The organism is Sphingobium fluviale (assembly GCF_004122115.1).
Classification (GTDB): Bacteria; Pseudomonadota; Alphaproteobacteria; order Sphingomonadales; family Sphingomonadaceae; genus Sphingobium; species Sphingobium fluviale.
Window position 1 is genome coordinate 56,102 of sequence record NZ_SBKP01000008.1, and the last position, 55,923, is coordinate 112,024.

55 protein-coding genes, 2 tRNA genes, 1 other RNA gene and 1 riboswitch (2 of these 59 only partly in view) are annotated in these 55,923 nt (G+C 62.4%); of the genes, 41 read left to right on the forward strand and 17 right to left on the reverse strand.

The genetic code is table 11. The annotated features are described in order from the left end of the window. From recA to EQG66_RS09325, 6 genes are all read left to right on the forward strand, one after another. Positions 1-540: the 3' portion of a recombinase RecA gene (gene recA, locus EQG66_RS09300; RefSeq protein WP_129404320.1), read on the forward strand. Its footprint begins 537 nt before the window's first position; 540 of the gene's 1,077 nt are visible here — the last part of the coding sequence; its start codon lies beyond the left edge, outside the window; it ends in the stop codon at positions 538-540. Positions 541-686: 146 nt separating this feature from the next. Continuing rightward, complete coding sequence (alaS, locus tag EQG66_RS09305; protein WP_129404321.1) at positions 687-3,356, forward strand: alanine--tRNA ligase; 2,670 nt, start codon at positions 687-689, stop codon at positions 3,354-3,356. Positions 3,357-3,360: 4 nt separating this feature from the next. Next, positions 3,361-3,768, forward strand: a complete 408-nt coding sequence (locus EQG66_RS09310) for an EVE domain-containing protein (RefSeq protein ID WP_129404322.1) — start codon at positions 3,361-3,363, stop codon at positions 3,766-3,768. A 382-nt stretch (positions 3,769-4,150) separates the two neighbouring features. Next, positions 4,151-6,601: an ATP-dependent helicase HrpB gene (gene hrpB, locus EQG66_RS09315; protein WP_129404323.1), complete on the forward strand. Its 2,451-nt coding sequence runs from the start codon at positions 4,151-4,153 to the stop codon at positions 6,599-6,601. A 53-nt stretch (positions 6,602-6,654) separates the two neighbouring features. Next, complete coding sequence (locus EQG66_RS09320; RefSeq protein WP_129404324.1) at positions 6,655-6,933, forward strand: ETC complex I subunit; 279 nt, start codon at positions 6,655-6,657, stop codon at positions 6,931-6,933. Between the two features lie 179 nt (positions 6,934-7,112). Continuing rightward, positions 7,113-7,907: a hypothetical protein gene (locus EQG66_RS09325; RefSeq protein ID WP_129404325.1), complete on the forward strand. Its 795-nt coding sequence runs from the start codon at positions 7,113-7,115 to the stop codon at positions 7,905-7,907. Positions 7,908-8,747: 840 nt separating this feature from the next. Here EQG66_RS09325 and EQG66_RS09330 read toward each other — a convergent pair. Genes EQG66_RS09330 through EQG66_RS09345 form a run of 4 tightly spaced genes read right to left on the reverse strand, consistent with a single transcriptional unit; the run spans position 8,748 to position 11,390 of the window. After that, the gene (locus EQG66_RS09330; RefSeq protein ID WP_245987995.1) at positions 8,748-9,290 is read right to left on the reverse strand and encodes an NUDIX hydrolase; all 543 of its coding nucleotides are present in this window, start codon (positions 9,288-9,290) and stop codon (positions 8,748-8,750) included. Between the two features lie 14 nt (positions 9,291-9,304). Further along, the gene (locus EQG66_RS09335; protein WP_129404326.1) at positions 9,305-9,985 is read right to left on the reverse strand and encodes a TPM domain-containing protein; all 681 of its coding nucleotides are present in this window, start codon (positions 9,983-9,985) and stop codon (positions 9,305-9,307) included. Then, on the reverse strand, positions 9,985-10,779 hold the full coding sequence (locus tag EQG66_RS09340; RefSeq protein WP_129404327.1) for a TPM domain-containing protein: 795 nt from the start codon (positions 10,777-10,779) through the stop codon (positions 9,985-9,987). The genes EQG66_RS09335 and EQG66_RS09340 overlap by 1 nt, the downstream gene beginning before the upstream one ends. Then, positions 10,776-11,390, reverse strand: coding sequence for a LemA family protein (locus EQG66_RS09345; RefSeq protein WP_129404328.1), 615 nt, complete (start codon positions 11,388-11,390; stop codon positions 10,776-10,778). The genes EQG66_RS09340 and EQG66_RS09345 overlap by 4 nt, the downstream gene beginning before the upstream one ends. 130 nt (positions 11,391-11,520) lie before the next feature. On the opposite strand from EQG66_RS09345, the gene mscL reads away from it, so the two are divergent. The 3 genes from mscL (at position 11,521) to ssrA (ending at position 12,709) form a co-directional block, all read left to right on the forward strand. Continuing rightward, the gene (mscL, locus tag EQG66_RS09350) at positions 11,521-11,952 is read left to right on the forward strand and encodes a large conductance mechanosensitive channel protein MscL (protein WP_129404405.1); all 432 of its coding nucleotides are present in this window, start codon (positions 11,521-11,523) and stop codon (positions 11,950-11,952) included. Between the two features lie 109 nt (positions 11,953-12,061). Continuing rightward, positions 12,062-12,316: a hypothetical protein gene (locus EQG66_RS09355; RefSeq protein ID WP_129404329.1), complete on the forward strand. Its 255-nt coding sequence runs from the start codon at positions 12,062-12,064 to the stop codon at positions 12,314-12,316. Positions 12,317-12,366: 50 nt separating this feature from the next. After that, positions 12,367-12,709, forward strand: a transfer-messenger RNA (tmRNA) gene (gene ssrA, locus EQG66_RS09360). Between the two features lie 87 nt (positions 12,710-12,796). Here ssrA and EQG66_RS09365 read toward each other — a convergent pair. Together EQG66_RS09365 and EQG66_RS09370 are read right to left on the reverse strand one after the other, a co-directional pair. Then, positions 12,797-15,490 carry a TonB-dependent receptor domain-containing protein gene (locus EQG66_RS09365; protein ID WP_425470235.1) on the reverse strand — a complete coding sequence of 898 codons (2,694 nt, stop codon included), beginning with the start codon at positions 15,488-15,490 and terminating at the stop codon, positions 12,797-12,799. Positions 15,491-15,575: 85 nt separating this feature from the next. Beyond that, positions 15,576-17,189, reverse strand: coding sequence for a hypothetical protein (locus tag EQG66_RS09370; protein ID WP_129404331.1), 1,614 nt, complete (start codon positions 17,187-17,189; stop codon positions 15,576-15,578). 414 nt (positions 17,190-17,603) lie between these two features. Here EQG66_RS09370 and EQG66_RS09375 point away from each other — a divergent pair, with 414 nt between their 5' ends. The 12 genes from EQG66_RS09375 to EQG66_RS09430 all read left to right on the forward strand — a co-directional run bounded on the left by EQG66_RS09375 (position 17,604) and on the right by EQG66_RS09430 (position 30,187). Then, positions 17,604-18,224, forward strand: coding sequence for a lytic transglycosylase domain-containing protein (locus EQG66_RS09375; RefSeq protein ID WP_164975646.1), 621 nt, complete (start codon positions 17,604-17,606; stop codon positions 18,222-18,224). Positions 18,225-18,227: 3 nt separating this feature from the next. After that, positions 18,228-18,536, forward strand: a complete 309-nt coding sequence (locus tag EQG66_RS09380; protein WP_129404407.1) for a TrbC/VirB2 family protein — start codon at positions 18,228-18,230, stop codon at positions 18,534-18,536. Between the two features lie 6 nt (positions 18,537-18,542). Then, positions 18,543-18,824, forward strand: coding sequence for a VirB3 family type IV secretion system protein (locus EQG66_RS09385; protein WP_129404332.1), 282 nt, complete (start codon positions 18,543-18,545; stop codon positions 18,822-18,824). A 13-nt stretch (positions 18,825-18,837) separates the two neighbouring features. Beyond that, positions 18,838-21,246, forward strand: coding sequence for a VirB4 family type IV secretion/conjugal transfer ATPase (locus tag EQG66_RS09390; protein ID WP_129404333.1), 2,409 nt, complete (start codon positions 18,838-18,840; stop codon positions 21,244-21,246). Continuing rightward, positions 21,243-22,433, forward strand: coding sequence for a TrbL/VirB6 family protein (locus tag EQG66_RS09395; RefSeq protein WP_129404334.1), 1,191 nt, complete (start codon positions 21,243-21,245; stop codon positions 22,431-22,433). Before EQG66_RS09390 ends, EQG66_RS09395 begins: the two co-directional genes overlap by 4 nt. Then, positions 22,430-23,212 carry a TrbG/VirB9 family P-type conjugative transfer protein gene (locus EQG66_RS09400; RefSeq protein ID WP_129404335.1) on the forward strand — a complete coding sequence of 261 codons (783 nt, stop codon included), beginning with the start codon at positions 22,430-22,432 and terminating at the stop codon, positions 23,210-23,212. The genes EQG66_RS09395 and EQG66_RS09400 overlap by 4 nt, the downstream gene beginning before the upstream one ends. 2 nt (positions 23,213-23,214) lie before the next feature. Next, positions 23,215-24,312 (forward strand): TrbI/VirB10 family protein, encoded by a 1,098-nt coding sequence (locus EQG66_RS09405; RefSeq protein ID WP_129404336.1) that lies wholly within the window; start codon positions 23,215-23,217, stop codon positions 24,310-24,312. A gap of 17 nt (positions 24,313-24,329) precedes the next feature. After that, entirely contained in the window at positions 24,330-25,295 is a 966-nt protein-coding gene (gene virB11, locus EQG66_RS09410) for a P-type DNA transfer ATPase VirB11 (RefSeq protein WP_129404408.1), read from the forward strand. 42 nt (positions 25,296-25,337) lie between these two features. Then, positions 25,338-25,537, forward strand: a riboswitch (cobalamin riboswitch). Positions 25,538-25,621: 84 nt separating this feature from the next. Then, positions 25,622-27,562 (forward strand): TonB-dependent receptor plug domain-containing protein, encoded by a 1,941-nt coding sequence (locus EQG66_RS09415; protein WP_129404337.1) that lies wholly within the window; start codon positions 25,622-25,624, stop codon positions 27,560-27,562. Further along, on the forward strand, positions 27,562-28,467 hold the full coding sequence (locus EQG66_RS09420) for an ABC transporter substrate-binding protein (protein ID WP_129404338.1): 906 nt from the start codon (positions 27,562-27,564) through the stop codon (positions 28,465-28,467). Before EQG66_RS09415 ends, EQG66_RS09420 begins: the two co-directional genes overlap by 1 nt. Then, on the forward strand, positions 28,464-29,423 hold the full coding sequence (locus EQG66_RS09425) for a FecCD family ABC transporter permease (RefSeq protein ID WP_129404339.1): 960 nt from the start codon (positions 28,464-28,466) through the stop codon (positions 29,421-29,423). Before EQG66_RS09420 ends, EQG66_RS09425 begins: the two co-directional genes overlap by 4 nt. Then, positions 29,420-30,187 carry an ABC transporter ATP-binding protein gene (locus EQG66_RS09430; protein ID WP_245987997.1) on the forward strand — a complete coding sequence of 256 codons (768 nt, stop codon included), beginning with the start codon at positions 29,420-29,422 and terminating at the stop codon, positions 30,185-30,187. Before EQG66_RS09425 ends, EQG66_RS09430 begins: the two co-directional genes overlap by 4 nt. Before the next feature lie 2 nt (positions 30,188-30,189). Here EQG66_RS09430 and cpdR read toward each other — a convergent pair whose 3' ends face one another. Further along, positions 30,190-30,564 (reverse strand): cell cycle two-component system response regulator CpdR, encoded by a 375-nt coding sequence (cpdR, locus tag EQG66_RS09435; protein WP_129404340.1) that lies wholly within the window; start codon positions 30,562-30,564, stop codon positions 30,190-30,192. A gap of 134 nt (positions 30,565-30,698) precedes the next feature. On the opposite strand from cpdR, the gene EQG66_RS09440 reads away from it, so the two are divergent. After that, on the forward strand, positions 30,699-31,601 hold the full coding sequence (locus EQG66_RS09440; protein ID WP_220428648.1) for an N-formylglutamate amidohydrolase: 903 nt from the start codon (positions 30,699-30,701) through the stop codon (positions 31,599-31,601). Positions 31,602-31,807: 206 nt separating this feature from the next. On the opposite strand, the gene EQG66_RS09445 is transcribed toward EQG66_RS09440, so the two are convergent. Both EQG66_RS09445 and EQG66_RS09450 read right to left on the reverse strand, forming a co-directional pair. Continuing rightward, positions 31,808-32,593, reverse strand: coding sequence for a SapC family protein (locus EQG66_RS09445; protein ID WP_129404341.1), 786 nt, complete (start codon positions 32,591-32,593; stop codon positions 31,808-31,810). Positions 32,594-32,671: 78 nt separating this feature from the next. Then, a complete protein-coding gene (locus EQG66_RS09450) occupies positions 32,672-34,114 on the reverse strand; it encodes an FAD-binding oxidoreductase (protein WP_129404342.1) in 1,443 nt (480 codons plus the stop codon). Between the two features lie 88 nt (positions 34,115-34,202). Here EQG66_RS09450 and EQG66_RS09455 point away from each other — a divergent pair, with 88 nt between their 5' ends. From EQG66_RS09455 to EQG66_RS09470, 4 genes are all read left to right on the forward strand, one after another. Then, positions 34,203-34,697, forward strand: a complete 495-nt coding sequence (locus EQG66_RS09455) for a hypothetical protein (RefSeq protein WP_342775130.1) — start codon at positions 34,203-34,205, stop codon at positions 34,695-34,697. A gap of 132 nt (positions 34,698-34,829) precedes the next feature. Further along, a complete protein-coding gene (locus EQG66_RS09460; RefSeq protein ID WP_129404343.1) occupies positions 34,830-36,257 on the forward strand; it encodes a DEAD/DEAH box helicase in 1,428 nt (475 codons plus the stop codon). A 76-nt stretch (positions 36,258-36,333) separates the two neighbouring features. Beyond that, positions 36,334-36,409 (forward strand) — tRNA-Ala (locus EQG66_RS09465). A gap of 27 nt (positions 36,410-36,436) precedes the next feature. Continuing rightward, entirely contained in the window at positions 36,437-36,967 is a 531-nt protein-coding gene (locus tag EQG66_RS09470; RefSeq protein ID WP_129404344.1) for a gamma carbonic anhydrase family protein, read from the forward strand. Positions 36,968-36,979: 12 nt separating this feature from the next. Here the strand turns inward: EQG66_RS09470 and EQG66_RS09475 are convergent, their stop codons facing one another. The 3 genes from EQG66_RS09475 to EQG66_RS09485 form a co-directional block, all read right to left on the reverse strand. Beyond that, complete coding sequence (locus tag EQG66_RS09475) at positions 36,980-37,393, reverse strand: holin family protein (RefSeq protein ID WP_129404345.1); 414 nt, start codon at positions 37,391-37,393, stop codon at positions 36,980-36,982. A 26-nt stretch (positions 37,394-37,419) separates the two neighbouring features. Continuing rightward, the gene (locus tag EQG66_RS09480; RefSeq protein ID WP_129404346.1) at positions 37,420-37,962 is read right to left on the reverse strand and encodes a glycoside hydrolase family 108 protein; all 543 of its coding nucleotides are present in this window, start codon (positions 37,960-37,962) and stop codon (positions 37,420-37,422) included. A 113-nt stretch (positions 37,963-38,075) separates the two neighbouring features. Continuing rightward, positions 38,076-38,152: transfer RNA gene (locus EQG66_RS09485), tRNA-Pro, on the reverse strand. 150 nt (positions 38,153-38,302) lie between these two features. On the opposite strand from EQG66_RS09485, the gene yajC reads away from it, so the two are divergent. Genes yajC through secF form a run of 3 tightly spaced genes read left to right on the forward strand, consistent with a single transcriptional unit; the run spans position 38,303 to position 41,214 of the window. Further along, positions 38,303-38,641 (forward strand): preprotein translocase subunit YajC, encoded by a 339-nt coding sequence (yajC, locus tag EQG66_RS09490; protein WP_129404347.1) that lies wholly within the window; start codon positions 38,303-38,305, stop codon positions 38,639-38,641. A gap of 8 nt (positions 38,642-38,649) precedes the next feature. After that, positions 38,650-40,248 (forward strand): protein translocase subunit SecD, encoded by a 1,599-nt coding sequence (gene secD, locus EQG66_RS09495; protein ID WP_129404348.1) that lies wholly within the window; start codon positions 38,650-38,652, stop codon positions 40,246-40,248. Between the two features lie 12 nt (positions 40,249-40,260). Further along, positions 40,261-41,214 (forward strand): protein translocase subunit SecF, encoded by a 954-nt coding sequence (gene secF, locus EQG66_RS09500; RefSeq protein ID WP_129404349.1) that lies wholly within the window; start codon positions 40,261-40,263, stop codon positions 41,212-41,214. A gap of 15 nt (positions 41,215-41,229) precedes the next feature. Here the strand turns inward: secF and EQG66_RS09505 are convergent, their stop codons facing one another. Together EQG66_RS09505 and EQG66_RS09510 are read right to left on the reverse strand one after the other, a co-directional pair. Beyond that, the gene (locus tag EQG66_RS09505) at positions 41,230-42,405 is read right to left on the reverse strand and encodes a glycosyltransferase (RefSeq protein ID WP_129404350.1); all 1,176 of its coding nucleotides are present in this window, start codon (positions 42,403-42,405) and stop codon (positions 41,230-41,232) included. Positions 42,406-42,453: 48 nt separating this feature from the next. Beyond that, the gene (locus EQG66_RS09510; RefSeq protein WP_129404351.1) at positions 42,454-43,017 is read right to left on the reverse strand and encodes a helix-turn-helix domain-containing protein; all 564 of its coding nucleotides are present in this window, start codon (positions 43,015-43,017) and stop codon (positions 42,454-42,456) included. 94 nt (positions 43,018-43,111) lie between these two features. Here EQG66_RS09510 and EQG66_RS09515 point away from each other — a divergent pair, with 94 nt between their 5' ends. Next, positions 43,112-43,579 carry a DUF6456 domain-containing protein gene (locus tag EQG66_RS09515; protein WP_129404352.1) on the forward strand — a complete coding sequence of 156 codons (468 nt, stop codon included), beginning with the start codon at positions 43,112-43,114 and terminating at the stop codon, positions 43,577-43,579. Between the two features lie 134 nt (positions 43,580-43,713). Beyond that, entirely contained in the window at positions 43,714-44,583 is an 870-nt protein-coding gene (locus EQG66_RS09520; protein ID WP_129404353.1) for an OmpA family protein, read from the forward strand. A 244-nt stretch (positions 44,584-44,827) separates the two neighbouring features. Here the strand turns inward: EQG66_RS09520 and EQG66_RS09525 are convergent, their stop codons facing one another. Continuing rightward, positions 44,828-46,627, reverse strand: coding sequence for an ABC-F family ATP-binding cassette domain-containing protein (locus EQG66_RS09525; protein WP_129404354.1), 1,800 nt, complete (start codon positions 46,625-46,627; stop codon positions 44,828-44,830). A gap of 102 nt (positions 46,628-46,729) precedes the next feature. Here EQG66_RS09525 and EQG66_RS09530 point away from each other — a divergent pair, with 102 nt between their 5' ends. From EQG66_RS09530 to EQG66_RS09550, 5 genes are all read left to right on the forward strand, one after another. Beyond that, positions 46,730-47,047, forward strand: coding sequence for a hypothetical protein (locus tag EQG66_RS09530; RefSeq protein ID WP_245987999.1), 318 nt, complete (start codon positions 46,730-46,732; stop codon positions 47,045-47,047). A 42-nt stretch (positions 47,048-47,089) separates the two neighbouring features. After that, positions 47,090-47,758 carry a response regulator transcription factor gene (locus EQG66_RS09535; RefSeq protein ID WP_129404355.1) on the forward strand — a complete coding sequence of 223 codons (669 nt, stop codon included), beginning with the start codon at positions 47,090-47,092 and terminating at the stop codon, positions 47,756-47,758. A 71-nt stretch (positions 47,759-47,829) separates the two neighbouring features. Beyond that, positions 47,830-49,140, forward strand: a complete 1,311-nt coding sequence (locus EQG66_RS09540; RefSeq protein WP_129404412.1) for a sensor histidine kinase — start codon at positions 47,830-47,832, stop codon at positions 49,138-49,140. Between the two features lie 41 nt (positions 49,141-49,181). Further along, on the forward strand, positions 49,182-49,619 hold the full coding sequence (locus EQG66_RS09545; protein ID WP_129404356.1) for an iron-sulfur cluster assembly scaffold protein: 438 nt from the start codon (positions 49,182-49,184) through the stop codon (positions 49,617-49,619). Continuing rightward, a complete protein-coding gene (locus tag EQG66_RS09550) occupies positions 49,616-49,945 on the forward strand; it encodes a DUF423 domain-containing protein (RefSeq protein ID WP_129404357.1) in 330 nt (109 codons plus the stop codon). Before EQG66_RS09545 ends, EQG66_RS09550 begins: the two co-directional genes overlap by 4 nt. Here the strand turns inward: EQG66_RS09550 and aroB are convergent. Together aroB and EQG66_RS09560 are read right to left on the reverse strand one after the other, a co-directional pair. Next, positions 49,927-51,033, reverse strand: a complete 1,107-nt coding sequence (gene aroB / locus EQG66_RS09555; protein ID WP_129404358.1) for a 3-dehydroquinate synthase — start codon at positions 51,031-51,033, stop codon at positions 49,927-49,929. The two genes, EQG66_RS09550 and aroB, sit on opposite strands and share 19 nt — an antisense overlap. Next, positions 51,030-51,569, reverse strand: coding sequence for a shikimate kinase (locus EQG66_RS09560; protein WP_129404359.1), 540 nt, complete (start codon positions 51,567-51,569; stop codon positions 51,030-51,032). Before EQG66_RS09560 ends, aroB begins: the two co-directional genes overlap by 4 nt. Before the next feature lie 86 nt (positions 51,570-51,655). Here EQG66_RS09560 and EQG66_RS09565 point away from each other — a divergent pair, with 86 nt between their 5' ends. The 5 genes from EQG66_RS09565 to EQG66_RS09585 all read left to right on the forward strand — a co-directional run. After that, positions 51,656-51,838, forward strand: coding sequence for a hypothetical protein (locus EQG66_RS09565; RefSeq protein WP_129404360.1), 183 nt, complete (start codon positions 51,656-51,658; stop codon positions 51,836-51,838). A gap of 2 nt (positions 51,839-51,840) precedes the next feature. Further along, the gene (locus EQG66_RS09570; RefSeq protein ID WP_129404361.1) at positions 51,841-53,685 is read left to right on the forward strand and encodes a hypothetical protein; all 1,845 of its coding nucleotides are present in this window, start codon (positions 51,841-51,843) and stop codon (positions 53,683-53,685) included. A 6-nt stretch (positions 53,686-53,691) separates the two neighbouring features. Next, positions 53,692-54,606, forward strand: a complete 915-nt coding sequence (locus tag EQG66_RS09575; protein ID WP_281273930.1) for a tyrosine-type recombinase/integrase — start codon at positions 53,692-53,694, stop codon at positions 54,604-54,606. A gap of 10 nt (positions 54,607-54,616) precedes the next feature. After that, the gene (locus tag EQG66_RS09580; protein ID WP_129404362.1) at positions 54,617-55,561 is read left to right on the forward strand and encodes an acetyl-CoA carboxylase carboxyltransferase subunit alpha; all 945 of its coding nucleotides are present in this window, start codon (positions 54,617-54,619) and stop codon (positions 55,559-55,561) included. A 76-nt stretch (positions 55,562-55,637) separates the two neighbouring features. Then, positions 55,638-55,923, forward strand: partial view of a M48 family metalloprotease gene (locus EQG66_RS09585; RefSeq protein ID WP_129404414.1) — the beginning only. The gene runs 1,184 nt beyond the window's last position; 286 of the gene's 1,470 nt are visible here — the first part of the coding sequence; its start codon is at positions 55,638-55,640; its stop codon lies beyond the right edge, outside the window.

Here is a 55,923-nt window from a genome sequence, read left to right on the forward strand (position 1 = left end):
GCGCGCCTGATGAGCCAGGCGCTGCGCAAACTCACCGGCTCGATCTCGCGTTCGCGCTGCACCGTGATCTTCATCAATCAGGTGCGCATGAAGATCGGCGTAATGTATGGCAACCCGGAAACGACGACGGGCGGCAATGCGCTCAAATTCTATGCCTCCGTGCGGCTCGACATCCGCCGCACCGGTCAGATCAAGGATCGCGAGGAGATCATCGGCAACACCACGCGGGTAAAGGTGGTAAAGAACAAGGTGGCCCCGCCGTTCAAGCAGGTCGAGTTCGACATCATGTATGGCGAGGGCATTTCCAAGATCGGCGAGATTCTCGATCTCGGCGTGAAGGCGGGCATCGTCGAGAAATCCGGCGCATGGTTCTCTTACGATTCGATCCGTATCGGGCAGGGACGGGAGAATTCCAAGACCTTCCTCAAGGAAAATCCTGAGCTGATGAACCGGCTTGAGGCGGCCATTCGCGGCAAGACCGAGGAGGTTTCCGAAGCGTTGATGGCCGGGCCGGACGATGGCGACGACATGGAGGGCTGAGGCTTCGGCGCAATTGTTGAAGCCATGGCGCAGGTGAGATACGCTGGCCCAAGGCGCGGACAAGCCGAAATCATGTTAGGCGGGGCGGAGGCGAGGGCTGAATTGGCGCTTGTCTCCGCCTTTGCGCTCGCCTAATCGCTCAGATCATGACATCGACCAATGACATCCGCCGCTCCTTCCTCGACTATTTCGCCGGGCAAGGCCACTTTATGGTCCCGTCCGCACCGCTGGTGCCGCATAATGACCCGACCTTGATGTTCACGAATGCGGGCATGGTGCCGTTCAAGAATGTCTTCACAGGTCTGGAATCGCGGCCCTATAAAACAGCCACCTCCTCGCAGAAATGCGTCCGCGCGGGCGGCAAGCACAATGATCTCGATAATGTCGGCTATACCGCGCGCCACCACACTTTCTTTGAAATGCTGGGCAATTTCAGTTTCGGCGACTATTTCAAGGAGCAGGCGATCCATCATGCCTGGACGCTGATCACCCGCGAATGGGGCATCGCGCCCGACCGTCTCACCGTCACCGTCTATCATGACGACGACGAGGCGTTTGGGCATTGGCGCAAGATCGCGGGTTTGCCGGAAGAGCGGATCATCCGCATCGCGACCTCGGACAATTTCTGGTCGATGGGCGATACCGGCCCGTGCGGTCCCTGCTCGGAGATTTTCTACGATCACGGCGCGCACATCCCCGGCGGTCCGCCCGGATCACCCGATGAGGATGGCGACCGCTTCGTCGAGATATGGAACCTCGTGTTCATGCAGTTCGACCAGCAGGCGGACGGCACGCGCATCTCCCTGCCGCGCCCCAGCATCGATACCGGCATGGGGCTGGAGCGTATCGCCGCCGTGATGCAGGGGGTGCATGATAATTACGATACTGACACCTTTCGCGCGTTGATTGGCGAGTCAGGTGCACTCACGCATAGTGACACTACCGGCGCGCACAAGGCGAGCCATCGGGTGATTGCCGATCATCTGCGTTCGTCCGGCTTTCTGATTGCCGATGGCGTGCTGCCTGCCAATGAGGGGCGCGGCTATGTGTTGCGGCGGATCATGCGCCGCGCGATGCGCCACGCCCACCTGCTGGGCACCACGGAGCCGTTAATGCACCGCCTTGTCGGCGCCTTGGTGAAGGAGATGGGCGGAGCCTACCCCGAACTGCTGCGCGCGCAACCGCTGATCGAGGAAACACTGCTGCGCGAGGAAACGCGCTTCCGCCAGACGCTCGACAAGGGGCTGCGTCTGCTGGACGACGCGACGGCGGGGATGGCCACGGGCGATGTGCTGCCGGGTGCCACCGCCTTCCGTCTCTATGACACATTCGGATTCCCCTATGACCTCACCGAGGACGCCCTGCGCGCCCAAGGCCTCGGCGTGGACCGCGCCGGGTTCGATGCCGCGATGGCCGAGCAGAAGGCCGCCGCCCGCGCCGCGTGGAAGGGATCAGGCGAGCGCGCCTCGGATGATATCTGGTTCGACATTGCCGAGGAAGCAGGCGCGACCGAGTTTATCGGCTATGGCGCGACCAGTGGCGAGGGTCAGGTGGTCGCTATCGTGCGCGAAGGCAAGCGTGTCGACAGCATAGGCGCGGGCGAAGACGCGATCATCGTCACCAACCAGACGCCGTTTTATGGCGAAAGCGGTGGCCAGACCGGCGACGCCGGAAGGTTGAGCGGAGCGGACGGCTTTGCCGCCACGGTCAGCGATACGGCCAAGCCGCTAGGCAGGCTTCACGCGCATCAGGTGCATGTCGAGGCGGGTGCGCTCAGCGTGGGTGCCAGCGTGAACCTTGCGGTCGATAGCGAGCGGAGGGACCGCATCCGTGCCAACCACAGCGCCACACACCTGCTGCACGCCGCGCTGCGCCACGCACTTGGCCCGCATGTTACGCAGAAGGGCAGCCTTGTCTCGGCAGACCGGCTGCGCTTCGACTTCTCGCACCCGGAAGCGCTCACGCCTGTGCAGATTGCGCAGATCGAGGCGGAAGTGAATGTGTATATTCGCGCGAATGGCGCAGTGACGACGCGGCTCATGACGCCGGACGATGCCATAGCGGCGGGCGCCATGGCGCTGTTTGGCGAGAAATATGGTGACGAGGTGCGCGTGCTCTCGATGGGCGATATGCATGAGGACGTGACAGGTGTGGGCAGCGCAGGCAGCTATTCAACGGAGCTGTGCGGCGGAACCCATGTGCGCGCGCTCGGCGATATTGCGCTGTTCAAGATCGTCAGCGAAGGCGCGGTGGCAAGCGGGGTGCGGCGTATCGAGGCGCTCACGGGAGAGGCTGCACGGCTGTGGTTGTCTGATCGGGAAGAAGCGCTGAAATCCGTGGCTGCTATCTTGCGCACCACGCCGGAAGATGTGCCCGCCCGCGTCTCTGCGTTGACAGAGCAACTCAAGAACGCCGAGCGTGAACTCGCCGACGCCAAGAAGGCGCTCGCGCTGGGCGGCGGGGGCGGCACCGCCCCGGCTGGGCCAGAAGATATCGGCGGCGTCGCCTTCCTCGGCCAGATCATCGAGGGGCTGGACCCCAAGGATCTGCGCGGATTGGTTGACGAGAACAAGCAGCGGCTCGGTTCCGGCATCTCTGCCGTCATTGCCGTGACCGACGGGCGAGCCTCGATCGCAGCGGGGGTGACGGACGATCTCGTAGGGCGCATCAGCGCAATCGATCTTGTGAGGGCGGGCGTGGAAGCGCTGGGCGGCAAGGGCGGCGGCGGGCGGCCCGATATGGCGCAGGGCGGCGGGCCGGATGGCGCCAACGCCTCGGCCGCGCTCGATGCTGTGCGCGCGCTGGTTAGAGGGTGAAGCGATGCAAACCTGGCTGATGAAATCGGAGCCGGATTGTTTCTCGTGGGACGACCTTGTGAACAAAGGCAAGGCCGAGTGGGATGGCGTCCGCAATCACCTCGCGCAGACGCACATGAAGGCAATGAAGCGCGGCGACCGCGCGCTATTCTATCACAGCAATATCGGGCTGGAGGTCGTCGGCATCATGGAGATTGTCGATGAGGCCGCGCCGGACAGCACGGACGAGACCGGGCGCTGGATGGCGGTGCATGTTTCCCCGTTGGAAAAGATGCCCACACCGGTGACACTCAAAACGATGAAGGCCGACCCCGCGCTCAAGGACATGGTGATGATTCGCCAGTCGCGCCTCTCCGTTTCGCCCGTCAGCGCGGCGGAGTATGCGCATATCCTGAAGCTCGGCGGGCTCTGATAACGGAGGCCGGGCATGCCTCCAAACAGAAACCCCCACCGCAATGCGGCAGGGGCGCTCTGGTCCGAAATGTCATGACCCACCCGGCAGGGTGCGCCACAATCCGGTGCTTACCCGAAAAGGGTGAGATAGGCCATCGCGGGGATGCCGAGCGAAATGACGCCGGCGAACGCGGTAAAGCCGAGATCAGCGATGTTTTTCATAATACGCTCCTGTGAACAACAATTTGTGCTTTGGTTGTGTGGTTCATATATGTTGCGGTGCAATATCCTTCAAACGCAAAGACAGTTGTTGCGATTGCAGAAAACGCAACCTTTGGTTTACCATGGCTGGTAATAAAGGGTGATCCGCCCAGCATTTGCGATGAAACGTGTGTAAACCCATGTCGTGGCTTCCTGTTAACGCCATTTTGCCCAATCTGCTCAATGTGCTGCACTGCAATAGCAATGCGGTGCTCGTGGCCCCGCCCGGCGCGGGCAAGACGACGGCGGTGGCGCCTGCGCTGCTGGGTGAAGACTGGTGCACCGGCCAGATCCTGCTGCTTTCGCCCCGCCGCCTTGCCGCCCGCGCCGCAGCAGAGCGGATGGCCGAGACGATGGGCGAGGCGGTGGGGCGCACCGTGGGCTATGCCACGCGCATGGACAGCCGCCACTCCGAGCAAACGCGCATCCTCGTGCTGACCGAAGGCATCTTCCGCAATCGCATACAGGATGACCCAGAGCTGTCGGGCGTCTCCGCCGTGCTGTTTGACGAGGTGCACGAACGCAGCCTCGACAGCGATTTCGGCCTTGCGCTCGCGCTCGATGTGCAGGGGGCACTGCGGCCGGACCTGCGCCTGCTCGCCATGTCAGCCACGATGGACGGCGCGCGCTTCGCCCGCCTGATGGGCGATTGCCCAGTGGTTGAAAGTGAAGGCCGCGCCTATCCGCTGGAGCTGCGCCACATCGGCCGCCGCGCCGAGCAACGGATCGAGGACGAGATCGCCGCCGCATGCCGCCGCGCGCTCATGGATGAAGCGCATGGCGACATCCTCGCCTTCCTGCCTGGCGTCGCGGAGATCAACCGCACGGCGGAACGCCTCGCCGGGCTGGCAGACGCAGCCGTGCTCCCGCTCCACGGCTCGCTCGAACCCGCGGACCAGCGCCGCGCCCTCGGTTCCGATCCGCAAGGCCGCCGCAAGATCATCCTCGCCACCAACATCGCCGAGACGAGCCTCACCGTCCCCGGCGTGCGCATCGTGGTGGACAGCGGCCTCACCCGCCGCGCGCGCTATGATCGGTCGGCCGGCGTCACGCGCCTTGTCACGGAAAAGGCGAGCCAGGCGGCGGTAACGCAGCGGGCGGGCCGCGCCGCGCGCCAGGAGGCGGGCGTCGCCTATCGGCTGTGGGAGGAGGCGGCGACCGGCGGCCTCGCCCCGTTCGATCCGCCGGAGATACTGGAGAGCGACCTTTCCGGCCTGCTGCTCGAATGTCTGATCTGGGGCGTGGCGGACCCGGCCTCGCTCCGCTGGCTCGATCCGCCACCGCCCGCCTCGCTGGCCGAGGCTCGCACCCGCCTCACCGCATTGGGCGCGCTCGATGCAGCGGGCGGCATTACGCCGCATGGCCGCGCCATCGCGAAACTGCCGCTGGAGCCGCGCATCGCGCACATGCTGCTCGCCGCGCGCGACCTCGGCCTGGTGCGCACCGCGTCGCGCATCGCCGCGCTATTGGGGGAGCGCGGCCTTGGCGGCACCGGCGAGGATATGGCCGAGCGCCTGCGCCGCTTCACACAGGAAGAGGGCAGCCGCGCAGACGCCGCGCGCAGACTGGCGGACCGCTGGGCGCACATGGTGGGCGAGGGGGAGGGCGACGCCACACCCGTCGCCGACGCAGACGAACCCCATGCCGCCGGCCTCTGCCTCGCGCTCGCCTTCCCGGATCGGGTGTCGAAACGGCGCGGCGGCGATGGCGCGGAGTGGATCAGCGCCGGGGGCAGGGGCTTCCGCCTCGATCCCGCCAGCCCGCTCGCCCGCACGGAATGGCTCGCGGTCGGCGCGGTGCAGGGCGCGGCATCGGGCGCGCGCATCCTCTCCGCCGCTCCGCTGGACCGGCGCGACATAGAGCGCCTGTTCGCAGGCCGCATCACCGAACAGCGCAGCGTGCGCTTCCGTGCCGACACCGGCGGGGTGGACGCGCGGCGCGAAACCCGGCTCGGCGGCATTGTGCTTACAAGCGGCGGAGACGACGCGCCCGATGCGGCAGAGGTCGCCCGCGTGCTCACGCAAGCCGTGCGCACCCATGGCCTCGCCCTGCTGCCGTGGAGCAACGCCGCCCTGTCGCTGCGCCGCCGCGCAGGCTTTGCGGGCGTTGCGGAGATATCCGACCCCGCGCTCCTCGCCAGCCTGGACGATTGGCTCCCGCCGCTCATCGAGGGCAAGCGCCGCCTCGCCGCCATAGACCCGCAAAGCCTGAACGCGGTGCTGGACTTGGCGCTGGGGTGGGACGGGCGCAAGCGGCTCGATGCCCTCGCCCCGCCGCATTTCCTGACGCCACTGGGCCATGAAGCCGCGATAGACTATGACGCGCCCGGCGGCCCAGAGGTGGAGCTGCGCGTGCAGGCGCTGTTCGGCCTCGCCGAGCATCCCACCATCGGGCCAGACAGGCTGCCCCTGCGCCTCAGCCTCACCTCGCCCGCCGGCCGCCCGATCCAGACGACGAGCGACCTGCCCGGCTTCTGGGCGGGCAGCTGGGCGGATGTCGCCAAGGAAATGCGCGGGCGCTACCCCAAACATCACTGGCCGGACGACCCGGCGAGCGCCGCCGCCACCCTGCGCACCAAACGCAAATCTTGACGAAGCCGCCCGGCTGGGCATAGGGGAGGGCATCGGGTTCAGGGAGAAACGACGTGGCCGCGCATATCTATCAGACGCCGAAGAATGCGATGCAGTCCGGCAAGGCGCGCACATCGACCTGGGTGCTGGAGTTCGACCCCGCCGAGCCGAAACGGCCCGATCCGCTCACCGGCTGGGCAGGCTCCGGCGACACGCGCCAACAGCTGCGCCTCACCTTCCCCTCGCTGGACGCCGCCAAGGCCTATGCCGAGCGCGAGGCAATTGCCTATCACGTAACAATGCCCGCGCCGAAAGCGCTGAAATTACAGGCTTATGCCGATAATTTTAGGTGAGGGTGAGATCAGGGTAGTTGCAGGAATCTTAGTTGTAACGTCATATATAACCATATGTCGTGCAAGAACTGTTGGAAGTACCGAAAGGAAGAACGATATCGCTTCAGTCGTGTGAATTGCGAGGCTTGTATGATTTGTTTATCCAACTTGATATAGAGTCTCAGCGGTGCACTACTACAATGTATAGAGGCTATAGGGGCATCATCGTTTCAGCTAGTTTATGTTTGGCGCTATGGAGCCAAACCCCACGCGCTAAGGAAAGACTTAGCCCAAGCCCAAAACACCAAACCGAAAATAGCGATAAAAAGGAGAACATCTACATTAAGCCAACCCCGGTCGTTATATTTGAGACACCGGACCAAGCCAATACCAAAAAGCGACGTGAAGATGAAAGCCGGAAACACGATGCCCGCGCCTTGCAGGCCCAAATAGACGCTGCTGAGGCCGCCAAAGATCAGAGAGTACCTACGTGGATAGGAGCGTTTCTCAGTATCCTTAGCACTTGCATTGTAGTTTGCTCCTTGTGCTTGGCCAAAAAAGCAAACAATATCGCTAAGGCCAATATCGCTAAACAACTGCGTCCTCTGCTGCATTTTGGAGATGTCTATTTCAGTAAAGACAGGCGTATTTTTTGGGCTGAGATTGAAAATAGAGGTGCTGGCCCGGCTATCAATGTTGAGGTTCACACCATCTCATTGACGGAAGCACAAAACAATGACGCCTGCGCCGTTTCTTTCGGCACAATAGGAGCTGGCGCGAAGCGGCTCCACGCCTTCGATTTTGGCGAGCCTGTTTTCTTCGCTGACAACGGCCTTGATGTTGCGGCCCTCTATCTGTCGTATTCCAGCCTCCACTACAAAGAACGTTTTATCCTGCGCGGGCAAATTTACAGCTATGATCACAGACTGCAATCAAACCCCGACAGAGCGGCTCTCCATCTTAAGCGTGGGTGTCCCGATGAGACTCTCGAATAAAAGGGATGGCGCTATCGTGCGCGTTAGTGGTCGATCTACTCTCTTTCACATATGCTCGAAGAGTAATCGTCTTTTTAAATCGCGAGGTCAGTGCAAAGCCATAGAACTGACTTTCAGTTCCCCCTGTCCTACAACCCCACACCTTTGCTACACCCCCTCCCGTCCGCTCTCCCTCGAAGGCCAAGGGGGGCGATGCGGATGGGCTTTGTGCGGTGCTGCGGGCCGGGGTGAGGGGACGCTCCTTCCTGCGCTGTAAAACAGCCGCGCAACTGTCGGTCGGCGTGAAGACATTGGGCGAAAACCGGATATATCCGTGTCCCAAGGTGACGAACCGGCGGTGCCCAGTAATGATGTCCTGTAGGGGCGTCGGGTGGCACAGGGGATGCCGGGGTCCGGGGAGGGACGCTCATATGCGTCGCTCGCTCGCAAACTCTCCCTCTCAGGTGCGATCCGGCCAACCATAATTGCCACTTAGCCCCGTACTTGCCTCTGCGGCAAGCGCACCAGCGCTTAATACGGGAAGAGCAGGACCGCTGGCCCGCCAAACAAGCACAGGCGCATCCATCGAATGTGCCAGACCATAAGTGTCCTCGATGCCCGATGCCCGTGGCAGGACGCGCCGACCGAATTCCTCTCGTTACCGGAGAAGGCGGGCCTGTGCCTGCCGATCCAACAGCTTTTCCTGCGCGTCCTGCAGTCTTTGCGGCCTATTTCTCAAGCGAAATGGGTTCTTTGCGGCCCATTTCTCAAGCGAAATGGGCGGGACACGCCGGCCGATTTCCTCTTATCGCCAGAGAAGGCGGGCTTATGCCTGCTAGTCCAACAGCTTGCCGCGCAAGCCTAGCGCAGGAAATCCGCGCCCAGCGCCACCAGCAGCTTGACATCGATCGCCAGCCCATCCGCCCGGCGCGCGGCGAGGAAGGCGTGGATATCATTGAGAGGCGCGCGGTGGACGGTGATGTTCTCGCCCTCATGCCCGCCGCCAGTGCCGGTGCGCGCCAGCCCTTCGGCGCGAAAGAGCGTGAAGCTCTCGGACACCAGCCCCGGCGAACTGTAATATTCGCCCAGATCGCGCATATGGGTGGCGCGATAGCCCGTTTCCTCCTCCAGCTCGCGGATCGCGGCGGCGGAAGCCTCTTCATCTTCCGATCCCGCCTCGTCGCCCACCAGCCCGGCGGGCAGCTCAAGGCACGCGCGGCCCAGCGGCACGCGGAACTGCTCGACGAGGATCAGGTGCGGCCCGTCCCCTCCGCTCTCGTCCACCGCGAGGATCACGGCGGCGCGGATGCCCCGGCTGCGCGAGACATATTCCCACGGGCCTTCTCTCTTTGCCGTGATGTATTTTCCCGCCCACATGATTTCGGGCGTGCTGTGTCCGGGCATAAGATGTCCTGTGGTTAGAGTTCGATCAGCCGGTCGGGCAGTTCATTGGGGTTGCGGCTGGTGAGCGGGCGCTGCTCGGCGAGGATCACGCCCAGCATGGATATGGCGTCCACCATGCCGTCTGCGGTGCGATCCTGACGCACCGCGTGGATCAGCGCGGCCATCGCGTCGCCCCAGCGTTCGGGCGCGACGGCGCTGCTGATCGCACTGTCCGCCACAATCTCGGCCCGATGCTCGGCGAGCGAGAGATAGAGCAATATCGCAGTGCTGGCGTGGGTGCGCCCTTCAGCAGAAGCGCGGAAGATCGTCACTGCCTGTCGCCGTACCCGGCGCGCCTTGGTGGCGGGCGGGGTGAGCGCGAGGCGCAGCGGCATCCACGCGAGGGCGTAGCGGATGGCGAGAAAGACGATGATCTGTGCGCCGAGCAGCAGGGTGAAGTGCATCCATGCCGGCAGGTCATGCTGCCAGCCGCCGAAGATAGAGACAGCCAGCTCCGCAAACCAGTCTGGAAAAGCCGCCACCAGCGCGAGCAGGCTCAGCATGCCCGCCACCGCATAATGCAGGCCGACATCATGATAAGCGTCTGATCGCGGGGCGATGACGGTGACGATCTCGCCATCGGTCGCGCCTTCCGCCGCGCGCACGGCGGCGCTGATCCGCTCATGATCCGCCTCGCTCAAGGCAAAACGCGCCATCACCAGCCTCCCGAAGCCCCGCCGCCGCCAAAGCCGCCGCCGCCGCCGGAAAAGCCGCCGCCAGACGACCAGCCGCTGCTGCTGCTGCCGCCCCAGCGTGATCCGCCGCCGATACCCGGACCCCAGAGGATCACAGGAAGCGCGCCGCCGCGATAGGCCCGGCCCGCCCGCCCACGCAGCAACATGGGCAGGATGATGAACATGAAGATGAGGAAGATCGCCACCAGCACCTGTCCCTTTTCCTCGCCGCCCTGCTGCTCCTGTGCGGCCTGCGCGGCGAGCTTGCGCGCCTCTTCGGGCGGCAGCATCAGGATGCGCACCAGCTCGTCCGTCCCCGCCGCGATACCTCCGGGATAGTCCCCCTGCTTGAAGCGCGGCACGATGATGTTGCGGATGATCCGGCCAGACAGTGCATCGGTCAATATGCCCTCAAGGCCATAGCCCACCTCGATCCGCAGCTTGCGCTCGTTGGGGGCGATGATGAGGAGCGCGCCGTCGTCCCGTTCCTTGTCGCCGATGCCCCAGTGATCGCCCAGCCGGAAGCCATAATCGGCGATGTCATAGCCTTGCAAATCGGCAAGGGTAACAACGACGAGCTGCCGCTGGCTCTGCTTTTCAAGCTGAGTCAGCTTCGCGTCGAGCGAGATTTCCTGTGCGGGGGAAAGAATATCGGCCGAGTCAACCACCCGCCCGGTGAGCGCGGGAAACTGCTGCGCGCCCGCTGCGCCAACCTGCGCGCATAGCAGGATCAGCGGCCAGAGCAGCGCAACAATCAGGCGTGTGGCTGTGTTCACTTCGCTCCGTCAGCGCCAAAATCGACCGTGGGCGCTACATCGGCATTGGGTGAAGTCGCCTGATAGGGCGCCATCGGCTTTGCCCCGCGGATCGCCGCGCCAATCATGTCCGGGAAGGTGCGGACGCGGGTGTTATAGTCCTGCACCGCCTCGTTATATTTGATGATTGCGGTAGAGATGCGGTTTTCCGTCCCTTCAAGCTGCACTTGAAGATCCTGAAAGTTCTGGTTGAACTTGATGTCCGGATACGCCTCTACCGTTGCAAGCAGGCGTCCGAGCGATTGGCTCAGCGCGCCTTGCGCGGCGGCGAACTGTGCCATCCTGGCGGTGTCGCCCAGCTCGTTGGCGCTGACCTGGATCGAGGTTGCCTTTGCGCGGGCTTCCACCACGGCGGTCAGTGTATCCTGCTCTGCCCGTGCCGCGCCCTTCACAGTGGCGACAAGGTTGGGAATGAGGTCTGCCCGGCGCTGATACTGCGCCTGCACATCGGCCCAGCGCGCCTTGGCGGCTTCCTCTGCAGTGGGAATACTGTTGATCCCGCAGGCGGAGAGCGCCAGCATCATTATCGCCATGGCTGCGATGCGAATGGGATGGGCGCGGTTGGTCTGCATCGATTGATCCCCCAAGGTTTCCGTGCCGCAATCTAGTGTCAGCACCGGTGCTATGCAACAACTGGACAGCCAAGTTGTTCCATGCAAAGTTCACGCCCGCAATTTATTCTTAAAGTGGGGAGATAGCGAGATGTCGATAGGTTCGGAATTCAAGGAGTTTATTGCGCGTGGCAATGTGATGGATCTGGCAGTAGGTGTCATCATAGGTGGCGCATTCGGCAAGATCACAACGTCGCTTACCGAAGATGTCATCATGCCGGTTCTGGGCTGGTTGTTTGGCGGGTTCGATTTTTCACAGCATTTCATACGGTTGGGTACGCTGCCGGCAGACTTCAAGGGCAACCCGGAAAACTATGCCGATCTGAAGGCTGCCGGAGTGGCGATGCTGGGCTGGGGGCAATTCCTCACCGTCATCATCAATTTCATCATCCTCGCTTTTATCATCTTCCTGATGATTCGCGCGGTGAACCGCATGATGGCGCCCAAGGTAGAGGCTGCGCCCGCCGGGCCGAGCGAAGAAGCGCTGCTGCTGCGTGAAATCCGCGATTCTCTGAAGAAATAGCGACGCGGTTCGTCGCAAAGGCGGGAACCTGTTGCGGCATAGATGGTTTGCACCGCATCGCGCCATCGCGTGTGTGCGCCATCTGTGCATGCAAACAGGAGATAGATTTATGAAGCCATTCGTCGCCCTTCTCGCCCTCGCCACTGTTGCTGGTCTGTCCGCATGTGATTCCAGGCAGCAGGACGCTGTGGAAAACACAGCAGAAAACCAAGCCGAAAAGATCGACGACATGGCTGATAAGCTCGAACAAAGCGCCGATAATGTCGGGACCGCAGTCGATAATCAGGTCGATGCGCTCAAGGAAAAGGCCGAGGATGTTCGCGAGGCTGGTGAGGCCGCGAAGGAAAAGCTGGAAGGCAAATAATCTCCAGATAAGGCTTATGCTGTATGAAGGGCATGGATTTCGCGATCCATGCCCTTTTCATATCGCCCTGTGGCGCCTATATAGGGTGTGCCGGCTTCGACCGGCTATGGCGATAAATTGTGCCGTGTAATAGATGCAGCGGACCCGGGGGCAGTACCCGGCGGCTCCACCATATTCCCTGATCGCTCAGGGCATCTGACGGGGCCGAACCAGGATCGACGTGTATTCAAAGACGGTGTTTTCGCTCAGGCTGAGTAACCTGTTCAAGGCTCAAAACCGATAAGTGCCAACGATAACGAAGCACTTGCTCTTGCAGCGTAATTGAGGGCCTCACGGCCTGACATTACCCTAACAGAACGCGGCTGGGCCAGCCGGGCAACAGAATGGATTCCAGCGGTTTGGATGGCACCGGGCAACAGAAGCCATCCACCCCCTCCGGTTCGATCAGATCGAAAACTGCCCTAGCCCGTGCCCGAATGATCAGAACTTCAGCGACGCCGAAAGCGAAAAGGAGCGGCCTTCCTTATAGCTGTTGGTATCGATGCGGTTGCCGTTGGACTGCTGATATTCGATATGGCTGCGCCCGGTGATGTTGCGTGCCTCGGCCTTCAGCTCCAGCTCCTGACCCGCAATCTTGATGCCCTCGCGCGCGACGATATCAAAGCGCAGGCCCGGCTTTTCGATCACATCGGGCTGGGGGGGGGAACCATTGAGGCCGCGGCTGATCACCCGTTCGCTCGCATAGGTCATCAATAACGTCAGCTGCGAGAGTCGTTCCGTGCTTTCAATGCCTAGCTGCAGGTTGACGATATGGTCAGACTGGCCCGTGAGGGGTGTTCCGTTCCGGAAATAGTCTGACGCGATGCTGGATGCCGCACCGAAGACAGCGGTCTTGTCGCCACGACCAACCTTCAGGCTGGACTTGGTGAAAGTGTAGTTACTCACCAGGACCGCACGGCGCGTGGCAAAGAAGCTTTTCTCTCCGCCCAGCCCGAAAAGGTCGAAATATTTCACCAGCTCGATTTCTCCACCCCACAGCTCGGCTTCCGGAGCATTGGCGAAGGATGTCGTCGGGTCGCCCACGCTCGCTGCGATGTAGGATTCGATCGGCTTGTCGATCAGCTTATAGAAACCCGCGATAGAGAACCTCTGCTCCGGCGCGAAATACCATTCGAAGCGCGCCTCGCCGTTATACAGCTGGCTGTCGACGAGAAGCGGATTGCCCTGATACTGGCGGTTGCTCTCCGGGTCGTAGTACGACTGGAAGATCAGCTCGCGGAACTGCGGGCGGGCCAGCGTCTTGGAAGCGCTCACGCGGAACTGCTTGTTGGTGTCCATCTGCCAGGTGAGGGTGGCGGCGGGGAGCCAATAGCCATTGTCGAGCGATGTGCTGGCGGTAGATGCGCCGGGCACTCTGAAGACCTCGACAGGTTTTACTACCTGCTTTGCTTTTTCATAGCGCACACCGACGTCGATGCTCAGAATATCGGTCGCCTGCCAGTTCACCTTGGCATAGCCCGCCCAGTTACGCAGCGTGGCATCGAACACCGGGTTGCCTTCATTGCCCTCGATCAGGCCGATATTGAAGGCATTGATGACGGCGGGAGAGAGCAGTACGTCGGGGCGCAAAACCTCTACGCCGGACGGGAGGCTGTTTGCTCGCACCAGAAAATCGCGGCGAGAGTTGTAGCGCCGCGTATCGGACCAGGCACCGCCAATGCTCAGGCCGAGGCCGGAAGAGGCCTTCCAGCTCAGGTCCGCGCTGCCCGCCCACAGATCCTCGTTGAGGTCCGAAAAGCTGATCGTCGCGTTGCCGCTGTTGCCGCCGCGCAGGCGGTTGACAAAGACAGCGCCGAAAGGATCAGCCGCCGCGTTGGTGCGCACATATTCGAAGAACGTCTCAAATGGGGCTTCGCGTTGCGAATTGGCATAGGTGCCGCGCACGTCTAGCTCCAGCCCGTCCATCAGCTCAACCTCGCCGACGATCTGTGTATCGATCAGCTGGCGCTCGAACCAGCGGGTGTCCTGTTGCAGGAAGTCCGCGGTGCCGCCCTGACGGCGGCCGATGCCGAGCCGCGCCTGCTTCACGGTGTCGCGGATATAGAGGCTGGTCCAGCTCACCCGGTTCTTGCCGAATTCGAGGCCCAGTCCGAACAGGCCGTTCACGACGATGCGGTTCTGGGTCGATACGCGCCGGAAGTCGGTTTCGAGGGTAGACAGATCGGAGGAGAATGAATTCTGCTGCGTTGCCTCGCGGGTATTCCAGCGGTTGCTATAGCCAGCTGCAGCGATCAGGCCGACATTCACATCACCGACCATGAACGAGTCTCCGGCGGAGAGATTCACAGAACTGTTGGGATACATTTTCGGCACGCGCTGAACGACGCTGTTGTGCCGGTTGAAGAACTCAGAAGCGATGGCCCGTGTGTTGACAGTGCCGGAACTTATCCGATCACCGCTGGCGAAGAAGGACTTGAGGGCAGGGGGAACATCGCGCGATCCGTTGTCAAAGCCGGTCCAGTCGCTCTTGCTGCCATAATAGGTATAGCCGAGCTGGCCCGTGGTTTCGCTGTCGCCGGAAATGCCCGCGCCAATGGTGAGGAAGCGTTCGCGCGGCACGGCGCGGGTCGTCAGGTTGATCACGCCGCCGCCAAACTCGCCGGGATAGTTCACCGAATAGCTCTTCTGGACCAGCGACGAGGCAATGACGTTGCTGGGGAAAATATCGAGCGGGACGACGCGCTTCAGTGGTTCGGGGCTGGGCAGGGGAGAGCCGTTGAGCAGGGCAAGCGAATAGCGGTCTCCCAGGCCGCGCACGTAGACATAGCCCGATCCCACCACGGACAGGCCGGTGACGCGGCCCAGCGCGCCCGCGATATTGCCTTCGCCGGTCCGCGCGATTTCTGCGGTGGTGAGGACCGAGACAACCTGATTGGAACTTTTAGAGATATTGGCATCACGGCGGCCGGTAACGACGATATCCGCGCCGGGGATGGACACTTCCGGTGCTTCCTGCTCTTCCTGAGGCTCAACGGACGTTGGGTCACTGGCAGCGGGAGCCGCCGTTTCATCGGCGGGCGCGGCTGGCGCGCCTTCCTGGGCGAGGGCCAGACCGGGGGCGTTAAGCGCCGTGGTTGCCAGCAAGGCGACGGCCAGTCGCGAGGTCATGTACATCGAATTTCCTCAGGTGCTATATTCAGAAAATGGGAGGGCAGCCTGTGGCGGCCGCCCTCCGAGACCATCAATCGCGGATGGTGGCTTAGCTCGTCGGCAGCGAGTTGCAGGCCGTCGAAGCCGAGCCGAAGTTCGCCGTCGTGCTGTTGCAGGTCCAGCCGGTGTACCAGTTGGTATTGCCGGACCACGCAGCGCCAATCCGGTTCGGGCTGGGATTGGTGAGCAGCGTCGAAGCGGGTGACACAGTCGTGAGGTCAAACGCGGCAACGCCGTCCTCGTTCGCGCCGTTTATGAACAGGCTCGTGAGGGTCGGCGTGAAGGCGTCGTTATTGTTGTTCGCGCCTGAACCGAAGAAGGCCTGAACCTGTGCTGCGGTATAGGTGCCGGTGCCAAGATACTTGGTCGCGTTGCACTGCATGACCACGGACCGCGCGGTGAAGGTGGCGGGCGCTGTGCCCGATCCGTTCACCCTGAGGCACTCGTTGTTGGGCGAGATGATGATCGAGTTGAGCAACGTGGAGTCCGAGTTGCCGCGCGTGAAGATGGATGCGCGTGCGCTCGCCTCGTTGTTGGAGCTCGTCTGCGGCTGGATCGCCACCATGTTGGCAACCCGCAGCTGGGTACGGGGGGTGTCGCCCTCGTTGCCGTTGCTGTCGATTTCCCACAGGCCGTCACCCAGGCCCGGACGCTGGACCAGCAGCGCATATTGGAGGTCCATGCGTGCGCCAACGTCGACGTCGAGGCTGTCGTCGTCCGCGCCGGTGGCAACATAATATTTCATGTTCACCACGCCGCCGAAGAATTCTGCGCCATCGTCAGAGCTGTTGTGCGACTGGATATATTCGAGCGTGGTGCCGGAGCCGATGCCTTCGGTGGTCAGGCCCTGAAGCTCTGCGTTTGGCGACAGGTTGAAGCCAGAATAGCGGATCTGGATATAGCGCATCGTGCCAGCATTATAGGTGTCGTCGGTTCCGCCATAGATGCCGGGGTTGGCGGCGCCTTCGGTATCGCGCTCACAGGTGTTGCTGACGACAGAACCAAAGCGGCAGTCTGTGATGCGGCCGCGACCGGCGAGAACCACGCCGCCCCACTGGCCTTGCGAGGTATCATCGCTGAGGCCAAGGATATTGTCGCGGCTGGTGAAGATGATCGGCTGGGTCTGGTTGCCGACAGCGTTGATGCGGTTGCCGCGATTTACCATCAGCCATGACTGACCAGTGCCACCGAACAGGATCACGCCGGGCTGGATCGTCAGCGTCACGTTAGTGTCCGCGGTGAGCGGGGTCGTGCATCCCGCTGTGGTCGAAGTGTATGGTGCGCCGACGGTCGGCGCGGTAAAGCCGCCGTCACAACCCACGTTGACGCGGTCGCTGATTTCATAGAGCAGGCCGGCGACCTTAGGGAGCGTAGTGGACGTGCGGATGGTAGCCGGCAGACGGCACACGCGCCATGTGCCGGTCGGTCCGGTAATCGTGCCCTGATCGCTCAGCCCTTGCGGGTCGGATATGGTCGGGCAGCCTGCTGCTGCTGTTACTGTGCCACCACCGCTGCCGCCGCTGCTTCCGCCGCCGCTGCTTCCGCCGCTGCCGTTGTTGATGGTCACATTCCCGCTTCCAGTGGACGCGATATCGCTCGCTCCGCACCCGGAAAGCACCAGCATGCTGCAGCCAGCGAGGAACAGGCTGAAGTTGTTCTTCACGATGAATTCCCCTTGATCGTCACGCGACTCTGGCATCGGCGCCGTCGCGAGTCGGGGGTCTAGGGGCTTTGTGTGACAGGTGGCTTTCAAATATATGACTAATATGTGACACGGCTTTAAGGAGCGTTCGCCTCGTCGCGATCGGGTATGCGAATGCCATATTGACGCATATGCGCCGCCCCACGGAAACATAAGTGACATATTCACGAGCATCGATTGTGGCTGTTTTGAGCGGCCGAGCGAGAGTGGCCGCTGTCGCATGGCTGTTGCCGAAAGCCTGATCGTCAAAGTGCGTCAAAACGGTTTGCACACCCCTGCTGCAGTGCTGCAGGTGATGGGGTGTAGTGCCAATTGACGTCTATTTGTAACAAAGATGTCATCGAACTGCCCCATCAGGGCGGCGAGGTGAATGTGATGAGTCGCGCCAGCGCCTGTCGATCAATGCTGTCGGTGTGCGCCCTGTTGGCGGCGAGCCCTGCGTCGCGTGCCGATGCGGACGTACTCGAAGTCGGCTATGGCGGCGCGAAATGGGTGGCGGGCGGCCCGCAATCGTCAGCGGCCTCCGACGACCGCTCGGCAGGCAGTGTCCATAACCTTGATGGCAGCGGACTTGGCGCGCCAGAGACTTTATTGCCCGGCGCCGTCGCTCCGGCACGTTGGCAGCAGCGGGTGGCGGAACTTGCCGCGCGTTATGATATAAGCCCCAGCCTGCTGGAGGCGGTAGTGTGGCAGGAGAGCCGCTGGAACGAAAGGGCCGTTTCGCCTGCCAGCGCGCGCGGCCTGGCACAACTGATGCCCGGCACCGCGCGGGAGCTTGGCGTCAACCCCGATGATCCCAGCGCCAATCTTGAGGGCGGTGCGCGCTATCTGCGCCAGCAGCTCGATGCCTTTGGCGGAGATATTGAAAAGGCGCTCGCCGCCTATAATGCCGGGCCGCACCGCGTGCGGCGCGCAAACGGCGTTCCCGCCATCCGGGAAACACAGAATTATGTCGCGGCCATTCTTGCCCGGCTTTCAGCCCCTGTTCGGAGATAGATGATGTTGCGTTCCTCGCGCCAGTTCGTTCTTGCCCTGCTTGCCATGCTGACTCCGCAGGCGGCGTTTGCCCAGTCTGCCGACCCCGCTGGCTCTGGACCGATTGTTGCGGCTTTGGGGTGGATGCAGGGCACATTGCTAGGCAATGTGGCGACCGCCGTCGCCGTGATGGCGGTTGCGGCCGTGGGCTTCATGATGCTCAGCGGCAGGATGAACTGGCGCTTCGGCGCTACGGTTATCATCGGCTGCTTCATCCTCTTCGGCGCGAGCGCGATCGTCTCTGGTATTCAATCCGCCGCGGCGGCGGGCTGATTGACGATGAACCTCTCGCGCTTCCCCGTTCACCGTGCGCTAACCCGGCCGCAGATGTTCGGCGGGGTGACGTTCAATTTCTTCGTCATTAACGCAGCGGTGACGACGGAGGCGTTTCTGATCACCAAGAGCTTCTGGGCGTTGCCGGTTGCGCTGGTGGTACATGGCATCGGCTATATGGCCTGCCTGAGGGAGCCACGCGTATTCGACCTGTGGATCACCAAGGTTTCCCGCTGCCCCCGCGTGCCGAACTGGTCGCGCTGGGGCTGTAACAGCTATTCGGCATGAAGAAGCACGCGATATGAAGAGATTTTCAGGCGCGGCGCTCTGGGCGCGCAAGGAAGCGCATGGCGGAGAGCGGCTGCCCTATCGGTCGTTGGTCGACGAGAATGTCGTGCTGATGCGCGATGGCTCGGTGATGCTGGCGCTGCTGGTTCCCGGCCTCGCTTTCGAGACAGCGGACACGGTGGAGCTGAACGCCCATACGGCACTGCGCGAACTGCTGTTCCGCTCAAGCCTCGATTCGCGTTTCGCGCTCTATCATCATGTTATCCGCCGCCGGGTGCAGGTGGAGCTGGAAAGCAGCTTTGAAGACCCGCTGGCCGGGCATATCGACGCCCTGTGGCGCGATCAGCTTGCCACTGGCGCTCTGTTCGTCAACGATCAGTATATCACGCTGGTGCGCAGGCCCGCGCGCGGCAAGGCGGGCTGGCCGGAGCGGGTGTCCAAGCTTTTGAAGCGCCAACGCGGCCCGGAACTCGAAGCGGATCCTTCCGATCTGCGGGCGTTGCGCGCGGCGGGGCAGGGGATCGTGGCGGCGCTGGCGGGCTATAGTGCGCGGCTGTTGGGAGAGTATGAGGGCGCGAACGGAACCTGCTCCGAAGTGCTGGAGCTGCTCTCCGCCCTCTATAACGGAGAGACGCGGCCGGTGCGCAAGCCCGCGCCGGGCACCGATATCGGCAAGATGCTGCCCTACCGGCGGCTGAGCTTCGGGCTGGACGCGATGGAGAGCCGGGGCGCAGGCGCGAGCAGCTTTGCCGCGATGGTGAGCCTCAAAGAGTATCCCGACAGCACCTCCCCAGGCCTGGTGGACGCCCTGTTGCGCCAGCCGCAGGAAATGGTGCTCTCCGAAAGCTGGGCACCTGCCGACCGACAACTCGCGCGGGAGCGGATCGACCTCTCGCTGCGCCGCCTGAAAAGCGCCGATGAAGAGGCGATGGCGGAGCGGCGCGAGATGATGGCCGCGCGCGATGCGCTGGGCACCGGCAGCGTTGGCTTCGGCGATCATCATCTGTCGGTACTGGTCTGCACGGATCGGCTTGAAGCGCTCGACGATGCCTGCGCCAATGTTGCGGCGGCGCTGGCTGATGGAGGCGCGATCGCGGTGCGCGAGGATGTTAATCTGGAGCCGTCCTTCTGGGGGCAGTTTCCGGGCAACGAGGCCTATCTCGTTCGCCGTGCGATGCTGTCCAGCGCCAATATGGCGTGTTTTGCCAGCCTGCACGGCTTTGCGCTGGGACAGGCGCACAACAACCACTGGGGCGACGCGGTGACGCTGCTGCAGACGACCAGCTCCACACCGTTCTTCTTCAATTTTCATAATGGCGATCTTGGCAATTTCTCTGTGATCGGGCCGTCCGGTTCCGGCAAGACAGTGGTGATGAACTTTCTTGCCGCGCAGGCGCAGAAGTTCAGCCCGCGCACCATCCTGTTTGACAAGGATCGCGGCGCAGAGGTGTTCGTGCGTGGCATTGGTGGCCGCTATGCCCGCATTTCGGCAGGGCAGCCGACGGGATTCAACCCGCTGGCCCTGCCCGACACGTCTGAGAACCGCGCCTTCCTGAGGGACTGGTTTGCCGTGCTGCTGGGTGCGTCGGGCGCGGAGGAGCACATGCTCATCGCCGCCGCTGTCGACGCCGCCTATGCCAATGATGCGCGGCTGCGCAGGCTCGGCCACTTCCGCGAGCTGCTTGCAGGCTCGCGCCGCCCCCAGCCGGGAGATCTCGCCAGCAGGCTCGACCCATGGATCAACGAGGGTGAGCATGCCTGGCTGTTCGACAACGCGCATGACCGGCTTGATCTGTCTGAACGGGTGATCGGTTTTGACATGACGGCGCTGCTGGAGAGCCCGCGCCTGCGTACACCGACGATGATGTACCTGTTTCATCGCATCGAAGAGCGGCTGGACGGCACGCCCGCGATGATCCTGATCGACGAGGGCTGGAAGGCGCTGGACGATGAGGTCTTCGCAGCGCGCATCCGCGACTGGCTCAAGACGCTGAGGAAGCGCAATGCGCTTGTCGGCTTTGCCACCCAGTCCGCGCGCGATGCGCTGGACAGCCGCATATCGACCGCGCTGGTCGAACAGACCGCGACGATGGTCTTCATGCCCAACGCCCGTGCGCGCGCTGAGGATTATTGCGAGGGTTTCGGCCTCACCGAGCATGAGCTGGATCTCATCCGCACACTGCCTGCCCATTCGCGCTGTTTCCTCGTGCGGCAACCCGATGCCTCGGTCGTCGTGCGGCTCGATCTGTCTGGTATGCCAGAGGTGCTGGCCGTGCTTTCGGGCCGGGAGAGCGTGGTCCGCAGGCTCGATCTGTTGCGCGCCCAGCATGGCGACACGCCAGCCGCCTGGTATCCCGCGCTCACGGGCGCGCCATGGCCGGGTGATCTGCCCGAACAATACGACGTGGCGGCTGCCGAATGAGCCGCTGCGAGGCATTGGCGGCCGAGGCATCGGGTGGCGTGGCGGCTGCGCTACGCGCGGTCGACTGCCTGTCGAACGAGATGGCGGCCTCCGCCTTTGGCCGCCTTTTCGGCGCGCAGGGCGCGCTGCTGCCTGCGCTCACCATATTGCTGACGCTCTATATCGCGCTGTTCGCGTTTGCGCTGATCACCGGGCGGAGCAGGCTCGGCGTTTCGGCGCTGACCCCGCGTATGATGACATTGGGACTGGTGCTGACCTTTGCGACGAGTTGGCTGGCGTGGCAGGGCGTGGTGTGGAACCTCGCGATCGGCGCGCCCGATCAGCTGGCCGGCATATTGCTTGGCTCGAAAGAGTCCGCCACCATGATCTTTTCCAACAGGCTGGATGCAATCTTCGCCGCCATTGCCGATATCGGCACCCAGAGCACGCCTGATGCAGAGGCCGCCGTTAAAAGCGCTGCTGATGGCGGCGCTTTTTCGCCCAGCGGGATGATGTGGCTGGCCGCGATCCTGTTGCTGCTTGGCACAGTGGGGGTGTTGCTGACGGCGCGGATCGCGCTGGCTGTGCTGCTGGCACTCGGCCCGATTTTCGTGGTGCTTGGTCTGTTCGGCGCCACCCGTGGGCTGACTGCGGGCTGGCTGCGCGGGCTGGTGCTGACGGCGCTTACACCGCTGTTCGTTGTGGCAGGCGGATCGTTGATAATGGAGCTGCTGGTGCCGATCATCGGCGGCATGGCGGTGGAGCAGGGGATCGACGCGCGCGGCGCGATGGCGCTGTTCGTCGTAAGCGCCGTGCATGTGGCACTGATGGCGATGGTCCTCAAGGTTGCGGGAACGATGGTTTCCGGCTGGCAGGTATTCGGTCTTGCTCCCACTGAGCAACCGGCTGGTGCCCCCTCTGTTCAGACGGCAGGCGCACAGGCCTCTTCACCGGTCGCCACGCCTTTGTCTGACGCCGCGCAATCCCAGCCGATGCGCCGCGCCGCGCTGGTGACGGCGGCGATGATGCCCGTATCCGCAGATGGATCGGCCGCGCGCGAGAGCGCGGCTGCAACTCATCACAGGCAGACTATCAGCCCGATCGATCAACCTGCCCCCCGCACAGCCCCACGTGGCATCAGCCGGGCGCATGGCGTCGGCAGCCGCTTCCGCGCCCACCAACCCCGCCGAAAAGAGATGTTCCGATGATCCGCATAGTGATGAGCGCCTGCGCGCTCGCCCTTGCCGCCACCCCCGCTCTCGCCAAGGACGCGAGGCTGGTGTCCCGCGTTTACAACAGCGATGAGGTGGTGCGCATCGAGAGCAAGGCGGGTGTCCAGGCGTCTATTGCCTTTGCCGAGCAGGAGCAGATCGAAAACGTCGCCATCGGCGATTCGAACGCCTGGCAGGTCACGCCCAACAAGCGCGCCAACCTGCTGTTCGTTAAGCCACTCGCAGCCCGCGCCCGCACGAACATGACCGTGGTGACTGACAAGCGCACCTATTTCTTCGATCTTGTGGCGGGGCCAGCGGCCAATCCGCTCTATGTCCTGCGCTTCACCTATCCTGAAGAGCCGGGCAAGAAAGCCGATGCGCCGCCCGCTGTGCCTGCGCTCACCACTGAGGAATCGCGGGTGGCAGGCGGCGAGCTTCCTGCCGATCCTGCCAGCCTCAACTTCAACTGGGTGCGTAAGGGCGACGCCAAGATAATGCCCGCGCGGGTGTATGATGATGGCGCGGCGGTCTATCTCGCCTGGGCGCCAGGCGCACCTCTGCCAAGCATCATGATGCGTGATCGCACCGGCGCAGAAGGCCCTGTCAACTATGCCGTGCGCGACGATACGCTGGTGGTCGATGGCGTGCCGGGAATTTTGATCCTGCGCCTTGGCCGCAGCAGCGCCACGCTGGAAAACAAGGGCAGGGAACCGAAGACCTCCATGATAGCCGCCCACCAGCCCGCCACCGTCCGCACTGAGCCGAAGGAATGAGCATGCGTAACAGCAATTTGCGGCTTGCCGCCAAGCCTGCAGACGAGATCGATCCGCGCGAGCATCAGGGTGCGCAGATAATCGACCTTGCCACCCGCAACGTGCTGCCTTCTGTGGCTAAGCGCAGCCGCTCGGACAGCCTCGGCCTTGCCGGAGGCATCGCGATGGTCGCGGCGCTCGGAGCGATCACGCTCTGGAGCCTTAATGCCTCGCGCGAGGAGCAGCAGGCACTAAAGCAGGCGCCCGTGGGGCAAAATGCGCAGGCCGCTCCCGGTCAGACCGTGGAACAGGCGCCCGCCGTGCCACCGCAGGCGATCACGCCCGCACCCGTCGCTGCGCCCGCGCCCCAACCAGTGCTCGCCGCGCCGCCGCAGACCGCTGCTGCGCCGGCCACCAATCCACACTCCAGCCCGACTATCGTGTTCGATGCGAGCGCTCTGCCTCTGCCTGCCCCGGCTGGAGCCGCCGCCGCGCCGGGTGCATCGGGCAACAGCAATGATGATTTCGCCAGCCGCCTGGGCGGGGTGGGCGGCTCCACCGCGGTCGCGACGACGGGGATCAATCCACAGACCACGGTGACGCAGGGCACGCTTATCCCGGCGGTCCTTGAAACCGCTATCGACACCGATGTACCGGGCTATGTGCGTGCGATCGTATCCGCCGATGTCCGCTCGTTTGATGGCAGCCGTGTGCTGGTGCCGCGTTCGTCACGCCTCATTGGCCAGTACAAGAGCGGGATGCAGGCGGGCCAGAAGCGCGCCTATGTGATCTGGACTCGGCTGATCCGGCCCGACGGCGTATCGGTCAACATTGCGTCTCCCGCCATCGGCTTTGGCGGCGAGACGGGGCTTGCGGGCAAAGTCAACAATCACTTTTTCGATCGCTTTGGCTCGGCCATGCTGCTTTCGGTCATCAGCGGGCTGACGACGCTGGCGAGCGCTGGCACCAATGTCATCATTGCCGGCGGCGGCCAGTCTGCGGCTGCGGCTGCGGTGGGCCAGTCTGGCCAGATCAGTCCCACTGTGCGGGTGCGGCCGGGCGAGCCTGTACGCGTCTTCACCGCGCGAGACCTCGATTTTTCGAAGGTCTCTACCCAGTGAGCGCCGAGGTGCTGCCCATGCCCGCTCCGGGTGTGAGCGGCAGCGTCTATCTTGATGCCTATCTCGCGCCATTCCAGCCCTATCTGGCGCGTGAGAGCGTAACGGAGATTCTGGTCAACCGGCCCGGAGAGCTGTGGATAGAGGATGCCGCCGTGCCGGGTATGCAGTGTGTGAGCCTGCCTGCTGTGGACGACATGCTGCTGCTGCGGCTGGCGGAGCAGGTGGCGCGGATCAGCCATCAGGGCGTCAATCGAGAGCATCCGTTGTTGGCGGCGACGCTACCCGATGGCGCGCGGATCCAGCTCGCCGGGCCGCCGGCGACGCGCGGTAATTGGGCGCTCGCAATCCGGCGGCACCGCCTGGTCGATCTGCCGCTTGGCGCGTGGGATCGAGGGCCGATCACCCCGGCGCCGGTCGCGCCGATGCCCGATCCCGTGGCGGAGCCGATCGCCTATCTGCGCGAGGCGATCCGCCGGCGACGCACCATCCTCATTGCTGGCGGTACGTCGACCGGCAAGACGACATTTCTCAATGCCATGCTGCGAGAGATACCGGAGGTAGACCGCGTTGTTCTGGTTGAGGATACTGCGGAACTGAGGCTGCCGGGCCGAAACGGCGTCGGTCTGATCGCGGTCAAGGGAGAGCTGGGCGAGGCGCGGGTCTCCGCGGATGATCTGTTGCAGGCGGCACTGCGCCTCCGGCCGGACCGCATTGTGCTCGGCGAGCTGCGCGGGCGCGAGACGATCAGCTTCCTGCGGGCAATCAACACGGGGCATCCGGGTTCCTTTTCCACCGTTCACGCCAACAGCCCGCGCGGTGCGCTGGAGCAGATCGCGCTGATGACGATGCAAGCCAATATCGGCCTGACCCGCTCAGAAACGATCGCCTATGCCGCGTCGGTGATCGACGTTGTCGTCCAGCTGGAGCGGACGGGCGGTCAGCGCGGCATCGCCGCCATCGCTGAGGCGCGAGAGCTGATTTAGGGCCTCCTCCATCGGGCCTTGCCTTTGGCGCAGAGCTGGCTATTAACCCGCCTTGCGACAGGTTCCCGGAAACGGGATGAAAAGGGAAGCCGGGAGTGGGGAAACCCATAATCCGGCGCTGCCCCCGCAACTGTGACCGGCGAGCCGCCGCCCCATATGTCACTGGGCCTTCAGGCCTGGGAAGACGGGGAGGATGGCGCTGACCCGGAAGCCAGGAGACCTGCCTGACGCGGTCGTTCTTCAGCCGGGCGGGGTGTATCGGATGAACGGGGGATTTTCCTCGCGTGACGGCGTGTGTGTCAACCGTCACGTAAAAGGAGATTCCCGTGACAAAATTAAAATATGCAAGCCTTTTCATTGCTCTCGCTCCTACTTTTTCCGCTCTCGCTGAAGAAGGGGGCGAGCAGATTGTGGTGACGGCCAATCGTGTGGAAACCCCGGTTAGCAAGGTGGGCCTCTCAGTCAGCATCATTACGGCGGACGACATTGCCCGGTTCCAGACTCCCGGCATCACTGAGCTGCTGCGCTCCGTTCCTGGCCTCACGGCAACCCGCAGTGGTGGCCTTGGCACGCTTTCAAGCGTGTTCGTGCGCGGGGCATCGTCGGATCATACCGTCGCGCTGATCGACGGTGTGAAGATCAACGATCCGTCCTCCACAGCGGGCGGGTTTGATTTCGGGAGACTGATGACCGGCAATATCGAGCGTGTCGAAGTGGTGCGCGGGCCGCAGTCGGTTCTCTGGGGCAGTCAGGCGATCGGCGGCGTCGTCAACATCATCACGCGTCAGGCTAAAGGTGGCAAACCCTCCGCTGCACTACAGGGCGAAGTTGGTGCGCGCGATACAGTGAACCTGATCGCGAACGCGGCACTGCAAACCGGGCCGCTCTCGATCAGCGGTGGTGCATCGTGGCTGCGGTCAGATGGCATATCGGCGTTCAGCGAGGCGCGTGGCGGCAAGGAAAAGGATGGCACAAAGGAATATGGTGCCAACCTCAATCTGGGCGTTGCTTTCACGGATGCGCTTGAGCTGGATCTGCGCGGCTGGCTTTCGCATAGCAGGACAGAGCTTGATGGCTATGCGTCTACTTTTCCCTACGGCTTTACCGACGCGCCTAATTATAACCGCACACGCGAGGCCATCGGTTATGCGGGGTTGAACTGGAACGGCCTTGATGGGCGCTGGCGCAACCGTATCGGTTATGCGGTAACGAAGGTATTGCGCGATGATTATGACCCCACCGCGACCCCTGTGCGCCAGGGCGATTCGATGGGCCGAAACGAGCGGATTGAGGCGCAATCAGGCTTTGACATTGCGCGAGGCTGGAGCATTATTGCCGGGGCAGAGCGGGAATGGTCGCGCTTCACTCAGTCCAATGACTTTGGCTTTGGCGCGAGCACGAACAAGGGCCGCGCCACGCTCACCAGCTTTTACGGCCAATTAACCGCCACGCCTTTAGCGGGCCTGACGGTGAACGCGGGTGCGCGGCATGACGATCATAACAATTTTGGCGGGCATACGACCTTCGCCGCCAATGCCGCCTATACGCCCAATGCAGGCGACACAGTGATCCGCGCCAGCTATGGCGAAGGGTTCAAGGTGCCCTCGCTCTATCAGCTTCGTAGCCAATATGGGAATCTGGCCCTGCAACCGGAAAGCGCGAAGAGCTGGGATGTTGCTGTGGTGCAGAAGGGGCTGGATGGTCGCGCGCATATCGGCATCACATGGTTTCGGCGCAAGACGCATAACCTCATCAATTTCGTGAACTGCATAGCGCCGAATAATCCATCGGCTTTGTGCGATTATCCCGGCGGTTTCAGCGCGTTCAGCTTTGACGGATATTATGAGAATATCGGCAAAACCGTATCGGAGGGCATTGAAGCGGAGCTTAAGCTGCGGCCCGTAGATGGGCTGGCACTCGCCATGAATTATTCTCATGTGAAGCCGCAGGATAAGGCCACTGGGCTTGATCTGCTGCGTCGTCCGCGTGACAAGGCCTATGCCAGCCTCGATTACAACTGGTCGTTCGGGATGAGCACCGGCGCGAGCATCAGCCTTGTCGGCGATAGTGCAGATATTGATGACAATGGAAAGCGGGTGCAGAATGACGGCCACGCCACGGTCGATATTCGCGCCAGCTATCCCATTGGCCATCACGCGGAACTCTATGCCCGGATCGAAAACCTGTTCGATACGCGCTATGAGACGGTGTTCAATTATGGTCAGCCAGGCCGCGCGGCTACTGCGGGCATCAGGCTGAAGCTCTGATGACGGCGCGGGCGGCAGCGATACGGGCGCGAGCGGCGGGCTTGGCCGCGCTGCTTGCGTTCGCGCTGCTGCCCGGCTGTTCTGTGCCTGCGCGAGTAGAAAACGAGCGACAGGGCCGTCCTGTCCGTATTGTCTCAATGAACCCGTGCGTTGACGCCATCCTGCGCGAGGTAGCGGACCCGGCACAGATCGCCGCGATCAGCCATTATTCGCATGATCCGCGCGCGGCGTCTGTACCAGCTGAATGGGCGCAACGCTTTCCTGTTGTTGGGAATAGTGCGGAGGATGTGCTCTCTGCCCGTCCAGATCTGGTGATCGCCGGGCCGCATATCGCGCCGGAAACGCTCGATGCGCTCAAACGCATGGACATTCCCCTGCTCAGCACGACCGTTCCTGCCACCGTGGCGGAGAGCCAAGTGCAGATAGCCGCCATCGCCGCACGTATCGGGCAAAGCGAAAAGGGCAGGGTGCTCAATGATCGTATCAGCCATGCCGTGGCGCAGGCGAAAGCAGAGGCGGTCATCGGCGGTGGCCCACGCGCGCTGATCTGGCAGGATGGCGGCCTTGTTCCCGGCCCCGGCACTCTGGCGGATACGTTGCTAAGGGATACCGGCTTTCGCAGCGTAGCAGGGCAGATGGGGTTGGCGCAGTGGGATATGGTTTCGGTCGAGCAGATATTGCTCAGCCCGCCCGATGTGGTGATGACCGGCGCGGCAGGCATGGAGTCTGACGGCGCCAGCAGCCGCGGCATGGCGCGGCATCCGGCGCTGGCGAAGGCGCGTGGGCATATCCTGATCGCGCCGTTTCCCTCGCGCCTGTTGCACTGCGCCGGGCCGACAATCATCGAGACAGTTGCGCATCTTTCCGCTGTGCGCGCGCATTGGCGACGAAAGCGCGAGGCATGAGGCTGAACCTCTCGCTATTGGGTGCGCTTGTTCTGGCAATACTGCTTTCGTTGCTTGCCGGGCGGCACTGGATCGCGCCCGGCGAGTGGCTGGCGGGTGATCTGCCCTCGCTGATTATCACGCAACTGCGGCTGCCACGCATCTGTCTTGGCGCGCTGGTGGGGGCGGGTTTGGGCATGTCCGGTGCCGCGATGCAGGGCTATTTGCGTAACCCGCTCGCGGACCCCGGCCTGTTCGGCATATCGGCCTGCGCGGCTCTGGGCGCAGTGACGAGTATCTTCTTCGGGGTGTCAGGCGTGCCGATGGCGTTGCCTGTATGCGCGCTGGCCGGGGCAGGGGCGGGCGTCATGTTGCTGGTGCTGCTCGCGGGTCGATCGGGCAGCCTCATTCTCTTTACGCTGGCGGGGGTGATGCTCTCCAGCCTTGCGGCCGCGTTGACGGCGCTGGTCATCAACCTCGCGCCCACGCCGTTTGCCAGTGCTGAGATCATAACCTGGCTGATGGGTGCGCTAACGGACCGGAGCTGGAACGATGTGCTGCTCGCGCTTCCGCTGACAGTGGCGGGCATGGGTTTGTTGATGCTGACGGCAAGTCAGCTTGATGCGCTCAGCCTTGGTGATCTCGCCGCGCGCTCCATGGGCGTGGACATGGCGGGCTTGCAGCGGCTGCTGGTGCTGGGGCTGGCGCTGTGCGTTGGCGGATCGGTGGCGGTGGCAGGGGTGATCGGCTTCGTCGGCTTGATGGTGCCGCATCTGGTGCGGCCGCTAGTGGGGCATCGCCCTTCGGCGCTGATGATCCCTTCCGCGCTGGCGGGGGCGCTGTTGGTGGTGGTGGCGGATATGCTGGTGCGAGTAGCGCCGGTGGTGAGCGAAATTCGCCTCGGTGTCATGATGTCGGTGCTTGGCGCGCCATTTTTCCTGATGCTGCTGCTCAAGATGCGGCGGGAGATAGCATGATGGCGGCCGCGCTTGCCTTTTCAGACCTGACCGTCCGCAAAGGCGGGCGCGCAATAGTGTGCGGTATCAGCGGACATCTGAAGCGCGGGGCGGTCACGGCGATTCTCGGCCCCAATGGTGCTGGCAAGAGCAGCCTACTGCATATCCTAGCCGGGGTGGAACAGCCACGCTCCGGCACGGTCCTGCTAGGGGGCGCACCGCTTGGCACCCTCAGCGCGCAGGAGCGAGCACGCCGCATCGGGTTTCTGCCGCAAAAGGGCGAGGTGCACTGGAATCTTGCTGTGAAGTCGCTGGTAGGCCTGGGCCGTATGGGCCATTCTGCCGGACGCAGTCTGTCGCAGGAGGATGAGGCCGCTGTGGTGGCTGCGCTGGCGGCGACCGATGTGACACACCTTTCAGATCGCAGCGCTTTGAGCCTCTCCGGTGGAGAACTGGCGCGGGTGCTGCTGGCGCGGGTGCTGGCGGGAGCGCCGGAATGGCTGCTGGCGGACGAGCCATTGGGTAGCCTCGATCCCGCGCATCAATTGGCTGTGCTGAAGCGCCTGGCTATGACTGCGCGGGCAGGGGCGGGTGTCGTGGTCGTGCTGCACGATATCAACCATGCCGCGCGCATTGCCGATCATGTGGTGCTGATGAAGGATGGCGCGATGCTGGCGGACGGCGCCGCGCAGGATGTCCTCACGCCAGACCTACTCGAAGCTGCTTTTTCCGTGCGCTTTCGGTTGGTGAACGACGGCGGGCGACGGCTTTTTGTTGCGGAGTAAGTTTACAGACCGCTGGCGCTGCTGAGGCCGAACATGCGGTCTACTTCCAGCACAAGATCACGCAGGTGAAACGGCTTGGAGAGCACCTTCGCCTGCGGCACCGCCTTGCCGGCCTTCAGAGTCACTGCCGCAAAACCGGTAATGAACATCACGCGCATATCGGGCGCAACCTTGGCTGCGTGCTGGGCCAGCTCGATCCCGTCCATTTCGGGCATGACGATGTCTGTCAGCAGCAGGTCGAACCTGTCAGTCTCCAGCAAGGGCAATGCCTCGGTGCCGCGATCGACTGACACGACATCATAACCAGACCGCTCCAGTGCGCGCGCCAGATATTGGCGCATCGCATCATCATCTTCCGCCAGCAAAATACGGATCATCGACCCCTCAACCCTTATCCTGTTTGCCCCAAATGGTGCCTGTGGCACAACATGCTGTCAATGCCGCGCATCTTATGCTTATCTTTTATGGACAAGGGCTTAATTTCGCTGCCCGGAGGGATAAAAAATCGCGCATGATGGGTGACGAGAAGGAGCAGGGCGGGCAGGCCGGGCCAGTGGAAGCAGGCTCTTTCGCCTTTTTTGGGCCGGACAAGCCGCGTTGGCCGGTTTTGATCTCAGTGCCACATGCCGGTCGTTTCTATCCTGACGACGTACGCGATCTCAGCGCGCATCCGCTCTCGATGTTGGCGCGACTGGAGGATAGGCATGCCGATGCGTTGGTGTCCGGGCTGATCGCGCAAGGCTATGGCGTGATAGTCGCGCAGGTTGCGCGCGCCGCGATAGACCTCAATCGTGACCCGCGCGATATTGACCGGCGCATGATCTCCGGAATGCCGCATGGGCAGGCGCTTATCGAAACAGCAAAATCACGCGGCGGGCTTGGACTGTTCCCGCGATCGCTGCCGCGAATGGGCGGTCTGTGGCGCGCGCCGCTGCATTGGGCCAGGGCGCAAGCGCGGATCGAGACAATCCATGTGCCCTATCATGCCCGGATTGAACAGGCGATGCGTGCGATCAGGACTGAGCATGGAGAGGCGCTGTTGCTCGATGTTCACTCCATGCCGCCGCTGGATGTCGGAGGCGCTGCCAGGCCTGATGTGGTGATCGGTGATCGATTCGGAACGAGTGCGGCAACGCGATTTTCGGAAATCGCGCGAGCGGTGGTAGGGATGCACGGCTTTTGTTGTGCGCTGAACCACCCATATCCCGGCACGTATATCGCGGAGCGGCACGGCAAGCCTGAGTCGAGACGCCATGTGCTTCAGCTCGAAATATCGCGGGATCTCTATCTCGATTCTGGTTTGTGCGAGATTGGGCCGGGGCTGACAGCAGTGCGCGCGATGATCGAGGATTTGGCCAAGGCGCTGCGGGATGAGCTGAGTCGCGATAGCAATTTCGCACTAGCGGCGGAGTAACCTCCGCTCTCATGCCAGAAAAAACCACCCTATGCAGTGCATAGGGTGGCCAGGTTCAGGGAGGAGACGCCTTCCGGGAAGAAGGCATCCATGCGGGCGCCCGAAAGGGGAACAGGCGCCAGCACCTCAACTAGATAGTGCAATGAGGTAAATTTTTCAACCGCTCAATTGCCGATGCGAAGTAAAAGATTCTGTAAATACAGGGTTCAGTTTACGGCTTCAGGCGCCTTCACCTGCGGCATTTTTCCTTGCTCTACTTGCTGTTGGAAAATCTCGCGCATCAGTTGCAGCGAGAACAGATGGGCGTGGATTAATGGCAGCATACCGTTCTGGTTGATCTTGCGGAGCTGGTCTCCACGCAGATCGCGCAGCTTTTCTTCGTTCACCATCTGGAACCCGCGATAGACGAAGGGCTGCTCGTTGCCCGGAACCTGAATGGCGACCTCGCCATCCATCAGCAGTTCCATTTCCTTGATATCTTTCATGAACAAGCCGGTGCGGTGCGCCGCCTGCTCGAAATCCTCGCAGAATTTCAGGATGTTCTGGGTCAGCTCGGTGGGCTTGCCGTCTTCGAGCAGGGCCTCGCCTTCCTTCTTGAACTCACCCAGCGTATCCGATGTGGGGTCAAAGCAGAGCGATAGCTCATCGCTATCCGGACGCAGCTTGGCGAGCATCCACGGATAGCGGCGTACATAGGCCGGCACATAGCCCGAACCGCGCAGCTTGCCATCATCATCGAGGAAGGTGTTGACGCCCTCGTTGAGGCCCATCAGCGCCAGCGGCACCGGCTCGTCGCCTGCCGAGAAGATGATCGGCACGAAACGCTGGGCCACCACGAATTCGTCGATCGTCAGCGGCACGGCGTGCTGGTCTTTCAGGAAGGGCGCGGCATCCGCAGGCTTGAGGCGCAGCTTGGCGTGCTCGTTGCTGTTAAGAGGCACGAGATCTTTGTAAAAAATCGGCAGATTGCTTGCCTGCGGGGCGCTTGCCATCAAATCGTCTCCAAATAAACAGATGTCCAGGGCCATTGCACCGGATTTTTGAACTTATTGTGTCGGCGGATACTGCGCTCAGGCCTCGCTTGCAAGCGGGATCAACTTGCCGGGATTCATGATGCCGTGCGGATCGAGGGCAGCCTTGATCGCCCTCAACGCCATGATGCGCGCCGGGCTGGAAAGGCGGCCAAGTTCGGCCCGCTTGGATTGGCCGATGCCATGCTCGGCCGAGATCGAGCCTCCGGCGGCCACCACCAGATCATGCACATAGTGCCGGATTTCCTCGCCGCTGGTCTTGAGCCAGCCTGAACGGTCCGCAATATCGGCAGGCGCGCGAACATGAAAATGCACATTGCCATCGCCCAGATGGCCATAGGAAGTGGCCGTGGTGCCTGCGAAACGGGCGGTGCAGGCCTCAGCGGCTGAGAGCATGAAGTCCGGCATGGCGTTGATCGGTACGCTGATATCAAACGCAATCGGAAAGCCCGCTGCTCGCTCTGCCTCTGGGATAGTCTCACGGATGCGCCAGAAATCGCGGGCTTGCGCCTCATTCTGAGCGATAACCGCATCATGGATCTGGATTGTGTCGTCAGTCATCAGATCGCCGAGGGCCGCTTCCAGTTGGGCGCGGCCACCCTCACCAGAGTTGCTCAGGTCGAACTCGATCAGCGCATTCCATGGCGCGAGTTGGGCCAGCGGCGCGCGCGTGTTAGGGACGTGTTCGATGACATAGCCCACAGGCTCTGCCGCCATCACCTCAAACCCCTCAATGATCGGACCGAGCCGCGCTTCGAGCGCCCGTAGCAGGGCCAGCGCGTCGTGCGGGCTGCCAAGGCCAAACCAGGCGGTCGCGCTGTGCGTGATGGCGGGAACGAGCTTCAGTGTCGCGGCCGTAACGATGCCCAGCGTCCCCTCCGCGCCAATCAACAATTGCTTTAGGTCATAGCCGCGATTGTCTTTCTTGAGCGGGGCTAGGCCTTCATAGATACTGCCATCGGGCAGCACTGCCTCGATGCCGTCCACCAGCCCACGCATCGTGCCGTGTCGCAACACCTGCGTGCCGCCGGCATTCGTGGAAATTAGTCCGCCGATAGTGGCGGAGCCTTTTGCGCCAAGGCTCAGGGGAAAGCGCCTGCCTGCCGCCTCTGCGGCGTCATGAAGGACGGAGAGGATCACGCCCGCCTCGCACACAGCCTGATTGGCGCTGGTATCGATGGCGCGGATGCTGTTCATGCGCCGCAACGAGAGGATGAGCGCGCTGCCATCGGCGGGAGGGGTGGCGCCGCCGACCATGGATGTATTCCCGCCCTGCGGCACCAGCGGTATGCCATGTTCCGCCGCGAGGCGAACGCAGGCTGCCAGTTCCTTCGTGGTGGCGGGCGAGAGTATCGCCGCCGCCGCGCCTTGATAATGCCCGCGCCAGTCGTTCAGCCACGGGGCAATATCATCCTGCTCAATGGTTATTCCCTTGTCGCCAAGAATGCGGCGGAAGCCTTCGATCGGAAGATTGTGTGCCATGGCGGGGTATATCGCGCCAATTCACCTATTGTTCAACCGGCTCGACCTATGCCAACACAATTACTCAGTCATCAATCATGGAACAGGCGTGACGCCACTTTCGCTGTCTCTTTTTTCCGGTCTGGCGCTGATGGCGAGCGTACCCACAGACAACAGCCTTCGATCTGGTGTTGGTTCGGGGCGTGTTGCTGCCGACTCGGCGGGGCAGGGCAGTGCGCAATGGGCGCAGATGACGATCGAGCAGCGCGTGATTATCCGGGTGCCGATGGTGCGCCGCCCCCCGCCCCAGCGCGCCGATATCGAGTGGGAAGAGCGCAAGGGGCCGAAATGCATTGACCTCAAACGGCTGCGCTTTGCCGCTGTCACTTCTGAGCGGGGTGTGGACCTCATGCTGGCAGGGCGGGAGCGGATGCGCGCGCTGCTGGGGCGAGAGTGCGGTCCCGCCGATCTGCACTCCGGCCTTTATGTTCAGCCCAATGAGGATGGCGCGCTGTGCGCGGGACGAGATAGGGTACTCTCGCGCAGCGGCGCGGACTGCCCGATCAGAAAGCTGGTGCGGTTGGTGCCTGAGGACGACGACTGACGTTCAAGGGCGCATAGCATCGGGCATTCGCTCCTTCTGCGGGAATTTCTTGACAAATCGGCTCAACATGCGCATTGGCGCGGCCTGAGTAGGCGTCCTGTCGGCCGCCACATAACATATCCCGGAAATTGAATGAATTTTGCCGATCTCGGCCTATCCGATGAGCTGCTAAGGGCCGTTAACGAGGCAGGGTATGACACGCCCACGCCGATCCAGGCTCAGGCGATCCCCCCCGTTCTCATGATGAAAGATCTTATCGGGATAGCCCAGACTGGCACCGGCAAGACTGCCAGCTTCGTGCTACCCATGATAGATATTCTGGCGCATGGCCGCAGCCGGGCGCGTATGCCGCGCAGCCTCATTCTGGAGCCGACGCGCGAACTCGCCGCGCAGGTGGCAGAGAATTTCGAGAAATACGGCAAATATCACAAACTCAACATGGCCCTCCTCATCGGCGGCGTCTCGATGGGCGATCAGGTGAAGGCGCTGGAGAAGGGCGTTGACGTGCTCATCGCCACACCGGGACGCCTGATGGACTTGTTTGGCCGCGGCAATATATTGCTTACCGGCTGCGGTCTGCTGGTGATCGACGAGGCGGACCGGATGCTCGATATGGGCTTCATTCCCGATATCGAGGAAATCTGTACCAAGCTGCCTGCCACGCGTCAGACCTTATTGTTCTCGGCCACCATGCCGCCGCCGATCAAGAAGCTCGCCGACAAGTTTCTGTCCAATCCGAAATATGTCGAGGTGGCCCGCCCCGCGACCGCCTCTGCCAATATCAAGCAGTGGCTGGTCAAGGTCGACGCGCGCAAGAAGCGGGAGAAGCTGCGCGACCTTTTGCGGCAGGAGGAGGTGAGCAACGCCATCGTCTTCTGCAATCGCAAGACGACGGTGCGCGAGCTGAACAAGAGCCTGCGCAGCTATGGCTTTTCTTCCGGCGAGATTCACGGCGATATCGACCAGAGCGCCCGCATTGCTGAGCTGGATCGGTTCAAATCGGGCGAAGTAACGATCCTTGTCGCGTCTGATGTCGCCGCGCGCGGGCTGGATATCAAGGGCGTGTCTCATGTATTCAACTTTGACGCGCCTTGGCACCCGGATGATTATGTTCATCGCATCGGCCGCACCGGCCGCGCGGGCGCTTCGGGCGTTGCCTACACCTTCGTATCTAAGGAAGATGCCGAGGCGATCGACAATATTCAAAAGCTGATCGGCACGTCCATCGATTATGCTGCCGGATCGACGGGCTCGGATGAGGTGCAAGCCAGCGATGCGCAGGATGATGCGGCGTCCAAGCCCCGTGCTTCCCGCTCACGCACGCGCAAGGCAGACAAGCCGGTGGCCGAAAAAGTGGCGACAGAAGAGCGGACGGAACAGCCTGACCGCCCAGGGCGCAAGGAGCCGCGCCGTGAGGATTCTACGCGCCGTGAATCCCGTCATCGCGCCGAGGAGCGTGAACCTCGCCCAGCCCGTTATGCCGATGTCGATGGTACTCTGGAAGACGGGGCGTGGAACGGCCCGGTCCCCAGTTTTCTTGGGGTCGGATTCTCCGAGTAAGGCGGTTTGGCAGCGCGCCATATCCCGTAAATTGCCGTTGCCATCGCTGGGCGGCTCGCTTATAGGCGAGCGCCTTGGGGCCGTAGCTCAGCTGGGAGAGCGCGTCGTTCGCAATGACGAGGTCAGGGGTTCGATCCCCCTCGGCTCCACCAATTTTCATCCATCGCTGGAGGGTCGCAATGCCGCTGTACGAGTTTGACGGCAAGGCGCCCCGTCTACCGGTCGATGGTTCGGCGTGGGTGGCGCCCTCCGCCGATCTCATTGGTGATGTGGAATTGGGCGAGTGCGCGAGCGTGTGGTTCGGCGCGGTGATCCGCGCGGATAATACATTGATCAAAGTCGGCGCCCGCAGCAACATTCAAGAGCAGGTCGTGCTTCACAGCGACGAGGGCGTGCCCTGCACCGTGGGCGAAGGCGTCACGGTTGGCCATCATGTGATGCTGCACGGCTGCACGATTGGCGACAACAGCCTGATCGGCATGGGCGCGACCATCCTCAACCGCGCCGTCATCCCCGAAAACTGCATTGTCGGTGCGGGCGCGCTTGTAACGGAGGGCAAGACCTTCGAGCCGGGAAGCCTCATCGTCGGTGCCCCCGCAAAGGCCATTCGTCAACTGGACGAAATGGCGCTTGCGGGGTTGCGCCATAGTGCAAACCATTATGTCAAGAAAGCCGAGGCCTTTTCAGCCAATCTCAAGCGGGTCGATTGAGGTAACAAGGCTTCATTTGTCTACGCCCTTGAGCTTGCCCCAAGTCCTGGCGGCAGTGTAACCCAGATAACCAGTGCCGAACAACGCATAGAGCGGCTCCGGTATTCCGGCGAGATACGCGTTCATGCCATTGGCGATGTCGTCCGCCATTTGCGGCTGGGCGGCGGCGATCAGGCCCATCGGGATCGACCAGAGCAGCAGCGCGTACATGACATACAGGAAAGCAGGGCGGGCGCGGCTGGTCCATGGGTCAGTCGATTGTGCTTCGGCGAGAATGGCTGAAAGCTGGGTGCGGATCGCTTCCATCTCCTGCGCACCCTGTAATTTCAGCAGTTCAAGCTTGGCTGCGTCGCGCGCCTTGGGGTCAGGAATGATCTTGTCGATGATGCCCGCGATAGGGCTGATCAGGGCTTCGAGCAGTGCCATATATGTGATCCTTGTGTTGGAATGAATTAACCGATACGGTTGGAGAGCCAGCCATAAACGAAGGCTTCGTTCGCCGGCCGACCTTCGGCCAGCGCGATATATCGCTCGCCGCGCAACGCCTGCATCGCCTTCAGAAGTACCGCTTCACCCTTGGCGCCGCGCACGGCAAGAAAGGCGGCCAATGCGCGCTGTGTGGCGGGACCGATGGCGCCGTCTGACGCTAGGTCGGCATAATCTTGCCCGTTGCGATTGAGCGCATTCAGTGCGCGCTGAAGAAAGCGGATGGCAACAGGTGGCCCCATGTTGACCCCCGCATCGAACAGCTCGTGCGCTATTTTTGGTGCAATTGGCGCTATGCTGTCAAAGTGTGGCGCATCCCAGTAAAGAGTGCGATAGATGCGTTCGGCCTCAGTACGCGGCAGGGCGCGCATCTCCCCGTTATATCCATTGGCGCGCGCAACAGCCTGTGTAATGCCCCAGTTCGTCGGGCCTCCCCGGTCGGCGGGATGGTCGCAATATCCACCCTCGCGGGCGATCAGATTATTCAGATATGCTGCAATATCAGTCATAGCGGTCTCCGTGTGTCGCGGAGGCAGATAACCTATTTGGTGCGATGTAGGACAGTGGCTAACAGAGGGCAGCCCCATGCCATAACTGGATGATGCCAAATGAAGAATATCTCTGGTCGGGACGAGAGGATTCGAACCTCCGACCCCCACACCCCCAGTGTGATGCGCTACCAGGCTGCGCTACGTCCCGACCGAGGGGAGGGCACTTAGGGCGAAAGCGCAAGCCATGCAAGCCCTCTTGCCCGTTGCGCGAACATTCCTATTTGTGGTAGCCGCGCGCATCCTGCCGGTGCCGATTGATCCATGCACCTGTTCAAGAATGACAGAAAGAGCTGTGCCGATGCTTATCTCCCCCGCTTATGCCCAGACCGCCGGTGCCGCCGGCACTGGTGGCAGTGCCGCCTTCATGATTCAGATTCTGCAGCTGCTGCTAATCTTCGTGGTGTTCTATTTCCTCATCATCCGCCCGCAGAACAAGCGCATGAAGGATCACAAGGCCAAGATCGACGCGGTGAAGAAGGGCGATCAGGTAGTGACAGGCGGTGGCCTCATCGGCAAGGTGGTGAAGGTTGAGGACAGTGTGGTCGAGGTTGAGCTGGCGCAGGGCGTCAAGGTACGCGCGCTGAAATCGACGCTGACCGACATCGTCGACCCCACTGCCAAGCCCGCGAACGACTGACCCCGCACATGCTCGGTTTTACCCGCTGGAAGGTTATCCTGATCGTCACCGCGCTGTTGCTTGGCGCGGTGCTGGCCGTACCCACCTTCTTGCCGGAGCGGGTGTTCAACCAGCTCCCGTCCGCGCTTCAGGTGAAGGTCAATCTGGGGCTGGATCTTTCGGGTGGCAGCCATATTCTGCTGGAGGCCAATCCTGCCGATGTCGCCAAGGCGCGGCTGGAGGGAATGGAGGAGCAGATTCGCACCGAGCTGCGGCGCGGAGATCCGAAAATCGCGATAGGCGATATTTCGCGCAAGGGCGGCAAGCTGAGCTTCATGGTGCGCAACCCCGCGCAGGTTGACGCGGCGGTGGAGCGCATCCGCCCTCTCACGCAGGGCGCGGGGCTGACCGGCCAGCGTGATTACACCGTGGAGGTGGTGGACAGCAGCACAATCATCCTGACGCCGACACAGGCGGGAACCGACGCGGCCCTCAAGCAGGCGATGGAAGATGCCAAGCAGGTGATCGACCGGCGCATCAACGAGCTGGGTACACGGGAACCGACGATCATCCGCCAGGGCGCTAATCGCATCGTGGTGCAGGTGCCCGGTCTGCAAGACCCCAGCCAGCTCAAGCAATTGCTGGGCCAGACGGCCAAGCTGGAGTTCAAGCTGGTCGATTATGCTGCTGACCCCGCCGAGCTGGCGCAGGGGCGCGCGCCGATCGGCAGCGAGATTTTGCCCTATCCTGACAATCCATCGGGTATGCCGATCATCGCGGTGAAGCGGCAGGTGATGGTCTCTGGCGACGAGCTGACCGATGCCACTCAGGGCTATGACCAGCAGAACAACCAGCCGGTCGTCAATATACGGTTCAACGGCTCTGGCGGGCGCAAGTTTGGCCGCGTAACGACAGAAAATGTCAACAAGCCCTTCGCGATCATCCTCGATGGCAAGGTGTTGTCCGCGCCCAACATCAACGAGCCGATTCTGGGCGGCAGTGCGCAGATTTCCGGTAATTTTACGGTGCAAAGCGCCAACGAGCTGGCGATTGCGCTGCGCTCCGGCAAGCTGCCGGTAAAGCTGACGGTGGTGGAAGAGCGCACCGTGGGGCCTGACCTTGGCGCGGATTCGATCCGCAGTGGCGTCATCGCCTGCGCCATCGCCACGGCGGCGGTGCTGGCCTTCATGATGGTCACTTATGGGCGCTTTGGCGTCTATGCCAATATCGCGCTGGTCGCCAATATCGTTCTCATCATCGCGATCATGGCAGTACTGAACGCAACATTGACGCTGCCGGGCATCGCCGGCTTCGTGCTGACGATCGGCGCTGCGGTGGACGCCAACGTGTTGATCAACGAACGCATCCGCGAGGAGCAGCGGCGCGGCAGGCATATCATCCAGACGATCGAGACAGGATATAAGGAGGCCAGCCGGGCGATCTTCGATGCGAACATCACCAATGTCATCGCCGCTGCCTTGATGTTCTACTTTGGTTCCGGGCCGATCAAGGGCTTTGCTGTGGTGTTGACCATCGGCATCGTCACCAGCGTGTTCACCGCCGTGACGCTGAGCAGACTGCTTGTCTCGCGCTGGTTGCGCACGCGCCCGACCGAGCTGGTGATCTGACGGAGAACGACCATGAAATTGCTGAAACTCGTTCCCGATGCCACCAACATCCAGTTCCTGAAATGGCGCAATATCGCCATGTTCCTGTCCATCGCGCTGATATTGGCGTCTGTGGCGCTGGTCGCCGTGCGCGGCCTCAACCTTGGTGTCGATTTCGTCGGCGGGCAGATGGTGCGCGTCAGCTTCGCACAGCCTGTGCCGCTCGATGAGCTGCGGGAAACTGTGAGTGCGCTCAATCAGGGCGAGCCGACTATCCAGCAGTTCGGTTCTCCTAGCGACGTGTCGATTCGCATGCCACTGCCCGCAGGGGGCGAGGGCGCCGCCAACGAAGCGGCGGGCAAGCTAAAGGCCGCCATTTCCGCGCGCTATCCGGCGGCAAAATTTGGCAGCATCGATACGGTATCCGGCAAGGTTTCGGGTGAGTTGTTCCGCACAGGCGCGATCAGCATGGCGCTGGCGATGATCGCTATCTCGATCTACATCTGGTTCCGGTTTGAGTGGCAGTTCGGCATGGGCGCGATGTTTGCGCTGGTGCATGACGTGGCGCTTACCTTCGGTTTCTTCGCGCTGACGCAACTGGAGTTTGATCTTAACAGCGTGGCGGCTGTGCTGACGATCATCGGCTACTCGCTCAATGACACCATTGTGGTCTATGACCGAATCCGTGAGAATCTGCGCAAATATCGCAAGATGGAGATCATTCCGGTGCTCGATCTCTCGGTGAACGAGACGCTGGCCCGCACGATCATGACCTCGCTCACGATGATCATCGCGCTTGCCTGCCTGCTGGTTTGGGGACCAGAGGTGATCTTCGGCTTCACCGCTGCGATGCTGCTCGGTATTTTCATCGGCACCTATAGCTCGATCTATATGGCAGCGCCTATCCTGGTATGGCTCAAGGTCGGTCCGCACAGCTTCCTGCCCAAGGAGGGTACTGTGGCGCAGGGGGCGGAGCGGATTGGCTGAGGCTGAGTTAGGGGTCTAAGCGCTTTTGCCCGCTATCCTCGACAGATGATCAAGTAGCGCGTCGCCGTTCGTCGCCCAGGTAAAGCGTAGCGCCGCCTTGCGGACGGCAACCCTGTTCGGCGTCTGCGCCAGCATTTCTCGCAGCGTAGTGGCCAGTGCGTCAGGCGTCCGGTCGACGATGCGCCCGGCCTGAGGATCGTTCAGCACCTCACGCGCACCGCCGACATCGCTGATCGCGATCGGCGTTCCACAGGCCAGTGCCTCCACCCACGCATTGGCAAGCCCTTCGGACGCGGAAGGCAGCGCCATTACATCCGCCGCATTATAGATGGCGGGTAAGTCATCATGTGGTACGGCTCCCAGAAAGCCCACACGATCTGCCACGCCCACTTCCGCAGCAAGCTTTTCGTATGCCGTCCGGTCTGGCCCATGCCCAGCGAGTAACAGCGTGACACCAGGGAGATCGGCCAGCGCGCGGATAAGGAGATCCTGCCCCTTGCGCGTAATGAGATTGCCGACGCACAACACCACCGGCCCATCGAGGTGAAGGCGCGCCTTTGCCGCCGCGCGGTCTTGCGGGGCGAACCGATCGAGATCGACCCCAGTATAATGCACGCGGATTGTTTCCGCCTCCAGTCCAAGCGCGATCATAGAGCGTTTCATGGCTTCCGATACCGCCAGCAGACCGGCGGCGTCCTGTCCCGCTTGCACCACCGCCTTGCGCGTTGCGGGCAGGCGGCCCCAATAATGAATATCAGCCCCGCGCGCCTTCACTGAATAGGGTATGCCAAGACGGTTGGCGAGTGTGCGCGCCACAGGTCCATCGGGGTAAAAGAAGCTCGCGTCGATGACATGGAACGGTGCTTCTGCATGCAGATCGCGCACCAGCGGCCACACCGCGCGGGTCATGGCGCCGATGGTGAAGCGGCCGCCTAGCTTGGGGATCACCGTGAAAGGTGGGCGATGGACGGTGAGGTTGCGCCAACGCTCCTGCAGGGGCAGTGCGGCGAGCGGCGCATAATGTGGATGGCGCGAAAGCGGCCAGGGTGCAATGCCCACCGGCGCAATGACGGTGAGATCCACGCCCTCGCGGCTCGCCAGTTCACGGCATTGCCGCTCCACAAACACGCCAAAATTCGGACGCGCCCTGTCCGGGAACAAAGTGGATAAGGTTAGCACCCGCAAGCTCATGCGCGTGGCTTATCATGAAATGGTTAACAGCCGAAACCGCGCAGCCTGCTATAAGCTTCGTACCAGCCGGGTCGCCACCGCTGCCCATGGCGGATCGGACAGGATCTGCTGCCGCGCGTTAGGATTAAGCGGCAGTATTTGTACCCGATCGCCCTCACGCCCGATAAGCCGACCGAAAAGAAAGCGCCCACCGGGACGAGGAAACAGCACGTCGCGGTTGAGCGCATGAGCATAGTCCTTGGGCGCGATGCGCGTACACCAGATTTCATCACCTGCGCGATAATCGCCGATGCTCGCTAATATGCGCAGGCCCGTCATCTCACCTTCGATCAGGGGCGCAACGAAATGCGAGGGGCGCGCCGGGGCATAGGCGCCCTCTGGCCCAAGATAGGCGACGACGGGGATATGCTCCTTGCCCGGCATATCAACCAGATCAGATGCAGTAACGCCGAGTGCCAGCGCGATACGATTGAGCCAACCGATCGAGACCGTGCGCGTGCCCGTCTCTAGCCGCCCAATGGTTTGCGCCGTTGTAGGCGGCTCGCACCGTTTGGCGACATCGTCGAGCGTCATGCCCTTGGCGCGGCGCACTTCGCGTATGCGTGTAATCAAGGTAGGATCCTTTAATAACCTATATGGTTTTTCTTCTTTCCTACACTTCCACGGCAATGGCAAGCCGCTTCGTCACGCAGCACAGGAGGAAGGCATGACGCGCGCCGCAAACTTTATCGAACACAGTATCGAAGACCCCGATGGCACCTGGCAACAGGTGCGCATCCATATCGGCGAATCGCCGTTGCTCTGGCTCCATGCGCGTGGGCATCTGAGCGAAAGGCTCTATATCGCGGGTGAGCGACTGCGGCAGGATTGGGAGCGGGCAGGCTTGGGCGCACGGGTGACGATGAGTTGGGACAATACCGCGCCACCCTCACGTGGGCGGCGCGCAGCACCAGAGGCCATTTCGCGTGGTGAAGGCCAGATCGCTGCCAAGGCGCGCCTGCACGCGGCATTGGATCAAGCCGGGCCGGGGTTGAAGGATATCCTTTGGCGTGTGGCCTGTGCAGGAGAGGGCCTGAGCGCGGCGGAACAGGCGCTCGGTTGGCCTACGCGCGCGGCCAAACTCGTCCTCACCTTCGCGCTGGAACGGGTGGCGGACTATTACCGGGTGGCGTAAATAGGATATTCCCTCGATTCACCGCAAGATGTGCCCGACCCATCCGTGCAGTGATGCGTCACTCTTTCCATTCGTCGCTCCAGAAGGTTAACGCCACCTGATGTGGTGGGGTAGTGATATTCAGGAGTATATTGATGCGCGTTCATTTCATAAGACAGGACATGCTTATTGTCGCTGCGCTGCTCGCTGTGCCGACTTCGGCGAGCGTATCGGCGCAGGAGCAGGTGATTCAGCCCGATCCCAATATTGTCGTCAACGGCGCGCAGGAGCCAGTGGCGAGCACCCCCGGTCCTGAGATCAAGGGCGTTATTACGGCCCGCAATGGCAACAAAATGAAGGTCACAGCAGACGACGGCACCTCCGCGATCATTGCTCTTAACAATGCAACTAAGGTCAAGGCGGCAAGCGGCCTTTTCGGTAGCAAGAAGACGCTGGGTGCAGAAGTGCTACTCAACGGCTTGCCCGTGACGGTGAAGACGATGCAGGCGGGCGACAGCCTGGTCGCGAGCCAGGTCTCGCTTCGCAGCAACGACCTCAGAACCGCGATGATGATCCGTAACGGTACCGCTCAGCGCTTTGACGAGCAGGCCGCCGCAACCGAGGCGTTGCGCGGGCGCATGGGCGATATCGACAAATATAACATCAAGAACACCACGAACGTCTATTTCGATACCGGCAAGGCGGTACTGTCCCCTCAGGCCAAGGCCGAACTCTGCGCTACGGCAGTGCAGGCCGAGGCGACGGACAATGCACTGATGCTCGTCGTAGGGTATACTGATTCGGTCGGAAGCGAGGAGTATAATCAGGTGCTCAGCGAAAAACGGGCCAGCAGCGTCATAAACTATCTGCAACAGGCCTGCCGCTGGAAGCCGTATCGCATGCTGACGCCGACAGGCATGGCGGAGTCGGACCCGCTGGCCAGCAATGACACGCCGGAAGGCAAGGCACAGAACCGCCGCGTTTCGGTGAACGTCCTCGTTAGCAAGGCACTGGACGGCATCTGAATTGAGGAGAGAGGCCGCGCTTATGGTGCGGCCTCAAGGCTGACATTAGAGCATCGCGCCAAAAAGTGGGAACCGGTTTTTGGCAAAAACGATGCGACAACAAAAAGTTAGAGCGCCATATTGCGTCAGATTTAACGCAGCGCGCTCTAGACCGCTGAGAGCCGCCGAATTGCGGTAGCCCGCCACCTCTCTGGCGACGGAGACTCATCATGTGGAGTGAGCGTCCGGTAGCGCTGATCGACTGCTACCGCCCAATTTTCTCTACTATTTCCGCCAGTTCGAGCCAGCGTTCTTCCGCTGCGTCTTTTTCTGCCCTCGCCTTTTCTATCGTCGCCATCAGCGTCGTAAAGCGCGTGGGGTTTTTCGCATAGAGATCGGGGTCGGCCAGCGCCGCCTCATCCCGCGCGATTGCCGCTTCCAGTTCCTCGATCTTCGCGGGGAGTAGGTCATAATCCCGCTGGTCCTTGTAACTCAGCTTGGAAGATTTTGCGGGCAGCGGGGGAGAGGGCAGGGCCGCATCTCCCTTGGCGGGTGAGGCGCTCCGCTTCGCCGGGCTTGAGCGCTGCCTGCGTTGCTTCTCCCAGTCTTCATAGCCGCCTGCGACGACATCGACCATGCCGGAGCCATCCAGTCCCAGCGTGATCGTCACCGTCTTGTCGAGGAAGTCGCGGTCATGACTGACGATCAACACCGTGCCGGCGTAATCAGCGATCACCTCCTGCAACAGATCGAGCGTCTCCAAGTCCAGGTCATTGGTCGGCTCGTCGAGCACCAACAGGTTCGATTCACGGGCAAACTCGCGGGCTAGCAGCAGGCGGGATCGCTCGCCACCAGAGAGCGTGCCGACCTTGGCATCGGCAAGGCCCGGATCGAACAGGAACTCTTTCAAATATCCGGCCACATGCTTGCGTATACCGCGCACGTCGATCCAGTCGCCGCCCTCGGCCAGCACATCGCGCACGCTCTTGTCCGGTGCCATCAGCTTGCGCTGCTGGTCGATCACGATGCCATCCAGCGTTTTGGCGCGCGTGATCGTGCCTTCATCGGGCGTGATCTCGCCGGTGAGCAGACGGAGCAGCGTTGTCTTGCCCGCGCCATTGCCGCCGACGACACCGATGCGGTCTCCGCGTTGGATACGCAACGAAAAGTCCTTGATAACCGCGCGATCACCGAAGCGCTTCGTCACATGCTCCGCGACGATCACGCTCTTGGTCTTCACGTCATCACTGGAGACAGAGAGCTTTGCCGTACCCTGCGGCCCCAGCATAGAGGCCCGCTGCGCGCGCATTTCATAGAGCTTCGCCAGCCGCCCCTGATTGCGTTTTCGGCGCGCGGTGACGCCGCGCTCCAGCCAGTGCGCCTCCAGTTTAAGCTTGGCATCGAGCTTGTCCGCCGCGCGTGCTTCCTCGGCATAGACCTTCTCCATCCAAGCCTCGAACCCGCCGAAGCCGATCTCGTTGCGGCGCAGGCTACCCCGGTCGAGCCAGAGTGTCTGGCGGGTGAGGCGGGTGAGGAAAGTGCGATCGTGGCTGATGACGATGAACGCGCCGGTATAGCGCTTCAGCCAGTCTTCCAGCCAGTCTATCGCCGCGATATCAAGATGGTTGGTCGGCTCGTCCAGCAATAAAATGTCCGGCTCGGACGCCAGCGCGCGGCAGATGGCGGCGCGGCGGCGTTCGCCCCCGCTTGCCGTCGCCGCCTCGCGCGAGAGGTTTATGCCGATCTGATCGGCAATGGCCTCCACTTCATGCTGTGGCGGTGGGTTCGGGCCTTTCAGTGCGAAATCGAGCAGAGTGGCGAAGCCCGCAACATCAGGGTCCTGCTCCAGCATCACGACATGCGTGCCCGGCACGACCGAGCGGCGGCCCTTGTCCGCTTCCAGTTCTCCCGCGATAAGGCGCAGCAGCGTCGTCTTGCCCGCCCCGTTGCGGCCGATGAGCGCAAGCCGATCCCGCTCGCCTATGTGGAGATCCAGCCCCTGAAACAACCAGCCCGCGCCCTGGATGAGGCCAAGCCCTTCATAGGATAATATTGGTGCAGCCATGATGAAGCGCTGCTAGGGGAGTGCAATGGGCACGGCAAGCCTTTACAATCCCTGACATCGCTATTCACCGCTTGTTCAAAGGCCATGACTTATGACACAAGCATGACGATGCTGAGCCGCCTGTTTCTGATCTCCCTGTTCTCGTTCTCCGCTTACGGTGTGTCTATCGCACCAGATGCCGATGCGCGCGGCCCGCGCGATGAGCAGGATGCCGCCCGCCGCGCGATGCTGGAAGGGCGGGCGTTGCCGTTCTCTGCAATCAAGCGGCGCGTGGAGGGCGAGATGGGTAACGCCACCTATCTCGGCTCCGAATTTCATCAGGATTCGAACCGCTATCGCCTGAAATATGTACGTGATGGCAGGGTGGTGTGGGTTGATGTCGACGGCCGCACCGGCGAGATTATGGGCCGGGCGCACTAAGTCTGAAGGGCTGCGCCGGTAAGAGAATTTGAGGGGTTTATTATGCGGTTATTGATTGTCGAGGATGAACCTAATCTAGGCAGGCAACTCAAGGCCACGCTTGAGGGCGCGGGCTATGCCGTTGATCTCGCGACTGATGGTGAAGATGGTCATTTCATGGGCAGCACCGAGAGTTACGACGCCGCCGTGCTTGACCTCGGCCTCCCTGAGATTGACGGTCTCACCGTGCTCGATCGCTGGCGCAAGGAGGGGCGTGTTTTCCCGGTGCTGGTGCTCACTGCGCGCGATTCATGGTCAGACAAGGTGGCGGGGCTGGATGCGGGCGCGGATGACTATCTCGCCAAGCCTTTCCAGTCAGAGGAGCTGATCGCCCGCCTGCGCGCGCTAATCCGTCGCGCGTCGGGCAATGCGTCAAGCGAGCTGACCGCAGGCGATGTGCGCCTTGACACACGATCAGGCCGGGTGACGCTCAATGGCGAGCCAGTGAAGCTCACGGCACAGGAATACAAGCTGCTCTCTTACCTTCTGCATCACAAGGGCAAGGTGGTGAGCCGCACCGAGCTGATCGAGCATATATACGATCAGGATTTCGACCGGGATTCAAATACTATCGAGGTGTTTGTTACACGAATCCGCAAGAAACTCGGCCCCGATGTCATCACCACAATTCGTGGCCTTGGCTATAGCCTAGAGGAGCCGGTCGCGTCATAATCCTGTCCTGAAGGGACAGAGACCGGATCATGCCCACCCCCGTGCGCTCCACTGGCTCGTTAAGTCGCCGCATGATGATCGTGGCGGCGCTGTGGATCGTCGTCATGCTGGTGGGCGGCGGGGTCGCGCTGGACAGGCTCCAGCGCGAAGCGATCACCCGTAATTTCGACGATAGTATGGCCTATGCGCTCACCGCGATGATCGCCTCTGCCGAGATAGGGCCGGATGGCGAGGTGCTTTTCAACCGTCCGCTGGCCGATCAGCGATTTATGGAGCCGAATAGCGGGCTCTATTACCAGATCAGCGCCAAGGGTCATGAAGACTGGCGCTCGCGCTCCTTGTGGGATCGGGCGTTGCGGCTGGATCTCGATCATCCCAGTTCGGAGATGCGCACCTACGACAGCAGGCAGTTTGGCGACGAAAGCCTGCGCATTATGGAGCGCAAGGTGATCATCCCCGGATCGAAAGACCGCTGGACCTTTGCCGTAGCGCAGGCGCGGTCTGGCCTCGATGAGCAGATACGCGCACTGAGGGTGACGCTGACTCGCAGCTTTGCATTGTTGGGCATCGGCCTGTTTCTGATGGCGAGCATACAGAGCATTTATGGTCTGCGCCCGCTGCGCGCGGTGCGGCAGGAGATCGCGCGGATGCGCGCAGGCGAAAAGAACCGCGTGACCGAGACGGTGCCGGACGAGGTGCTGCCTATGGTCGAGGAACTGAATGCACTGCTTGCCCATAACGAGCGGCAGGCAGAGGAGGCGCGTGCGCATGCGGGCAATCTCGCCCATGCGCTGAAGACGCCGCTCACCGTCATCATGAACGCTGCCACCGCCGACGCGCCTGACCTTAAGGACACGATCATGCGCGAGGCGGCGACGATGCGGCGGCAGGTGGATCATCATCTTGCCCGCGCACGCGCTGTCGGGCGGCGCGGCACTGCGCAGAGCCGCGCAAATGTGTGGGAAAGCCTGCAGGCGGTGGAGCGGGCGGTGGCGCGGCTCTATCCTGATGTGCGGATCGACATGGATGGCGATGCAGCGGCGTCTGTACTGGTGGAGCGGCAGGATCTGGACGAGCTGCTGGGCAACCTGCTCGAAAACGCCGCGAAATATGGCGGGGGCAGCGTGTTTGCGACAGTCCAGCCCGCGCCTGAAGGGCAGATGGTGTGGATCGACATCGAGGATGATGGCCCCGGCATCCCGGCGGCGGAGCGGGCACGCATCTTTGATCGTGGCGCACGGCTCGATAGCGGCAAGCCCGGCACCGGGCTGGGTCTGGCAATCGTGCGCGACGTGGCGGAGATCTATAATGGGTCTGTCGCGCTGCTGGAGAGTGAGGATATGGGCGGCCTGCTGGTGCGGCTCAGCCTTCCTGCGGGGTAATGGGCGTTTCACTCGCACGGAAAATGGGCTAGGCTCGGCTCATGACATCGCATCTGTATAACCGCGAGATATTGCGCCTCGCGACATCTCTTGCCGGGCAGGGAAGGCTCGCGGATTTTCACGCATCGGCAGACCGTCGATCCCCGACATGCGGTAGCCGGGTGATCGTGGATGTGAAGGTCGATAAGGCCGATCGCATAGCGGAGATAGGCATGGAAGTGAGCGCCTGTGCGCTGGGGCAGGCGTCCGCCGCGCTGGTGTTGGCGGAAGCGCGGGGAAGATCAGCGGCGGATATACAGCGCGCTGCGGATGCGCTCCGCGTCTGGCTGGGTGGAGAGGATAGGACCACCGATTTTTGGCCAGGAATTGACGTTTTTGTGGCTGCGCGGGATTATCCTGCCCGCCATCCCTCGATACTGCTGGCGTTTGAGGCGGCGGCAGAGGCCGCGCTGGCGACACAGAAGGGAGAGGCGGCATGATGGGCCTGTTCGCGGCCCTCAGCGCTGCTTTGGCCATTGCGGCGGGAGCCTTTGGCGCACATGGTGCGGCTTCTCCTCAAGCGGCGGAATGGCTGCGGACCGGGGGCATGTATCAGCTTGTACACGCCGTCGCCGCGATGGTGCTTATGCAGGCGATGCGCGGCCCGGCAGCGCTGATGCTGGCAGGAGCGGCGATTTTCGCGGGAACGCTCTATCTGATGGCGCTTGGCGCGCCGCGCTGGCTGGGCGCGATCACGCCTGTTGGCGGGTCTTTGCTGATCGCCGCATGGCTCTGGGCAGCATGGAGCTATTGGCGCGCTTCCTGATCAAGAAAAGTCGCGACTGAATTGAGATCTACCGTCTTGTCGAGATAGGTTTGCCCGATTCCCCGTGCCAGCAGGAAGGGCAGGGTGCCGCCCTCCATCTTCTTGTCGTGCAGCATATGCGCGACCAGCGCCGCGCCGTCAGCGCTAACTCCCGCTTGTCTGAGCGACGCGGGCAGGCCGGCGGCGCCCAGATGCGCGCCAACCCGCGCGGCATCATCAGCAGAGCATAGTCCCTGAGCCGCCGAAAACCGGAACGCCAGCGCCATGCCAGCCGCGACCGCTTCGCCGTGCAACAGCCGATCTGAATAGCCTGTCTCGGCCTCCAGCGCGTGACCAAAGGTGTGGCCAAGGTTGAGGAGCGCGCGCCTCCCGGTTTTCTCCTCCTCGTCCTCCGCGACGATGGCAGCCTTGGCGCGCACGCTTTTTTCGATGGCATAGGCGCGGGCGGCAGGATCGCCGCTCAGCAGCGCAGTGCCATTGGCCTCGCACCAGGCGAAGAAATCCGCGTCATCGATCAGGCCATATTTCACCACCTCGGCATATCCGGCGCGGACTTCCCGCGCGGGCAGGGTGTCGAGGCTGGTCGGATCGATCAGCACAAGCACGGGCTGATGAAAGGCGCCGACGAGATTTTTTCCTGCACTCGTGTTGATCGCGGTTTTGCCACCGACCGAGCTGTCCACTTGCGAAAGCAGCGTGGTGGGAATCTGGATGAAGCGGCAACCGCGTTTCAGGATCGCTGCCGCAAAGCCGACAAGATCGCCGATCACGCCGCCGCCAAGCGCGATGATCGCGTCTTTGCGCTCCACCCCCAGCGCAAGCAGCCGGTTCATCAGGCGCTCCAGCCCATCCCAGCTTTTGGTGCTTTCTCCGGGAGCAAGGACGATGGGAGTAATGCCTATGCCGCTCGCGGCGAGGCTGGCATCGAGCCGAGAGAGCTGCGCCGCCGCAACATTCTCATCCGTCACCACAACAAGACGGCCATTGCGAACATAAGGCGCAAGATGGGTGTCCGCGCGATCCAGCAGGCCGTCCTCGATAACGATATCATAGCTGCGTGTGCCGAGCGAAACCGGAACGAGGGTCATAGGCCGAGTGTCTCCACGATGTTTTCCACGGTACTTTCGTGCGGGCCGTTTCCGCTGGTGATCCGATAGGGCGCGAGGGCATAGACCGGGTTGCGGGCAGCGCTGAGCTCGGTCAGGACTGTGCGCGGGTCCTTGCCTTCCAACAAGGGGCGCCCTTCGCGGCGGGACACGCGCTCCACCAGCACATCAAGATCCGCATCGAGCCAGATCGTGATAGCGCGCTCCAGAATCAGCGCGCGGGTCTGGTCATTCATGAAGGCGCCGCCGCCGGTGGCGATCACCTTGCGTCCTTCCTCGATCAGCCGTGCGATCACACGGCGTTCACCGTCGCGAAACCCCTCTTCGCCATAGCGCGCGAAGATTTCGGGGATCGTCATGCCCGCCGCATGGGCGATCTCTTCATCCGCATCGACAAAGGGCAAGCCTATGTGCGCGGCTAGGCGGCGTCCGATGGTTGATTTGCCCACGCCCATCATGCCGATCAGCACGATTGGCCGTTCGTCATGCTCTTGTGCTGATTTGCTGTTTTGTTCCATGGTGTGCGCGGCTATACAGCCATGCGCTTTGCGCGCAAAAGCGAAATTTCTGGACAGAGTGTTGGGCGGAGCCGCCAGGTAGGATCATGAAAATCAGAAGAACCAACGCCTTTGGCGAACCTCCCCGGCGCCGCAGCCCTGTGCCGATCGGTTGCCTGCTCGGCGTACTTATCGTGCTGGCTGTGCTGGGATGGGCATGGCATCAGGGCGGAGAGCAGCCGCTAAGCCATGTCGAAAAGCCGGTTGCGGCAGACAGTTTGGGGCACTGAGTATGGCATTGGGCGGTCATCGCGCAGTGCGCTGGTTGGTGGGCGCGGCATTGGGTGGCCTGGCGCTAAGCCTCGCCGTGCCGCTGATGGCGGGCCGCACGCCGACATCGCTGCTGCCGCCCGGCTTTGGCGATGATCCGCCCGCCGAGAAGCCAGCGCAACAGCCCAACAGGCCTGTTGCCCCTGCACCGTCACAAACACAGCCTGCGCGTGCGCCGGGGCTACAGCTTGATCTTTCCGATGTCGGCGGGCCTGCGGCTGCACTGCCGCCAGATGCAGACAATGCCATTGCCGAGGCGCAACTCACCCCTGAAGAGCTGGCCGCCGAGCAACAGAAATATGATTTGCCACCCGGTGCGCAGCGCTCGCTGGACCGCGTCGGCCCGCTGACCGCAGCTGCAGGCGGCTTGCCGGAGAACGCGTTCGGCATCGCATCGGGCGAATTTCTCGCCACCCTGCTGCGCGAGACGAAAGCACCGCTGGCATCGCGCTGGGGGTCTATTCTGCTACGCCGGGCGCTGCTGTCTGCCAGCCTGACGCCGCAAGGCATCAACGGCGCGGATTGGGCCGCGGAACGCGCGTGGATGCTGGTGCGTATGGGCGAGGCGGATGCCGCGCGCTCGCTCGTGCAGAGCGTGGACGCAGACCGATACACTGCGCGGCTCTATGCTGTGGCCATGCAAGCCTATCTGGCGAGCGCGGACCCGGTGGGCCTCTGTGCGATCCAGCAGGGCGGAGCGGGCAGCAGTAAATCGCCGGGTTGGCGCATGGCGGAGGCGATGTGCGCCTCTTTCTCCGCCGAACAGGGGCGAGCCAGCGCAATCCTCAACCAGACGCAGCGGCGTGGCGACGTAAACGGCATAGACTATCGCCTCACCGAGAAGATTGTCGGCGCGGGTGCGAACGCCCGGCGCTCGGTCAAGATCGAGTGGGATGGCGTGGAGCGCCTGACGGCGTGGCGCTATGGGCTCGCCACTGCCGCCAATGTCGATATTCCCGCGCCGCTCATAGCGCAGGGTGGCGCGCATGTGCTGGCATGGCAAGCGCGTGCGCCGATGCTGTCTCCGCTTCTGCGTATGCCAGGTGTAGAGGCCGCAGCCCGGCTTGGCGTGTTTTCCAGCAGCGCACTCGTCGATTTCTACAGTGGGCTGGAAGGGCAGGAGGAGCTGCCCGATGGGCTTGCGGATCGGCTGGCTGCGCTTCGCCTCGCTTATGCGGGCACTGACACTGCGGATCGGCTGGAAGCCATGCGTAACCTTTGGTCCGTTGGAGCGGGGTGGGATATTGTGTCCCTGCTCTCTGTCTCGCGGGCGGCGGCGGCTTTGCCGCTGACAGAGGTGAACGGAGCGGATCTGAGCCGGTTGATCGCCGCGATGCTCAGCGCGGGCTATGACACGAGCGCTATGCGCTGGGCGGGCGCTGCGGATGCGCTGGGTGAGGCGGAGGGCACAGACGCATGGGCGATGCTGGCGGTGGGCGCGCCGCGTATGGCGGTGCGGATCGATATCGGGCGCCTGAAGGATTATGCAGATGGGTCGCCACGCGGGCGGATGGCGCTGGCCGGGTTGGCGGGTCTGGGACGCATTGGTGGCGAGTCTCTCAATGAGGCCGCGGACGAAGGGCGGCTTGACCTGCGCCTGCGCAGCCGCTGGGCGCGCGAGATCAGCGCGGCGGCGGGCAGGGGCGAACAAGGCACCGTAGCCATATTGGCGGCGGTGGGGATGCAGGCATCCCAATGGGGCCGTATGCCGCCGGAACATCTCTATCACATCGTCTCGGCGCTGCATCGCGTAGGGCTGAACGCCGAAGCGCGGATGATCGCGGCTGAGGCGATCATGCGGAGCTGATGGCGCGTGGCGGAGGAGCGGGCCAGCCCCGGCGACGCGCCACTGATCGACCGTTATCTTGAAATGCTGAGTGTGGAGCGCGGCGCGGCGCGCAACACGATCCTTGCCTATCGTAACGACCTTGAGGCGGCGAGCGCGCACATCGGAGGGTTGGGTAGCGCAGACGCAGAGGGCTTGCGCGGTCTTTCCCAACATTGGGCCGAGTTGAACCCTTCCTCTGTCGCGCGCAAGCTTTCTGCCTTGCGCGGCTTTTACGGCTTTCTCGAAGCCGAGGGGGTGCGCCGTGACAATCCTGCAACCGCCGTTCCCCGCCCCGGCCTGCGCCGGCCCCTGCCGTATGTTTTGAGCCATGAAGAGATCGCCCGGCTGTTTGCGGTGGCGGAAGATCGCGCGGGTGGCGAGCATCCTGCGCACCATGATGTGCGGATGCTGGCGCTGCTGGAGCTGCTCTATGGCTCTGGCCTGCGTGCGAGCGAGCTTATGTCACTGCCGCGCCATGCCATTCACCCGGATCGCCCTTTCCTGATCCTGAAAGGCAAGGGCGGGCGCGAGCGGCTGGTGCCGGTGTCTGATCGCGCCCGCGCGGCGGCGGCGCGCTGGGCCAGCCTCGTGCCAGTAGATCAGCCATGGTTGTTTCCTTCGGGCAAATCCCATCTCTCGCGCATCCGGCTGTTTCAGATGGTGCGCGCACTGGGCGCGGAAGCAGGCATCGCGCCGGAGCGGATTAGCCCGCATGTGCTGCGCCATGCCTTCGCTACGCATCTGCTGTCTGGCGGGGCAGACCTGCGCGCGCTCCAGACCATGTTGGGCCATGCCGATATCGGCACGACACAGATTTACACCCATGTCGACAGTGCGCGCCTTGTCGAACTGGTCAACCGACGCCATCCGCTCGTTGACCTGAAGCGTACTCGGCCCTAACTGCGTTTCTATGGTTACGTTTCTGGACTTTGAAAAGCCGATTGCCGCACTCGACGTTCGTATTGCCGAGCTGCGCGACACCGCTCAATCGGGTGAGCTGAACATCGATGCCGAGATCGGCAAGCTGCAACAACGCGCAGACAAGATGCTTGCGGACACCTATGCGAAGCTGACGCCGTGGCAGAAGACACAGGTGGCCCGCCACCCGGATCGCCCGCATTTCAGGCATTATGTGGCCGGGCTTTTCAGCGAGTTCATTCCGCTAGCCGGGGACCGGGCCTTTGGCGACGATCAGGCTATCCTTGGCGGTTTTGCCCGGCTCGGAAAAAGACGCGTCATGGTGATCGGCCATGAGAAGGGCGATGACACGGCCAGTCGGCTTCGCCACAATTTCGGCATGGGCAAGCCGGAGGGTTATCGCAAAGCGATCCGCCTGATGCAGCTTGCTGACCGCTTCGGGCTGCCGGTGGTGACTTTGGTCGATACATCCGGCGCGTTTCCGGGTGTGCAAGCGGAGGAACGCGGACAGGCGGAGGCTATCGCTCGCTCGACCGAGCAATGCCTTGCATTGGGTGTGCCGATGGTCGCGGCGGTTGTGGGCGAGGGTGGTTCTGGCGGGGCGATAGCGCTGGCTGCGGCGAACCGGGTGCTGATGTTTGAGCATGCTGTCTACAGCGTGATCTCGCCTGAAGGCTGTGCTTCTATCCTGTGGCGAACCGCCGAAAAGGCGAGCGAAGCGGCGACTGCTATGCAGGTGACGGCGCAGGATCTCAAGGCGCTGAGCGTGATCGACCGCATAGTGCCTGAGCCAGTAGGCGGCGCTCATCGCGACCCGGCTCAGGCCATAGCATCACTTGGCAAGGCCATCACAGAAGAGCTGGACAGTCTTGCGAAGCTCGATGCTGTAAAATTGCGTAAGGACCGAGCAGACAAGTTTCTTGCGATGGGGCAATAGAGTAGCAATATCACCTCTGGGAACGATCGCAGCTGTGGGCGGTTAGACCCTCACAAGTGGGAGAGTGGCAATGCGGATGAATCGCCTGTTTCTGAGCTGCGGACTGTTCGCGCTGGTTATGGCGTGTGGCAGCGAAAGCGGCAGCAAGACCAAAGCCATTCCTCTTGCCACCTCGATCAGCCAGAAAGACAAGGAAGCAGGCGCGAAGGCGCACCCAGAGCTATTGCAGGAATTTGGCGGTGCCTATCAGGGACCGCAGAGTGCGTATGTCGTTAACGTTGGCCGCAAGATTGCCTCGCAATCCAGCCTGTCTAGCGTACAGAGCGACTTCACCGTCACGCTGCTTAACAGCTCGGTCAACA

Bases quoted from the DNA above. Each gene is read 5' to 3' on its own strand.
- alaS (WP_129404321.1), top strand. From the start codon at position 687: ATGACATCGACCAATGACATCCGCCGCTCCTTCCTCGACTATTTCGCC.
- EQG66_RS09310 (WP_129404322.1), top strand. From the start codon at position 3,361: ATGCAAACCTGGCTGATGAAATCGGAGCCGGATTGTTTCTCGTGGGAC.
- hrpB (WP_129404323.1), top strand. From the start codon at position 4,151: ATGTCGTGGCTTCCTGTTAACGCCATTTTGCCCAATCTGCTCAATGTG.
- EQG66_RS09325 (WP_129404325.1), top strand. From the start codon at position 7,113: ATGTATAGAGGCTATAGGGGCATCATCGTTTCAGCTAGTTTATGTTTG.
- EQG66_RS09330 (WP_245987995.1), bottom strand. From the start codon at position 9,290: ATGCCCGGACACAGCACGCCCGAAATCATGTGGGCGGGAAAATACATC.
- EQG66_RS09335 (WP_129404326.1), bottom strand. From the start codon at position 9,985: ATGGCGCGTTTTGCCTTGAGCGAGGCGGATCATGAGCGGATCAGCGCC.
- EQG66_RS09345 (WP_129404328.1), bottom strand. From the start codon at position 11,390: ATGCAGACCAACCGCGCCCATCCCATTCGCATCGCAGCCATGGCGATA.
- mscL (WP_129404405.1), top strand. From the start codon at position 11,521: ATGTCGATAGGTTCGGAATTCAAGGAGTTTATTGCGCGTGGCAATGTG.
- EQG66_RS09355 (WP_129404329.1), top strand. From the start codon at position 12,062: ATGAAGCCATTCGTCGCCCTTCTCGCCCTCGCCACTGTTGCTGGTCTG.
- EQG66_RS09365 (WP_425470235.1), bottom strand. From the start codon at position 15,490: ATGTACATGACCTCGCGACTGGCCGTCGCCTTGCTGGCAACCACGGCG.
- EQG66_RS09375 (WP_164975646.1), top strand. From the start codon at position 17,604: ATGAGTCGCGCCAGCGCCTGTCGATCAATGCTGTCGGTGTGCGCCCTG.
- EQG66_RS09380 (WP_129404407.1), top strand. From the start codon at position 18,228: ATGTTGCGTTCCTCGCGCCAGTTCGTTCTTGCCCTGCTTGCCATGCTG.
- EQG66_RS09385 (WP_129404332.1), top strand. From the start codon at position 18,543: ATGAACCTCTCGCGCTTCCCCGTTCACCGTGCGCTAACCCGGCCGCAG.
- EQG66_RS09390 (WP_129404333.1), top strand. From the start codon at position 18,838: ATGAAGAGATTTTCAGGCGCGGCGCTCTGGGCGCGCAAGGAAGCGCAT.
- EQG66_RS09395 (WP_129404334.1), top strand. From the start codon at position 21,243: ATGAGCCGCTGCGAGGCATTGGCGGCCGAGGCATCGGGTGGCGTGGCG.
- EQG66_RS09400 (WP_129404335.1), top strand. From the start codon at position 22,430: ATGATCCGCATAGTGATGAGCGCCTGCGCGCTCGCCCTTGCCGCCACC.
- EQG66_RS09405 (WP_129404336.1), top strand. From the start codon at position 23,215: ATGCGTAACAGCAATTTGCGGCTTGCCGCCAAGCCTGCAGACGAGATC.
- virB11 (WP_129404408.1), top strand. From the start codon at position 24,330: ATGCCCGCTCCGGGTGTGAGCGGCAGCGTCTATCTTGATGCCTATCTC.
- EQG66_RS09420 (WP_129404338.1), top strand. From the start codon at position 27,562: ATGACGGCGCGGGCGGCAGCGATACGGGCGCGAGCGGCGGGCTTGGCC.
- EQG66_RS09425 (WP_129404339.1), top strand. From the start codon at position 28,464: ATGAGGCTGAACCTCTCGCTATTGGGTGCGCTTGTTCTGGCAATACTG.
- EQG66_RS09430 (WP_245987997.1), top strand. From the start codon at position 29,420: ATGATGGCGGCCGCGCTTGCCTTTTCAGACCTGACCGTCCGCAAAGGC.
- cpdR (WP_129404340.1), bottom strand. From the start codon at position 30,564: ATGATCCGTATTTTGCTGGCGGAAGATGATGATGCGATGCGCCAATAT.
- EQG66_RS09440 (WP_220428648.1), top strand. From the start codon at position 30,699: ATGATGGGTGACGAGAAGGAGCAGGGCGGGCAGGCCGGGCCAGTGGAA.
- EQG66_RS09445 (WP_129404341.1), bottom strand. From the start codon at position 32,593: ATGGCAAGCGCCCCGCAGGCAAGCAATCTGCCGATTTTTTACAAAGAT.
- EQG66_RS09450 (WP_129404342.1), bottom strand. From the start codon at position 34,114: ATGGCACACAATCTTCCGATCGAAGGCTTCCGCCGCATTCTTGGCGAC.
- EQG66_RS09460 (WP_129404343.1), top strand. From the start codon at position 34,830: ATGAATTTTGCCGATCTCGGCCTATCCGATGAGCTGCTAAGGGCCGTT.
- EQG66_RS09470 (WP_129404344.1), top strand. From the start codon at position 36,437: ATGCCGCTGTACGAGTTTGACGGCAAGGCGCCCCGTCTACCGGTCGAT.
- EQG66_RS09475 (WP_129404345.1), bottom strand. From the start codon at position 37,393: ATGGCACTGCTCGAAGCCCTGATCAGCCCTATCGCGGGCATCATCGAC.
- EQG66_RS09480 (WP_129404346.1), bottom strand. From the start codon at position 37,962: ATGACTGATATTGCAGCATATCTGAATAATCTGATCGCCCGCGAGGGT.
- yajC (WP_129404347.1), top strand. From the start codon at position 38,303: ATGCTTATCTCCCCCGCTTATGCCCAGACCGCCGGTGCCGCCGGCACT.
- secD (WP_129404348.1), top strand. From the start codon at position 38,650: ATGCTCGGTTTTACCCGCTGGAAGGTTATCCTGATCGTCACCGCGCTG.
- secF (WP_129404349.1), top strand. From the start codon at position 40,261: ATGAAATTGCTGAAACTCGTTCCCGATGCCACCAACATCCAGTTCCTG.
- EQG66_RS09505 (WP_129404350.1), bottom strand. From the start codon at position 42,405: ATGAGCTTGCGGGTGCTAACCTTATCCACTTTGTTCCCGGACAGGGCG.
- EQG66_RS09515 (WP_129404352.1), top strand. From the start codon at position 43,112: ATGACGCGCGCCGCAAACTTTATCGAACACAGTATCGAAGACCCCGAT.
- EQG66_RS09520 (WP_129404353.1), top strand. From the start codon at position 43,714: ATGCGCGTTCATTTCATAAGACAGGACATGCTTATTGTCGCTGCGCTG.
- EQG66_RS09525 (WP_129404354.1), bottom strand. From the start codon at position 46,627: ATGGCTGCACCAATATTATCCTATGAAGGGCTTGGCCTCATCCAGGGC.
- EQG66_RS09530 (WP_245987999.1), top strand. From the start codon at position 46,730: ATGACGATGCTGAGCCGCCTGTTTCTGATCTCCCTGTTCTCGTTCTCC.
- EQG66_RS09535 (WP_129404355.1), top strand. From the start codon at position 47,090: ATGCGGTTATTGATTGTCGAGGATGAACCTAATCTAGGCAGGCAACTC.
- EQG66_RS09540 (WP_129404412.1), top strand. From the start codon at position 47,830: ATGATGATCGTGGCGGCGCTGTGGATCGTCGTCATGCTGGTGGGCGGC.
- EQG66_RS09545 (WP_129404356.1), top strand. From the start codon at position 49,182: ATGACATCGCATCTGTATAACCGCGAGATATTGCGCCTCGCGACATCT.
- EQG66_RS09550 (WP_129404357.1), top strand. From the start codon at position 49,616: ATGATGGGCCTGTTCGCGGCCCTCAGCGCTGCTTTGGCCATTGCGGCG.
- aroB (WP_129404358.1), bottom strand. From the start codon at position 51,033: ATGACCCTCGTTCCGGTTTCGCTCGGCACACGCAGCTATGATATCGTT.
- EQG66_RS09560 (WP_129404359.1), bottom strand. From the start codon at position 51,569: ATGGAACAAAACAGCAAATCAGCACAAGAGCATGACGAACGGCCAATC.
- EQG66_RS09565 (WP_129404360.1), top strand. From the start codon at position 51,656: ATGAAAATCAGAAGAACCAACGCCTTTGGCGAACCTCCCCGGCGCCGC.
- EQG66_RS09570 (WP_129404361.1), top strand. From the start codon at position 51,841: ATGGCATTGGGCGGTCATCGCGCAGTGCGCTGGTTGGTGGGCGCGGCA.
- EQG66_RS09580 (WP_129404362.1), top strand. From the start codon at position 54,617: ATGGTTACGTTTCTGGACTTTGAAAAGCCGATTGCCGCACTCGACGTT.